Genomic DNA, 51,113 nt, shown 5'->3' on the forward strand with positions numbered 1-51,113 from the left:
GTCGCTGTCGTTCTCAAAATCGGTGGAGCTGCATGACAAAGTCATCGGGCATTATCTGAACATAAAACACTATCAATAAGTTGGAGTCATTACCTCTTTGACTAACTTTCGTGTTATAGAAACGGATTGATTATGTATAAATCTTAATATTTTCTGCTTATGACGCCGTCTTAAAGAATCTTTTTTACATTTTTTACGCCATGAGCATAAACCGTAACAAGATGAAATTACAGAGGATACAGCTCCTTCCGATAATGAGTTTTTCTCAGCTATGGATGCCAGACTAAACCCCCTTACAGCCATAGACTTGATAAGCAATTCAGTGAATATATTAATTTTTGTGTTTCGCTTAAACGCCCTCAGGTATTTTTTATAAATAAGTGTTTTAATGTAACATCTGCTGCGACTAAATTCCTTCCCAAGGTTGCTAACACTAGTATTATTTTCAACTATATGAAAACTGTATTTCTTATGACTTTTAAAGATTTCTTTCTTTTTATTAGTACGACTTCCTGCATACGTTGGCCAGCAAGTATTTAACAAACAATAACAAAGCAAAAGATGCTTTGTGGGATGCTGACAACATTTGTCTTTGAGTATAGGCTCCCAGTAATGATAATCAGTTAGGGATGTTGGTATAAGTCCCGATGAACCCTCCCCAAATAACTGGCACTTAGCATAAACATGTGCGTAGAATACATTTTTCTTTAAATTTCCATCCAATGATAATAAATTCAACTTTTTAAGTACATCCATGTAATTGGGGTGTGTAATATCTTTTCTTCTGATTATATTTAGGGACTCATAACAAAACTTAGCAAAATCGAAGTCTATCTCATTGCTAAGTTGTTCTGTATACGAAACAGGAGGCATCAGTCCAATACGTATGTGCGGTGAAGAAGGGACATGGATGCTTTCAAGCGCTACCGGATGCCGATGGCAGGTTGTAACCCCATGAAGCTGATGCGCCAGATGCCAATAAGTAACACCATAATGAAAAGTATCTTCACGAGCGCAAACCGGGCAAAACTTCAATAGTGTGCGCTGCCCTAGTGAAAAATTACTAAGGCGGCACAATCGATTAAGCCTGGCAGGGGTCGTGTTGAAATCCATAATTTCATTACGACTGATTGGTAGTGCCCAGGCAAAAAGAGGGAGTAAAGTCTGTTCATGCCAGAGCTGATCTGCACTTTCGGATGTATGAAGAGAAATAGCCTTTAATCCTGAATTGAGAATTGGATGGACGTTCATATCAGGTTTGTTGAAAATGATCGTTAACAGAGAAGATGGGGACATACCGTACACGGTAGTTGTCCGACAAAACCGGCTGAACAAGGATTCATCAGGCAAAACAGGCAACATTCTCATTTCCCACACCTCTCTTTGACCGTTACGAACTGTTACCTCATTACAATTTATTAAGTGGATCTATATTTATAAGCCCGCAACGCTGAAGAGCATCGTAGGTATTTTTCTTTTCAGCTGTTCTGTTGATAACAAGATCGTGGTCAAGAGACAGTATTTTCTCGTCGAAATTGCGCAAAACCTCGTCTATTTTTCCTACGAATTCCTTGTGCTGTGGCCTGTCTATATCCCCAGGGATCAAAGACTTTAGGGACTTCTCTGCCATGATTTTAGCCGAAGCATCACCCTCATTAGATGCAGAGAGCCATTTAGCTTCCTCATCTTCAGTCGCGGCCCCCGGGAGTGGAGTATCCTTATATTCCTCCGTATGACTCACGAGTACCGGTACAGAGGCCGACAAGACTGCGCCAGTGATGATTTCATTGCCGCTACCGATAACCTTTAATTGTGCCCCCCGATAAATCATCTGAGCCAATCCAATATTGCCTTTAGATAAAATGAATAATTTTTCGTTTAACTCATCATTTAATGGAGTTTCAACATTTGTCCATTGTAATGGCCATAAATAATGAATAAACGATTGCCAGTCTTGTGAATCGTATCTAACATTCTTAATTTTCATGTAACCACCAGACTCTGCCCGCCTGGCAATTCTCATTTTCTTTGTCAGCGTCTCGTCAAAAGGATGATTTCCACAAAAAACCATAGATACCCCCATGGAATCTACAATTTCATGTAAAAAATCAATCAACTTACTCTCACCCCCGGTTCTTGAAAATTTAAGCCTCTGCATTTCATCAATAACAAGGATACCCAAAAATGATGATTTAATTCTTTGTGCAATCTGGCGAGCCAGAGCACCATTTCTAATCTCAGGTGTAGTTCGTTCAATACCAATTGCATCATCTAATTTTTGTAAAATCTCTTCACAAAGGTCTCTCACACTTGAATTGTATGGACAATTAATCTTTACCCATACAATTTGCTTACTGAAGCCGGGAAAAACTCCTTTATAGCTGCTGTGTTCTATAATCTGAGGGAAATGATCCATGACTTGCTCAATCATGGTAGTTTTTCCAGAACCACTCATTCCAACTATCGTAATAGTTTCAGCCTGGGATTTAAAATATCCACTTTCTGGCTCAATATCAGGACGCTCATTTCCATAGTAATGAAGATATTGAATTGTTCCGCTTTTTAAAGGATTACGAGCTGCATAGCTTTCCCTAAGTGCCCGTAAGATCATCTTATAAGCCTGGATAAGATTGGTTTGAGGGCAACGGAATTTCTTTATACGTTCGACATACTGCTCTCTAACATTCGCCGGGGCAGTCCAGCGGATTTTTTCGTCAATTTCGGGGAAATAACTCATTTCCAGAAGTACTTCATCTTCCGTAAGCGCTTCAGGAAGTGCTTCAATTAAGGGATTGCCACGATACTCAGGTAACTCCTGTTCTTTATATATCGCTGAAACGCGCCGTATAAGATTCATTATTCTGCGTCCTCAGTCTTCTTCTTACCTTTTAACCATCTTTGTTTCTCCTCCCGGCCAGGCAAAAGCAGAACATTACTGGATGAAGGAAGTAGGGGTTCAGATCTTCCATTAGCAACATGAGTTCGCCCTAATGAATCAAGTTCATTTTTCCTGTTCTTTTTAATATCTTTACCATGTACCCGGCGAGATTCGTATATTTCATTTAATCTTTCGTTACCTTTCCTGTTAAATTCATCTTTATTATTGATATTGCTGAGCGAATCCAGAGTAAATAAATTAATTTCTTTTTGAGTATCTACCCAATCAGCCATTACATCTGTATCAAGATGAGCTTTCCCTTTAAATACATCTCTTTTCTTAAGTAGGTAATGTTTTTTGAAAATGCTATTTTTGTCAAATCTTACATATATATAATCTACGCAATTGTCATCTATTCTTGCTTCACAAGTGGTTCTTCCAAATACTCTGACACCTGATGCAATTTCAGGATCACATTCATAAAAAAGATTATTGTACTGAATCCCACCGGCGGTAATGTTAGCGTTCACAGGGATTAACAATCGTGCGATCACTTCGTCGGCCCCAACGGCTCTTGCGCTGAATCTCCCGTGCTTTAAGCTTATCATCCAACTATTTTTTGGTGATATTACGAGATCATTTTCAATCAGTAAGGGATTGATATAAGCCAGTTCCTCATACGTTCTCTGATTATGTGCAAGTATCTCCCGAATCAGTAAAGACGTGACCTCCTGAATCGTTAAACAAGCCCTGGATTGCGGTGTTGGCTCTCCTTTAACAATCTTTCCCCTTCGTGTTGTTCCAATAAGCCTATGAATAACCTCATCATTCAGAATGCCGAAACAGCGTTCAACAATGCTTTTTCTGTCGCCTCTACCGACTGGCGCAAACTCAAGTTTTGTCAGGGGGGTCATCTCTTCCTGAGGTTTAAGACCAATCATCTCCCCGTTGTCACACATCAATGTTAATGGAATGTGAGAACAAGGCCAATCATCATCAGTAATAGAGATTCCAAATAATCTACAATATTCTTTTTTTGGCATAAAGCAATTTGCTAACGCTTGTCGGGCGGCTCGCCATGAAGCATGGTATAAAGAAACATGAAGGCCAACAATCATTCTTGTTGCACGATCCACCACTGTATAAATAGTAGGACGCCCAATGACTTTTCGTCTGTTTAAACTCGAAATAAGATGTACATCAGCGACAGTTGAGTCTATTTCGAAAACATCACCCGGCAAAACAGTTGTATTAGCCACACTACCTAAAAGCGCCCGCATTTTGAGGTCTATTTCTTTTTTCGTGTTCTTCTTATTTATCGAGAAATCTTTAGTGAAGAGTTTTTTATTCCAGTATGAAAATTGTTTTAAAGAAGGAACATATGGAGCTCTATTTTCTAGGTTTGCTGTTTTAATTTCATCCCTAAAATACAAATCAATATGTCTCTCTAATGTTTTCTTTATCGTATCTCCGTTAACTTTATAATGATACGTAATGAGAGATTTTCTAATATTATTTATATCTCTTTCATTAAGAATGAAAACACGTGATCGTTCATTAGGTAATGCTCTGTTTTTTTTGGAATTCCCAAGTTTAATTTCATGTTTGATTCTACTTTTCCCAGCGGCGCCACAGTTCGAGAATGCGGGTAGCAATGCATAAATATCCTGCCCATGTCGCCAATACAACGCCAGAAGCGTTCTGATAGTATATTGTGATATTTTTTTATTTCTTGAGTAATCCATTAAAAGGTGCGACTTTTTATGTAATGCATAGTCGAACAGAAACATTCTGTCATCTACAAGATCTTTAATGATATTGTAATTTTCATCTCGCCTTCCTCTGTCTTTATCTGTTAATTCTTTCTCATCTACTAACATATATGAAGGATATATATAATCTTTACAAGTTATGCTATTTGATTCAATATAATATTTAAACATTGAAAATGAGAAAGGGATTGGCTTACCCGTTCTTTCTGATTTTATTTTAAACAAAATTAACAAATCGACCTTTCTGTCAAAATCCAAAACACGGTAAAGTCCCTCTGCAAGCAAATCAGTGCCTTGAGAGAGCCAGACTGAATTCCTAATAATATCCATTTGCGTTCAGTCCTATATAGTGGTCATTGGAAATTATCTTTATCAGACCGGTTTCGAGTATTGGATATGATAAATCAACATTTATCATTTTTAATCCAATCATTGCCTGCAATAACATCATCGCTTCTTGTGCATCTACCCCAAAGATTGATGAAATCATTGCACGTAGTCCTACTATGGGATAAACATCTGGTTTAAGCTTCCATAGGATTTTATCAAGAGGATATTTATCATAAAATTCAGAACCATCTCTTAATACAGAAGTAGCCCAGCAAATGTTTTTACCGACGACGTTATTGAGTTCCGAGCCAACATAAATTTGAAACTCAACATCAATCAACTGCCAAAACATCCTCTCTATTTCAAGTTTTTGGGCTTCGCGTTCAGGTATGCTCTCGTTATGTTTTACTGCTATAGCTTTGTATCGAAGTCCGCCTTCAGGAGTTCTCAAGGTCAGTAAAAAATCGGTTGTCATAACATTCAGAACTTCGACAGGTACTCCTCTTACTCCCCTCACCATAGGATGTTGAAAATGTAGATGATTTGCTATTTGTTGGGTAAGCCGGAGAGGAAAGAGTGGGAATTGTTCCCGGATATCAATCACCGAGTCATTAAACTCAGCCAGATAGAAAAAGTTACTTTCGACAGAAGAAAGGAGATGATGGTTTCGAAACGTCTTAAGGCCAAAGACTATCGAACGGTTTCCACGGGATTTAACGTCCTGAGCTCTAAGCCAGGGCTGATAACTTTGGCCATAGCCCACTCCTATGCCGTCACCTAGCGCATTTTCATAATCCAAATAGGATTTGAGACGCCTACCCCTAGCCATGATCGTACCCTAAAAACGACATTGATACGTACCTATATGTGCATTTTATAGTCTCCAACCCTATAACCACACATTCAGTAAGTATACAACATTAGCGTCGTTTTTTGAGAATGGTTACAACTTTAGTGCTTTGTGTACAACTTTATTGTCCTCGGACATCGGCCAGCGCCTGCGCACACGCCCAGGCACTGGCCCACGCCCACTGGAAGTTATACCCGCCGAGCCAGCCGGTCACATCCATCACTTCACCGATGAAGTAGAGGCCCGGCACGTTGCGCGCTTCCATCGTGCGCGAGGAGAGCTCATTCGTGTCGACACCGCCCAGCGTGACCTCCGCCGTGCGGTAGCCTTCGGTGCCGTTGGGCTGCACGCGCCAGTTTGTCAGGGTCTCTACCAGCGTCTCCTGCTCGCGGCTGTTAAGCTGCTTAAGGGAAACATCCGGGATCTGCCCTAACCCCTGCAAACACTCCACCAGACGCTTCGGCAACTGCATCGCGAGGGTATTTTTCAGGCTCTGATTCGGGTGCGCCGCACGCTGTTCATTGAGGAACGCATCCAGATCGCACTCCGGCAGCAGGTTAACCGTGACGAACTCGCCCGGCTGCCAGTAGCTGGAGATTTGCAGCACCGCCGGGCCGGAGAGGCCGCGGTGGGTAAAGAGGAGGTTTTCGCGGAACACCGTTCCGTCTTCGGCGGTAATAACGGAAGGAACAGAAACGCCAGACAACGTCTGAAGCTGTTCCAGAAGCGGTTTGTGCAGAGTAAAAGGAACCAGTCCCGCACGCGTTGGCAGCACCTTCAGGCCAAACTGCTCGGCAATTTTGTAGCCGAACGGCGAGGCGCCCAGTCCCGGCATCGACAGACCGCCGCTGGCAATGACCAGGTTATCGGCGCTGACGCTTTCGCCGTTGAGCTGCAGCGTATAGCCCTGCTCGTCGCGGGATACGTCCAGCACCTCCGTACGCAGGCGCATTACCACGCCGCCCTTCTCGCACTCGGCCACCAGCATATCGACAATCTGCTGCGCGGAGTCGTCACAGAACAGCTGCCCCAACGTCTTCTCATGCCACGCGATACCGTGCTTACCCACAAGATCGATAAAATCCCACTGGGTATAACGCGCCAGCGCAGATTTACAAAAATGGCGGTTCTGGCTCAGATAGGCCGCAGGTTCGACATACAGGTTCGTAAAGTTGCAGCGCCCGCCGCCAGACATCAGGATCTTGCGCCCAGGCTTTTTACCGTTATCCAGCAGCAGCACGCGACGACCTGCCTGTCCGGCCATCGCCGCACAAAACATACCCGCCGCACCGGCGCCAATTACCACGGCATCAAACCTTTCCACGTCAAAACCCTCTTTGTTCACTGCCGCGGATTGTAAAGTTTCCTCTGTGGTCACACCAGCGTAAAAAGATATTACAAAGCCATTTCATTGAAATTTAAAGAATATCCTTTCAGACACTTTTCCCAAATCAGGTGGTATGTCAAAAAAAGTCTATATTTCACTTTGCCCGCCGCGCATTTGTCCTGGATAATGCGCCGCGTTCATGTCCTCAAAATGGCGTAACGTCCTATGCTACATTTGTTTGCCGGCCTGGATTTACATACCGGGCTTTTATTATTGCTTGCTCTGGTTTTTGTACTGTTTTACGAAGCGATCAACGGCTTCCACGACACTGCAAACGCAGTAGCAACGGTTATCTACACTCGCGCAATGCGATCGCAACTGGCGGTCGTTATGGCGGCGGTATTTAACTTTTTTGGTGTCCTTCTGGGCGGACTGAGCGTTGCGTATGCCATTGTGCATATGCTGCCAACGGATCTGCTGCTTAACGTAAGTTCTGGCCATGGCCTCGCTATGGTGTTCTCAATGCTGCTTGCTGCAATTATCTGGAACCTCGGTACCTGGTATTTCGGCCTGCCTGCATCCAGTTCTCACACCCTCATCGGTGCCATTATCGGTATCGGGTTAACCAACGCCCTGATGACCGGCACCTCGGTTGTTGATGCGCTTAACCTGCCTAAAGTACTGGGTATTTTCGGTTCTCTGATCATCTCCCCTATCGTCGGTCTGGTGGTTGCGGGTGGATTGATTTTCATCCTGCGTCGCTACTGGAGCAACACGAAAAAACGTGCGCGTATCCACCTGACGCCAGCAGAGCGTGAGAAGAAAGACGGCAAGAAAAAGCCACCATTCTGGACGCGTATCGCCCTGATCATTTCCGCCATCGGCGTGGCCTTCTCTCACGGCGCGAACGACGGGCAGAAAGGCATCGGTCTGGTGATGCTGGTTCTGATTGGCGTTGCACCGGCGGGCTTCGTGGTTAACATGAATGCCTCCGGTTATGAAATCACCCGTACCCGTGATGCGGTCAATAACGTTGAAACCTATTTCCAGCAGCACCCTGAACTGCTGAAAAAAGCGACCGGCGTTGACCAGCTGATCCCGTCTCCTGAAGCGGGTGCGACCACCGCCCCGGGCGAGTTCCACTGCCACCCGGCAAACGCGATTAACGCGCTGGAACGTGCAAAAGGCATGCTGGGCGATATCGAAAGCTACGACAAACTGGCCGTTGAGCAACGTGGTCAGCTGCGTCGCATTATGCTCTGCATCTCTGACGTGACCGACAAAGTCGCGAAGCTGCCAGACGTGAATGCTGACGACAAGCGTCTGCTGAAGAAACTGAAAAGCGATATGCTCAACACCATTGAGTACGCGCCAATCTGGATCATCATGGCTGTCGCGCTGGCGCTGGGTATCGGTACGATGATTGGCTGGCGTCGTGTGGCAACCACCATCGGCGAGAAGATCGGTAAGAAAGGCATGACCTATGCGCAGGGCATGTCCGCGCAGATGACGGCGGCGGTCTCTATCGGTCTGGCGAGCTACACCGGTATGCCGGTCTCCACCACCCACGTACTCTCTTCGTCCGTGGCAGGTACCATGATTGTTGATGGCGGCGGTCTGCAACGCAAAACCGTGACCAACATTCTGATGGCCTGGGTGTTTACGCTTCCGGCGTCTATCCTGCTCTCGGGTGGGTTGTACTGGATTGCGCTGAAGCTGATTTAATCGGCTGAAGGCGACAAAAAAGCGGGTCAGGAAACTGACCCGCTTTTTTTATGCTCAGTGCCAAATCATTAAGGCAATCATACTGACGACGACCAGGCCACACAGGGCGCTGGTCAAAATGAACTGGCGACGCAGGCGCTCGCAGCGGCGGATAAACTCTTCATCGTGATGATCCCGGTAGCGCTGGTAGTAGATATACCCGACCAGGCGCATCTGTTTGCTGGGCTGTCCATGCGAGGTGAAGAACCCTCCACCGTCCACATACTGATAAAGCAACGGATCGCAACCACGAAGTACCACTAACAGCGCACGTAACGATGAGAAGTAGCGCGCCATATTCACTATGCAAACTACGCATAACGCCCAAAACAATGCGACGGTGCTAATCATACATCCTCCCCGGCGTCCGCCCACGAAGCAAGGCTTCTGAGCTACCGCACCCCAATGCCCTGACAGACAGTTCAGTGAAAGAATGACCAAAAGTCGATCCGGTTCGCGTTTTAATATCCGAACGGTTCATTAAATAGTGTAGGAGATCCGTTAATTTTTTTGCCACAAGGTTAATCGTTATCAACACCAAAGCTTGAAAAATATGTTTAACTGGGCCGTAATGAAAGCATCAGACGACGGCTTTCTGTTTAGTCATCGATAACTTAAGGAAGGAGTAACACTATGGCTTACAAACACATTCTCATCGCGGTAGACCTCTCCCCGGAGAGCAAAGTGCTGGTTGATAAAGCAGTATCCATGGCACGCCCTTACAACGCGAAAGTTTCGCTGATTCACGTCGATGTGAATTACTCCGACCTTTACACCGGTCTGATCGACGTGAATCTCGGCGATATGCAAAAACGCATCTCCGAAGAGACACACCACGCCCTGAGCGAGCTGTCCACCAACGCGGGTTACCCGATCACTGAAACCTTAAGCGGTAGCGGCGATCTGGGCCAGGTGCTGGTCGATGCGATTAAGAAATACGATATGGACCTGGTGGTTTGCGGTCATCACCAGGACTTCTGGAGCAAGCTGATGTCCTCAGCGCGTCAGCTGATCAATACCGTTCACGTGGATATGCTGATTGTTCCGCTGCGTGACGAAGAAGACGAGTAAGTGCAAAAAAGCCCGGTGGCGCTAACGCTTACCGGGCCTACAAATGGCACTGAACGTAGGCCGGGTAAGGCGAAGCCGCCACCCGGCTTTTTTATTCCGGCGTACCCGAATAAATATCAAACCGGTGCCCTTTGGTGGTCACCGCGTTGGTCGTCGCAACGTCCGCCAGCGGCGGCGCGTAGTCCGGGCGTTTCACCACCACCCGCTTCGTTGCAAGCTGACGGGCAGGCTCAAGCAGGCCGTCCGCATCCAGATCCGGCCCCACCAGCGACTGAAACACCCGCATCTCTTTTTTCACCAGCGCGCTTTTCTGCTTATGCGGGAACATCGGATCGAGATAGACCACCTGCGGGCGCGGGGTGATATCGGTCAACGCCGTCAGGCTGGAGGCGTGGATCAGCTGTAAACGTTCCTGCAACCACGGGCCGATTTCCGGGTCCGCGTAACCACGGGTCAGGCCGTCATCCAGCAACGCGGCCACCACCGGGTTGCGCTCCAGCATCCGCACGCGGCAGCCGACAGACGCCAGCACAAACGCATCGCGCCCCAGCCCCGCCGTGGCATCCACCACGTCCGGAAGATAGCTCCCTTTGATGCCGACGGCTTTTGCAACAGCCTCACCGCGGCCGCCGCCAAACTTGCGCCGGTGCGCCATCGCGCCCCCGACAAAATCAACAAAAATCCCGCCGAGTTTCGGTTCGTCGCGTTTACGTAATTCGAGATGCTCTGGCGTCATCACCAGCGCCATCAGGTTTTCTTCATCGTGCTCCAGCCCCCAGCGGGCGGCCAGAACAGATAAGGCGCCGTCTCCGGCGCCTGTTTCATCCACTAAGCAGATCTTCACGTAGCAATCAGCCTTTGATCCCGTAATGCTCAAGCATCGCATCCAGCTGCGGCTCGCGGCCACGGAAGCGTTTGAACAGCTCCATCGGCTCTTCTGAGCCGCCGCGGGTCAGGATGTTATCGAGGAACGACTGACCGGTTTCACGGTTAAAAATCCCCTCTTCTTCAAAGCGAGAGAAAGCATCCGCCGCCAGGACATCGGCCCACAGGTAGCTGTAATAACCTGCCGCATAGCCGCCCGCGAAGATGTGGCTGAACGCGTGCGGGAAGCGACCCCAGGTTGGCCCTGGAATAACCGCGACCTGCTTTTTAATCTCAGCCAGGGTTTCGAGGATTTTTGCCCCCTGCTCCGGGCTAAACTCGGCGTGCAGGCGGAAGTCGAACAGGCCGAACTCCAGCTGGCGCAGAATAAACATTGCCGCCTGGTAGTTCTTGGCTGCCAGCATTTTATCCAGCAGTTCTTTCGGCAGCGGTTCGCCGGTCTCGTAGTGGCCGGAGATAAACGCCAGCGCGTCCGGCTCCCAGCACCAGTTTTCCATAAACTGGCTCGGCAGCTCGACCGCATCCCACGGCACACCGCTGATACCGGCCACGCCTGCAGTTTCAATGCGGGTCAGCATATGGTGCAGACCGTGACCGAACTCATGGAACAGGGTGATCACTTCGTCGTGGGTGAACAGCGCCGGCTTGCCGTTGACCGGGCGGTTGAAGTTACAGGTCAGGTAAGCGACCGGCTTCTGCAGGGAACCGTCGGCTTTACGCATCTGGCCGACGCAGTCATCCATCCACGCCCCGCCACGCTTGTTCTCACGCGCGTAGAGATCGAGGTAGAAGCTGCCGCGCAGTTCGTTTTTCTCGTCATACAATTCGAAGAAGCGCACGTCCGGATGCCAGACGTCGATATCAGTACGCTCTTTGGCGGTAATGCCGTAGATGCGTTTCACCACTTCGAACAGGCCGTTAACGGCTTTGTTTTCCGGGAAGTACGGGCGCAGCTGCTCGTCGCTGATGCTGTAGAGGTGCTGCTTCTGTTTTTCGCTGTAATACGCGATGTCCCACGGCTGCAGCTCATCCACGCCGAACTCCGCTTTGGCGAAGGCACGCAGCTGGGCCAGCTCTTTTTCACCCTGAGGACGGGCGCGTTTCGCCAGATCGGTCAGGAAATCGAGCACCTGCTGCGGGTTCTCGGCCATTTTGGTGGCGAGGGATTTGTCCGCGTAGCTGTCAAAGCCCAGCAGCTGTGCCAGCTCGTGACGCAGGGCGAGGATTTCCGCCATCACCGGGCTGTTATCCCACTTACCGGCATTCGGCCCCTGATCGGAGGCGCGGGTGCTGTAGGCGCGGTACATCTCTTCACGCAATGCCTGGTTGTCGCAGTAGGTCATCACCGGCAGATAGCTTGGGATATCCAGCGTTAACAGGAAACCTTCCTGCTCTTTCGCTTCGGCCTGGGCTTTTGCCGCCGCCAGTGCGCTTTCCGGCATACCCGCCAGCTCTGCTTCGTCGGTAATCAGCTTCGTCCAGCCCATGGTGGCGTCGAGCACGTTGTTGCTGTACTGGTTACCCAGCTCAGACAGGCGCGCCGCGATTTCGCCGTAGCGAACCTGCTTCTCTTTTGGCAGGCCAATCCCGGAAAGCTCGAAATCACGCAGGGCGTTATCGACGGATTTTTTCTGTGCGGTGTTCAGTTCGGCATAGTGGTCGCCGTCGCGCAGATCGCGATACGCCTTGTAGAGCCCTTCGTGCTGGCCGACCCAGGTGCTGTACTCGGAGAGCAGCGGCAGGGTTTGTTCGTAGGCTTCACGCAGCTCCGGGCTGTTTTTTACCGAGTTGAGGTGGCTTACCGGGGAGAAGATACGCCCCAGCACGTCATCCACTTCGGCCAGCGGCTGACACAGATTTTCCCAGGTGTACGGCCCGCCCTGCGCGACCACGCTTTCTACCGCCGCGCGGCAGTTGTCCAGCGCTTGCGTAACGGCTGGAACCACATGCTCAGGGAGGATTTTAGAAAACGGTGGCAACGAAAAAGGCGTCAGTAATGGATTGGTCATAAACGCTGTCCTGTTGAATTTGATGAATGAAGCGCGCATCCGGCGCTGTGCATATGGTTCAGTAATGGGGTTAAGTGTAGAGGATTTCAATGCCGGGCGTTGCGCTTTCGCGGCCGTGGAAACTTTTCTGTATACTGTGGCGATACGCTCTATTTTTGCCCGATGGCGCTACGCTTATCGGGCCTACGTTGACTACCCGGAACACATTCATCCATGCTCAGTTATCGCCACAGCTTTCACGCAGGCAACCACGCCGACGTCCTCAAACACACCGTTCAGAGCCTGATCATCGAATCACTCAAAGAGAAAGAGAAGCCGTTTCTTTATCTGGACACCCACGCAGGCGCGGGCCGCTATCAGCTGAGCGGTGAACACGCCGAGCGTACCGGTGAATATCTCGAAGGGATCGCCCGTATCTGGCAGCAGGACGATCTGCCTGCCGAACTGGAACCGTACATTGGTGTGGTGAATCATTTCAACCGCAACGGCCAGCTGCGCTACTACCCGGGCTCGCCATTGATTGCCCGTCAGCTGCTGCGTGAGCAGGACAGCCTGCAATTGACCGAGCTGCACCCAAGCGATTTCCCGCTGCTGCGTTCTGAGTTTCAGAAAGACAGCCGCGCCCGCGTGGACAAAGCCGATGGCTACCTGCAGCTGAAAGCCAAACTGCCGCCGGTCTCCCGTCGCGGCCTGGTGCTGATCGACCCGCCCTACGAAATCAAAACCGACTATCAGGCGGTGGTCACCGGCATTAACGAAGGTTACAAACGTTTTGCGACCGGCACCTACGCCCTGTGGTACCCGGTGGTTCTGCGCGCGCAGATCAAGCGCATGATCAAAGACCTGGAAGCGACCGGCATCCGCAAAATCCTGCAGATTGAGCTGGCCGTCCGTCCGGACAGCGACCAGCGCGGCATGACCGCCTCCGGCATGATTGTCATTAACCCGCCATGGAAGCTCGAAGCGCAGATGAACAACGTTCTGCCATGGCTGCATAAAACGCTGGTACCTGCCGGGACAGGTCACGCCACCGTCAGCTGGATCGTGCCAGAGTAATCGCAGCCATCGGTGGAAACTATTGATTTCAGGTATACAATCGCGGCAATTCACGATTAAGGATAAAAGCTATGACTAAGCATTATGACTACATCGCAATCGGCGGCGGTAGCGGCGGCATCGCCTCCATCAACCGTGCGGCCATGTATGGCCAGAAGTGTGCGCTGATTGAAGCCAACGCGCTGGGCGGCACCTGCGTCAACGTGGGTTGTGTACCGAAAAAGGTGATGTGGCATGCGGCGCAAATCCGTGAAGCCATCCATATGTATGGCCCGGACTACGGCTTTGACACCACCATCAACCACTTCGACTGGGAGAAGCTGATCGCCAGCCGTACGGCCTACATCGACCGCATTCACACCTCGTACGATAACGTGCTGGGTAAGAACAACGTAGATGTGATCCACGGCTTCGCCCGCTTTGTGGACGCGAAAACGATCGAAGTGAACGGGGAGACGATCACTGCCGATCATATCCTGATCGCTACCGGCGGCCGTCCGAGCCACCCGAACATCCCGGGTGCCGAATACGGCATCGACTCCGACGGTTTCTTCGAACTGCCAGCCCTGCCAGAGCGCGTTGCGGTGGTGGGCGCGGGTTATATCGCGGTCGAGCTGGCCGGTGTGATTAACGGTCTGGGCGCTGAAGCGCACCTGTTCGTGCGTAAACATGCGCCGCTGCGCAGCTTTGATCCGCTGATCGTCGACACCTTAGTAGAAGTGATGAACACCGAAGGTCCAACCCTGCATACCAACGCCGTGCCAAAAGCGGTGATTAAAAATGCAGACGGCAGCCTGACCCTGGAGCTGGAAGATGGTCGCAGCCAGACCGTCGACTGCCTGATCTGGGCGATTGGCCGTGAACCGGCGAATGACAACTTCAACCTGGCCGTAACCGGCGTGAAAACCGATGAAAAAGGCTATATCGTCGTCGATAAATTCCAGAACACCAGCGTGCCAGGCATTTACGCGGTGGGCGATAACACCGGTGCCGTTGAACTGACCCCGGTGGCCGTTGCGGCGGGGCGTCGCCTTTCCGAGCGTCTGTTCAACAACAAGCCGGATGAGCACCTGGATTACAGCAACATCCCGACCGTGGTCTTCAGCCACCCGCCTATCGGCACCGTCGGTTTAACCGAGCCGCAGGCGCGCGAGCAGTATGGCGACGATCAGGTGAAAGTGTATAAATCTGCGTTTACCGCAATGTATACCGCCGTCACCTCGCACCGTCAGCCGTGCCGCATGAAGCTGGTCTGCGTGGGTCCGGAAGAGAAGATTGTCGGTATCCACGGCATTGGCTTTGGCATGGACGAGATCCTGCAGGGCTTTGCGGTGGCGCTGAAGATGGGCGCGACGAAGAAAGACTTCGATAATACCGTGGCGATCCACCCGACCGCGGCCGAAGAGTTTGTGACCATGCGCTAGTCCTGATGCCCCTCCACTGAGGGGCATTCTTTTTTACATTCACAAATCGTTGCAAAACGAATGCTCCGAAAAGAGTGATCTACCGCACATATTCCTCCCCATCTACCGAAGCGAATGTCTACGCTTATAAGACGCCCGGATAAACCTGTCTTCAAGAACACCTAACCGGAGGTCCTTATCATTATGTTCAACCAGAAACTACAGGCTAACGAGAACATCGCGTTCGAGATCGCAGAAGAGCTGCGCTACGAGACCGATCCCTGCGAGTTGAAACTGGATGAGATGATTGAGGCGGAGCCGGAGCCAGAAATGATCGAGGGGCTACCCGCCTCCGATGCCCTGACCCCCGCTGACCGTTACCTTGAGCTGTTCGAACATGTGCAGTCAACAAGGCTGTTTGCGGATAGCAAAACCTTTCCCGACTGCGCGCCGAAGATGGATCCGCTGGATATTTTGATCCGCTATCGTAAGGTGCGACGTCACCGGGATTTCGACCTGCGCCAGTTCGTGGAGAATCACTTCTGGCTGCCCGAGACCTATAGCACAGAGTATGTGTCCGACCCGGGGCTATCGCTTAAAGAGCATATCGACAGCCTGTGGCCCGTGCTGACGCGCGAGCCGCAGGACCATATCCCCTGGTCTTCCCTGCTGGCCCTACCGCAGGCCTATATCGTCCCCGGCGGACGATTCAGTGAGACCTACTACTGGGATTCCTACTTCTCGATGCTGGGGCTGGCCGAGAGCGGCCGTAACGATCTGCTGAAGTGTATGGCGGATAACTTCGCGTGGCTGATCGAGCGTTACGGTCATATCCCGAACGGCAACCGAACCTACTACCTCAGCCGCTCCCAGCCGCCGGTCTTTGCCCTGATGGTGGAGCTGTTTGAAGAGGACGGGGTGCGCGGTGCGAAGCGCTACCTTGAGCACCTCAAAATGGAGCACGCCTTCTGGATGGACGGCGCGGAGTCGCTGCTGCTGAATCAGGCCTATCGCAGCGCGGTGCGTATGCCGGATGGCTCATTGCTGAACCGCTACTGGGATGACCGTGACACCCCGCGCGACGAATCGTGGATTGAGGACGTGGAGACGGCCCGCCATTCCGGTCGACCACCCAATGAGGTGTATCGCGATCTGCGTGCAGGGGCGGCCTCCGGCTGGGATTACTCCTCCCGCTGGCTGCGCGAACCGGGCCGACTGGCCAGCATTCGCACCACGCAGTTTATCCCTATCGACCTGAACGCCTTCCTGTTCAAGCTGGAAAGCGCTATCGCCAATATCTCGGCGTCGAAAGGAGATAAGGAGACGGCTGACCTGTTCCGCCAGAAAGCCAGCGATCGCCGGGCAGCGGTGAACCGCTACCTGTGGGATGAAGAAAATGGCTGCTACCGCGATTACGACTGGCGTCGGGAAAATATGGCGCTGTTCTCTGCGGCGAGCATTGTGCCGCTGTATGTCGGAATGGCGACCCATGAGCAGGCAGAACGCTTGTCTGATGCGGTTAAATCACGTCTGCTCACCCCGGGCGGTATCCTGGCGACCGAGTACGAAACCGGCGAGCAGTGGGATAAACCCAATGGCTGGGCGCCGCTGCAGTGGATGGCCATTCAGGGCTTCAAGCAGTACGGCAACGACTCGCTGGGCGATGAAATCGCCTGGAGCTGGCTGCATACGGTGAATCATTTTTATAAGACTCACCATAAGCTGATTGAGAAGTATCACATCGCCAGCAGTACCCCACGCGAAGGGGGCGGCGGTGAGTATCCATTGCAGGATGGCTTTGGCTGGACGAATGGCGTGGTACGGCGGTTGATTGGGTTGTATGGAGAGCCTTGAGTGGGGTGCGGTCTGGTGCCCTCACCCCGCCCTCTCCCACAGGGAGAGGGCGTTACGATCAGCGGATCACCTCATAAATGGCAGACTGAATAGCCTGCCATTTTTTTGTGCTGGCATTCGGCTGTGACTCGGCGCGGCGCGTCGCCATATCCAAATCGTGCTGCTGGCGTTTCACCACGGCCGGGACGGTACAAAACGCTTTCAGGTACTGTTTACGCAGGGATGTCAGCGATTCGCCATTCGCCATGGCATGGGTGAGCGTATTGATAAACCGGCGGCACGGCTTCTCTTCCACCATGTGCTGTCGGTAGCGCAACATCAGCTCCAGCACGTCGTCATGGTTGGATGACATCGCCTCTTCGGTCCATGACAGCTTCCAGTCCATTCCACCCTGCAAAAAGAGCTGCGCGATGCGGGTGTCGTTGCGGTTGATGGCCGAGCGGAAATTATTCTCGTCCCAGGTGATGCCCATGCGCGTCAGCGTCTCCCGCGAGGAGGGCGTTTCCCGCATCTCCTGCGGCGCAGGCGTTTCGGTGGCGGCCACCGCGGTCTCTGCTGGCGCGCTGCTGGTCACCAGCCAGAATCCTCCCACAACAATCGCAATGACCATCACGCCCACTGCGCCCCATAACACGCCGGAGATGAGCTGCTCGCGTTGTTCTGGCGTGCGCGGGGCGCGCTGGGTCGGTTTTTCGATGGTGTCACGTACTTCAAATAGATCCCCGCCGGTGACCCGATCCCTTTTCTGTGCTTTTTCCCAGAAAGCGTGCAGTTCGCTGGCATCCACCGCCATTATCCCGGCCGGGTTGACGCGGGTTCGCCCCTCTTCAAACGCACGCTGAACGGGCCGGGTGATTTGGGTGTAGTAGTTGTCGAGTAGCTGGATTTGCGCCGAGGTTAACGCTTTCTGAACGGTAAGGTTGTTGCGGATCTGGCGGATGTCATCAAGGAAGGTTTGCAGCGTTTTGCGCGGCTCCACCAGCAGCGTCAGCATGGACGGATCGCTGAACAGCGACGCGTAGTAGCGGCTGTACTCTTTTTTATCCACCAGCATCTGGGCCAGCTCGCTGAACATCATGCCGCTTAGCACATCGTTGATGTCGCCAAGCTTCAGCCAGCGCCGCACGCGGTCAGCGTTAAACAGGGTCTTCAGGTGGTTGTTCAGACGGACCTGATCGGGCCACGCCTGCTGGATAAGCCCTTTAATCATCAGTTCAATTGCACGCACCTGCTTGTGCGCCTGCTGCTGTTCAAGATCGCTGCCCGGCGCCAGCTCGGTACTGTAGGTGAGAAGAGGCTGTTGCAGACGTAGATGTTCCAGCGCGGTGACAAACCGCATTGCCGCAATAAGCTGATTTTCACTGACATCCTGCCCGCTTTCATACTGCGGTACGCGCTGCTGCAACAGGCGCAGTTGCAGGGTAAATTCTGACATCTCGGCATCGTTCAGGTTGAGCTTCTTCGCCACGGCCCCCCATCCGCCCAGGCCTAAACGGGCGCTATCCAGCTGCTCCAGAAACCAGCGTGGATCTTTTCCCTCAGAAACATGTACATTCAGGAGAAGCAATATTTCCACAGAGGCCTGACGAATGACCGCCAGACAGTGTTCAAACTGTTCGCGGTTATGGTGTGATGTGCTGAGCGTCATTGTTTTCCTTAAAAGACCACGAAGACATCCAAAAGGGGCCCGGAACGGCCGTTTTTCTTTTTATTTATACGCGCTTAACCATACCTGACTTTCTGTTGAAATAAAGTGACAGTCCTAAAATCATTTATATTGTTTCAGGAGAATCTGAATGCCTCAGCTAACCACCTCGCGTCTTATCTGCTCGCCGTTACAGGAAGATGACTGGCCCTTTTTTCTGGCGCTACAGCAAGACCCGGATGTGATGCGCTTTGTCGCGCAGGATCGCACTGTGGCGGACATCCGTGAGGCCTTCGACTCCCGACTGATGCCATGGGCGCCCGGCTGCATGCACTGGCTCTGCCTCGTGGTTCGCGATAACGCCAGCCAGACTCCGCTGGGGGTGACCGGCTACAAACACCACGAAGCGGATTGCGCCGAAGTCGGTTTCCTTTTCGCCCCCGCGGCCCAGGGAAAAGGCTACGGCTTTGAATCCCTGCAGGCACTCTGTGATTATGCCTTCCTCCAGGGGGGGATCCGCCGCCTCACCGCCACCGTCACGGCAGGGAATATCGCCTCCCGGCGTCTGCTGGAAAAAGCCCGCTTCCGGCTGGAGGGTGAGCTGCGTGAGAGTTATTACCTTGGCGGCCGCTGGCATAATGACTGGCTATTCGGTTTATTACAGCGCGACTATCTGGAAAATATCAGCTGAGCAACGGCCATTTGGCGGATATGTCTCGTGCCGTATTTCCTCTACAGTAGTGTCTGAAAGAGGAAAATACCATGTTGAAGCTATCTTCTGCTGCCGTTGAATTAATTAAAAAACAGCAAGGGCTGTCTCTGGAAAAATACCGTGATGAGCACGGTACTGAGGTTATTGGGTATGGTCACGTTATTCAGCAATGGGAGAAGTTCCATGGTCTTATTACCGTTGCTGAAGCAGAGCGCTTGTTAGATAACGATATTCAGATTTATGAGACGTTAATTCAGGAAAATATCGCCCAGCCATTAACGCAACACCAGCACGATGCGCTGGTGTTGTTAATGTTCAGTTTTAGTGACACACCGTGTCCGATAAACGCCATCGCTCAGGCGGTGAGCCGGGTATAGCACATTGCCGCCTGCGTGCGATTTTTCACATCCAGCCGCCGGAAAAGTGACTCCAGATGGGCCTTTACCGTTGCCGCACTGATATTGAGCGTGCGACCAATCTCTTTATTCGACTCCCCGGCGGCCAGTAACTTGAGTACTTCACGCTGGCGCTCGCTTAAGGATAACAACGCCTGGTGTGACGCCTGCTGCGCAAGCCATTCGCCGGGAAAACAGACCATCCCCCGGGAGACCGAATCCAGCACTGCGGCAAACCGCTCGGGACTGGCATTGCGGGGAATAATCGCCTTCACGTTGCGCTGAAACATCTGTTCAGCCCATCGGGTCTCTTTTTTCGTCAGCACCATCACGACACGTATCGCAGGGAAACGCGTGATAATGTCTTTCAGAAAGCTGATGCCCTCATTCTGCATTAATGCGCCGTCAATCATGACGATAGCGGATGGCGACGCAGACAACTGCGCCCATAATTCATCTGCCTGACGGGTTCCTGTCATATTTATTTCAGGAATTAACGTCTGCAAACTGTTTATCGCTCCATGAATAAATATCGACTGCCTGTCAAACATGATTACTCGCATCGTTTTTCTCCCTCTGAGAATAGCGAGGGGGGATTGTATAGAGGCGTTATTTGAGAAAAAACTCAATGAACGGAGAGGTTACAAATTCATCGCCGTTCTTTATATCTGCCCGTATCTGGACACATCTCTTTTAAGGATTTCCTTAAGAGGTTCCGTCCCCTTAAGGAGGCGTATTACAGGAACATCCCACCAGACACTTCAATACGTTGCGCATTCATCCAGCCCAGTTTGTCGCTGAGCAGCGCGGCGATGGCATCACCAATATCATCCGGCAGGCCAACACGCCCCAGCGCGGTTTGCGACGCAAGCAACTGATTAAGCTGCGCGTCATCGCGTACGCGTCCGCCGCCAAAATCGGTTTCAATTGCCCCCGGCGCGATGATATTGACGGAGATCCCGCGTGCGCCCAGCTCTTTGGCCTGATAGCGGGTCAGTACTTCCATCGCCCCTTTCATGGCCGCATAGGTCGCGGAGCCTGGCTGTGTAAAACGCGCCAGCCCGCTGGAGACGTTGAGGATCCGTCCGCCATCTTTCAGCAACGGCAGCAGGCGCTGGGTCAGGAAAAACGGCCCTTTTAAATGTACATTCATTACCTCATCGAACTGCGCTTCTGTCGTCTCGGTATAGGGGGCGTATAAACCCGTTCCGGCATTGTTCAATAAATAATCAAAGGTATCACGCTGCCAGACGGTTCGGAGAGTTTCCTGCAACTGTTGAGCAAAATGTTCGAAATGGGTGATATCTCCGACGTTAAGCTGTAATGCCGCCGCGTTTACCCCTTTTCCCTGAATTTCTTGCACAACATCCAGCGCATCCTGCTGATTGTGATGATAAGTCAGGACAATACCTGTTCCCTCTGCTGCCAGCTTCAGGGCCGCGTTTTTACCCAAACCACGGCTACCACCGGTCACTAAAGCGATACGTTCAGTCATAAGAAACCTCATTTCGGTTGTCAGGGAGATTGAGAAAGAGCTTATTAGCTGATAGAAGATCAATAAAGATGTGACAGAACGCTTCACTGTTTCATTTACAACAACAATGAGCGCTACCGATGGATAAAATTAACGCAATGCAGTTGTTTGTTCGGGTCGCGGAGCTGGAGAGTTTTTCCCGCGCAGCGGAGACGTTGACCCTGCCAAGAGGCAGCGTGTCGCGGCAGATTCAGGCGCTGGAAAACCGCCTGGGCACTCAGCTGCTGCACCGCACCACGCGCCGCGTCAGCCTCACGCAGGACGGCATGGTCTATTACGAACGGGCAAAAGATCTGCTGGCGAACCTTGATGAACTGGACGGTATGTTCCAGCACGATCCCTCCAGTATCAGCGGGCGGCTACGCGTCGATATGCCGGTGGGGGTTGCACGAAATTTAGTCATTCCCAAACTGCCTGCGTTTTTGCAGCAGTATCCGGGTATTGAACTGGAGCTCAGCAGCAGCGATCGTCTGGTGGATGTGATCCGCGAGGGATTTGACTGCGTGGTGCGCGTCGGCACCCTGAAAGATTCCGGGCTTATCGCCCGCCCACTGGGCAAGCTTACGGTTATCAACTGCGCCAGCACGGATTATCTGACGCGGTTTGGTTATCCGGAAACGCTGGACGATTTGGCCTCACACGCGGTAATCCACTACGCCGCGATGCTGGGCACGCGCCCGCAGGGCTTTGAGTTTTATAACGGCAGTACGACCCAGTGGGTTAAAACGGGCGGCGTCTTAACGGTCAACAGTACCGAGACGTACCATGCCGCCTGCATCGCCGGGCTGGGTATTATCCAGGTTCCCCGCGTGGGCGTTCGTGATTCTCTGCGCACGAAAAAGCTGATTGAAGTTCTGCCGCAATACCGGGCTGAACCCATGCCGGTTTCCCTGATTTACCCCCACCGCCGTAACCTCTCCCGCCGGGTACACCTGTTTATGGAGTGGCTTACGGAAATCACAAAAGCTTACGTGGATTAGTCGCAAGCTATAATTCAATGACGTCCAGCTCAACGAAAAGGAAAAAACGCGTGACGCCGGAAAATAACCCGCAACGACCGACTCAACAATTAGATTACGATCCCATCAAGAAGATGGAGACCGGGCCCGAAGAGCCCAGCACACCCGGCAAAGCCAGCAAAGCCAGCAAAGCGCTGGGGACGGTCACTACGCTGGCAGAGAGAGTTCAGCAGATCCCCATGATTGCGCACCTGATACGCGCCGCGGAACGTTTCAACGACCGGATGGGAAATCAGTTTGGTGCAGCGATTACCTATTTTTCCTTTTTGTCGATGATCCCGATCCTGATGGTCTCGTTCGCGGCAGCCGGTTTTGTGCTCGCGTCTCATCCGACGCTGCTGCAGGATATTTTCAATAAGATCCTGAATAACGTCAGTGACCCGACCCTCGCCACCACGCTAAAAAGCACCATCAATACTGCCGTGCAGCAGCGCACCACGGTGGGTATTGTCGGTTTGCTGATTGCGCTCTATTCCGGTGTGAACTGGATGGGTAACCTGCGTGAGGCCATTCGCGCCCAGTCGCGCGAGGTATGGGAGCGTAAGCCTCAGGATCAGGAGAAAATTTGGGTTAAGTATTTCCGCGATTTTGTTTCGCTGATTGGTCTGCTGGTGGCGCTGGTCGTCACGCTCTCCATCACCTCGGTCGCCGGTTCCGCGCAGCAGATGATTATCTCCGCGCTCTATCTGGATTACATCGACTGGCTCAAGCCTGCGTGGCGCGGCATCGGGCTGGCGATTTCCATTTTCGCCAACTACCTGCTGTTCTTCTGGATCTTCTGGCGCTTGCCGCGTCATCGTCCGCGCAAAAAAGCGCTGATCCGCGGAACACTGCTCGCGGCAATAGGCTTTGAGGTGATTAAGATCGTGATGACTTATACCCTGCCGTCACTGGTGAAATCCCCTTCTGGCGCCGCGTTTGGCTCCGTTCTGGGGCTGATGGCGTTCTTCTACTTCTTTGCCCGCCTGACGCTGTTCTGCGCGGCGTGGATTGCCACCGCCGAATATAAAGGCGACACGCGCATGCCGGGGAAAACCCACCGCTAATTCCCCCTTTCGGGCTGAAAGTTTCAGCCCGATTCATCATTTCAGCATATATATCCAGTCCGTAACTTTTATTTAACTGAAAACCAGTTATATCCACTGATATTTAAAATCTGTGAAGCATTTCATGGAAGTGTTTTGGCTGGTCTGAACATTATCCGCTTTTTGTTGCTTTTATCACCGGTTCGCGGCTTTGTTACAGATTGAAATGTCGCTTTTGCTGTGCGTAATATGGCCTTTCGTCCGACATAAAATAAGAAAATATTATGCAAGCAACCGCCACAACACTCGATTCCGGGAGCGAAAACGTTCCGGTCAACTCACGCAATAAAGTTGTCGTCGCCTCGCTGATTGGCACCGCCATCGAGTTCTTCGACTTTTACATTTACGCCACCGCAGCGGTCATCGTCTTTCCGCATATTTTCTTCCCGCAGGGCGACCCGACGGCGGCCACGCTACAGTCTCTGGCAACCTTTGCTATCGCCTTCGTCGCGCGTCCGATTGGCTCTGCGCTGTTTGGTCATTTTGGCGATCGCATCGGGCGTAAAGTGACGCTTGTGGCCTCGTTGCTGACGATGGGTATTTCTACCGTCGCCATCGGCCTGCTGCCCACCTACGAGACCATCGGCATTCTGGCACCGGTGCTGCTGGCGCTGGCGCGTTTTGGTCAGGGTCTGGGTCTGGGCGGTGAATGGGGCGGTGCGGCACTGCTGGCGACCGAGAACGCCCCGGCGCGTAAACGGGCGCTGTATGGCTCCTTCCCGCAGCTTGGCGCACCGATTGGCTTCTTCTTTGCGAACGGCACCTTCCTGCTGCTCTCCTGGCTGCTGACCGACGAGCAGTTCATGAGCTGGGGCTGGCGTATTCCGTTCGTCTTCTCGGCCGTGCTGGTGCTGATTGGTCTGTATGTTCGCGTTTCTCTGCACGAAACGCCGGTGTTCGCGAAAGTGGCGGCGGCAAAAAAACAGGTAAAAGTGCCGCTGGGCACGCTGCTGACCAAACATGTCCGCGTGACCGTGCTGGGCACCTTTATCATGCTGGCTACCTATACGCTGTTCTATATCATGACCGTCTACTCCATGACGTTCAGCACCGCTGCCGCGCCGGTTGGGCTGGGTCTGCCGCGTAACGAAGTGCTGTGGATGCTGATGATGGCGGTGATTGGGTTTGGCGTCATGGTGCCGATTGCCGGCCTGCTGGCGGATAAATTTGGCCGTCGCTCCAGCATGATCACCATCACGACGCTTATCATTCTGTTCGCTCTGTTTGTCTTCCCGCCGCTGTTAGGCTCGGGCAGCCCGGCGCTGGTGATGGCGTATCTGCTGATTGGTCTGAGCCTGATGGGATTAACCTTCGGCCCGATGGGCGCGCTGCTGCCGGAGCTGTTCCCGACGGAAGTGCGTTATACCGGCGCGTCGTTCTCCTATAACGTCTCGTCGATTCTGGGAGCGTCCGTTGCGCCGTATATCGCCACCTGGCTGCAGGCAAATTATGGCCTGTTCTACGTGGGCGTGTATCTGGCGGCCATGGCGGCACTGACGCTGATTGCGCTGCTGCTGACGCACGAGACTAAGCATCAGGCGCTTTAAGCTAATGCCGGGTGGCGCTGCGCTTACCCGGCCTACATTTGAATCGTAGGCCGGGTAAGGCGTAGCCGCCACCCGGCAAATACAGACCGCACCTTACCTCTTCATCTGCGACAAAATCGTCCGGCACTGATTGGCTTCCCCTTCTGATGGCGAAATCAACGCCAGCAGCGCCGCGGCTGGCGTGACCAGCGTTGCGAGCGCTGCCGCTACCGCGCCGCGCGCAATCAGCGGCCCGGGTTTTACTCCCGCCTGCGGATTTTTGAAAGTGCCGCGCACGTAGAGCGGTGAGCGCAGGGTGATGATACGGATCCCTTTGCTTTCCGGGTCGATGGTTAAATCAAGCTGCTCAGAGGCCATGCTGGCGGTTCCGGTCACGTTGATTACCGCGTTTTCCGTGTCGAAGGCAAAAATCTGCGGCCGCGCCACGCCGTTAACCAGATCCAGATTCGCCGCCGCGCAGTTCACCCGCACCTCATCATCACCAAAGATCTGCCCGATGATGTAGTTCCCGACGTTCAGCCCCAGGATCTCCATCAGGTTGCGGCTCACCAGCCCGTCGTTCATCAGTAGCTTGAGGTTGCCGTTACTGCTCCCGAGCAGCGCTGCCACGGAGTTCCCCACCCCGCGAATGTCCGCGTCACCGTTCATTTCACCGAGGGTTTTCTGCATCAGCTCCACGTTGGGCATCAGCTCTTTCAGCTTAAGCCTGCGCGCCTGTATATCAGCCCGACCCTGCATCGGCTTTTTATCGCCTTCCAGATGAATGTTCGAGGAGATGGTTCCGCCCGCCATGCCAAACTTCAGCGGCTGCAGACGCAGGTCGGCATTTTTAAGCAGAATATGGGTTGAGAGGTTGCTGATCGGCAGCGTGCTGCCGTGCTCGATTTTTCGCCCTTTGAAGCGCACATCCGCATCCATTACATCCCACTTGTCGGTTTCAAAGCGATCGTAGGGCAGCACTTTCCCCGCGGGCTGAAGGTCTTTTTTGACCTCTTTCGACTTCGTGCCTTTGCCGGAATCAACGCCGATCAGAGGGCCCAAATCGGCAAGCCTCAGCTGGCGGGACTCCACATCCCCTTCCAGTTTCGGACGCGGTTTGCCGGTGGTGTAGGTCAGCGTACCGTGGATATCGCTGTCGCCGATACGGCCGTTGAAATCCCGATAGTCAAAGACAGACGATTTTTCCGTATCGAGTTTGGCCACCAGATGCCCGTCCGTCTCAAACGGCGGCGTATCCGGCAGCAGCACGCCGGTGAGTTCGTAGAGCTCCCCCAGCGAATCTCCGGCGAACTTCAGCCGCAGATCGACCCCGCCCATGTTCATTGGATCGTTGACCGTGCCGGTAAAGGCGACTCGCGTGTTGCCGGAGCGGAAGTCCGCCTGCACCGGGAACGGGGTACCAGCGCTTCGCAGCGCCAGCATGCCGCCAATTTTACCGGTGCCGGTCAGTGGCTGTCCGTTGTAGCGCCCGGTGGCCCGCAGGCCGAAAACGTAATCGCCCGCGCTGGCGTTATCCCCTTTCGCTTTGGTGCCGGTCACTTCACTGAACGGCAGCGGCTTACCCAGCGGATCGACCAGGATCTCCACATCGGCCTTGCTGACTTTATCGTCGATGGTGATCCGCCCGCGATCGAACAGAATGTTATCGAGACGGAATGACCACGAAGAGGGCTGGGCATTGGGATCTTTCTCGCCGCTGCTGGCGAGGTTAAAGGTCCAGTTATTGTTTTTTTCCGAGAGACGGATCAGGCGTGCATCGGGCTGCTGAAGCTTGATCCACGGCAGGTAGACGGTTTTTGTCAGAAGCGCTAACGGCGCCAGCGTGGCTTCAACCCGCGGAAGATGCACCATGGTGACGGCAGGAATATCCGGCGGATTGCCCAGAACGATGTCGTCGGCGTGAACGTGCGGCCAGGGGATCCAGCTTCGCCAGCCGGTCTCTTCTTTCTGACGCTCCCAGACCACGCCCAAATCACCGCGTATCGCGAAGGGGCGGTTCAGTTCAGTTGAGACTTTCTGGTTGATGGTCGGCTTAAGACGGTTCCAGTCGAATGTCGCAATAATGATGATAGCGACCACGATCAACAACAAGAAAATCCCTGCTGTCCAGGAGATTACCCTGGTTGTTTTAGTCATTTTGATCCCCTTTTCCTGATGACCTGTCCTGTAAAACTATAGTCCAGACAAAGGGAAACGGGCGGTTCAGAGGTTGGTTATCACACCGTCGAGGGTATCCATGGGCACCGGACGTGAGAGGTAATAGCCTTGCGCGGCGGCGGCGGGTGAGTTTTGCACATCACGCCACTCTTCCAGCGTTTCCACACCTTCCACAATGACGCCTTTGCAATAGCGGTTCATCAGCTGCAATAACAGCGTAAACAGATTCCGCCCTTCCGGGGTCTGGCGCAGCATAATGAACAGATCGCGGGCCACTTTGATGTAGTCGTAACGCACTTCGCTGAGGGCGGAGAAGTTCGCCATGCCGGTGCCAAAGTCATCCAGCCACAGGGGGCCAAATTCACACATCGAGGCAAAAGAGGATTCCTGCGGCAGGCGGACATGCTCCACCAGTTCAAAGCGCATCCACGGCAGGGTGGCGATAAGCTCCTGCAACTTCGCGTTCTGGCGCAGCGCCAGCAGGGTTGGGCCATCCACGTTGACCGAGGCCAGAATATCGTGCTGTTCGAAAAAGGCCTTTTTCGTTTCCAGCATGCGCAACTGCTCTTCCAGCACGTCCAGGCGCTGGCGCACGGCGACTTCGGCAAAATAGCGGTCCGGCGCGATACGCTGTGAAGGGTTAGCAGGGTGTGTAACGACCGTCAATATTTCAATCGCCATCAGTCGACCGTCGGTACGATAGATTGGCTGGTAGGTATACACACGCTCACATTGCAGCCAGTAGCGATGCTCCTGCAAGTTCTCAATACTTGCCTCAGGCGTAGTGCTCAGCCGCTGGATAACCTGCTCTGACTTCATTTCAGATGTCCTGTTGTTGGGATGGCCTTTCTGGACTCGTCACTGGGTTATCGGCGCGATAATTGAGAACTTTATGTTCAATTCACCGGGAAAATGAAATTAAGATGACAGAAATGAACAGGAACACGCGCTGGTTCAAAAAAAATAATGGAACGATGTTTTAATATAGTTGACCTGATAATTCACACAGCGCACACTGCTTTTAAATACTCTGTTCAGGTTCATGATTATGTCCAAAAAAATTGCCGTTATTGGCGAATGCATGATTGAGCTGTCACAAAAAGGCGCGGAGGTTAGCCGCGGTTTTGGTGGCGATACCTTAAACACCTCCGTGTATATTGCCCGTCAGGTGCCGCCGGAGGCCCTCACCGTGAACTACGTCACCGCACTGGGTACGGACAGTTTCAGCCAGCAAATGCTGGACGCCTGGCAGAGCGAACACATTGATACCTCGCTGATTCAGCGCATGGAAAACCGCCTGCCGGGTTTGTATTACATTGAAACCGATGATACCGGCGAGCGCACCTTCTACTACTGGCGAAACGAAGCTGCGGCCAAATACTGGCTGGAAAGCGACGACGCAGCCGCCATTTGCGAAACGCTGGCGACGTTTGATTATCTCTATCTGAGCGGGATTAGCCTCGCCATCTTAAGCCCGACCAGTCGTGAAAAGCTGCTGTCGCTGCTGCGCGAATGCCGCGCCAATGGCGGGAAGGTCATTTTTGATAACAACTACCGTCCGCGCCTGTGGGCCAGCCGTGAAGAGACGCAGCAGGTTTACCAGCAGATGCTGCAGTGCACCGACATCGCGTTCCTGACGCTCGACGACGAAGATGCCCTGTGGGGCGAGAAGCCTGTTGATAAGGTTATTGCGCGCACCCAGGCCGCTGGCGTGAGCGAAGTGGTGATTAAGCGCGGCGCGGCATCGTGCCTGGTGGCCGTAGCAGGTGAGGCGGTGATTGACGTCCCGGCGGTGAAACTGGCGAAGGACAAAGTGGTGGATACTACGGCAGCGGGAGATTCCTTCAGCGCGGGCTATCTGGCGGTGCGCCTGACGGGCGGCACGCCTGAAGCGGCTGCACAGCGCGGGCACCTGACGGCCAGCACGGTGATTCAGTATCGCGGGGCGATTATTCCGCGTGAGGCGATGCCTACTTAAATAAGGTGCGGGCTGATGCCCGCACCCTGACCCTCTCCCACCGGGAGAGGGAATTTTTTAGGATTACTGCCCCTGCGGAATATCCGTCGCGTCCTGATGCAGATCATCAGACGTTGCCGCCTGTGTAGGTTGCGGCGCGGCGGTCATGATTGAATCCCATGTCGCCTGCAGCTCCTTCATGTTGTATTCCGGCTCGCCTTTCGGCTGCAGAAGGACTAATCCCATATCCTGCGACAGCTGCTGACGTAAATCCTGATTTAACATATCGACGGTCAGCCCATTCAGGAAGTCCTGACGGAGCTTCTGGTACTGTTCCGGCGCGATGTCCACCACCTGATTCTGCAAGGAGCGAATACGCTGGCTGATCAGGATATCCGTATCGGCGCGGGCATAGGTCGCAAACAGCTTCTGCAGTTCAAGCTTTTTCTGCGCGACCAGCGCGTTGAACTCTTCTTCAGACAGGCCCTCTTTGCGCACTTTTGCCAGCTCTTTCGCCACCACGCCCAGATTGGCATTCAGCTTATCGCCAGGCGATTCGATATTAATGGCGCACTGGGCGCGCTGGAACAGTACCCGGCAGTCGAAGCCCAGCGCAATGTTCTTCACGCTGTTCTTACTGAGGCTCTGCTGAACGTGCCAGAACAACGCCTCACGCGTCAGATCCGCACGCCAGTAGCGTAACAGCGCGGCGGATTCGCGGATAGGCTGCCACGCGGTATCCCACATCATGGAGAGCCGGTCCTGACGCACGGCATCAGTGGAGATGCTGACTGGCTCTGTCCGCAGCGGGGAGAGCGTCGGGACAGGAGCAGGCGTTTCACGCTTGCCTTTCAGCTCGCCGAAGGCTTTGTTGATTTGCTCAACCACCGCGCGGCTATCCACATTCCCGACCACGATCAGCGTCATCGCGTCCGGGGTGTACCATTTCTGATAGAACGATTTTACCTGTTCGGCATCGACCGGCTGTTTCAGCGGCTCTGCCGGATCGTGCCCAAGCAGCGCTGAGCCTTTCAGGCGATAACGCCACCAGCCCTCTTTGGTATCCGCAGGCCAGGTCGCCACCATATCGCTGTTGCTCAGCGCATAGTTAACGGTTTCCGGCGTGATCGCCAGATTGCCAGTGGCATCGGAGAGATACGTAAGAGCTTCTTTGAGCAGATCGTTACGGTTATTCGGCAGGCTCAGGTTAAACATGGTGTAGTCATACGAGACGACGGCTGGCGGCAATGGACGCTTCGGGTCAATGCCTTGCTGCCAGAGCGAACGCACCTGAACAGCCTGTAAACTGCCGCTCTGGGTGAGCGCCAGTCGGGGAATAAAATGGCTAAAGCCGGTCTGCTGGGTGCTTTCAGTGAGGGAGCCGGTATTCACAGACAGACGGATCTCAATACGATCGCTGGGACGCTGCGGCGTGGCTAACACCTGCCACTGAAAACCATTCGCCAGGGTCCCTTGTTGCCATGCCGGGTCTGGCTGGAGCGCATCTGCCTGCACATAACTGGCTGCTGCCATCATCAGCAAACCGCCGGTTAAGAGTCGAATTTTTGTGCCCTGCATGTGAACCCCTGATCAACATTCCTGGTTAAAAAGAGTGTCTCGCGACGCGCTTCACTCTAAAAGATGACGATGAAAACACGTCGATTAGACCGCGCGTTCGGCAAAACGTCACGGTGAGAAGTGCAATATACCCAAAAAAAATCTTGTCGAATTATGACAGGTACGAACAGTCATTATGCGCAGGAGCCCGCATTCCGACAAGGGAATGCGGGAATTTAGCGGAAAATCAGGAGGATAAACCCGGTTTTTTGCTATCAGAAGAGCGATTATTCAGCGTATCGTCGAGCTTTTTGTGATCCAGCTCTTTAACCCATTTTGCCACCACAACCGTAGCCACGCCGTTACCCACCAGGTTGGTTAACGCACGCGCTTCAGACATAAAGCGGTCAATACCGAGAATCAACGCCAGACCGGCCACCGGCAGATGTCCCACAGCGGAAATGGTCGCCGCCAGCACGATAAAGCCACTGCCCGTTACGCCCGCAGCCCCTTTCGACGAGAGCAGCAGCACCACCAGCAGGGTGATCTGATGGAAGATATCCATATGGCTGTTGGTTGCCTGTGCAATAAACACTGCCGCCATGGTTAGGTATATCGAGGTACCGTCGAGGTTAAAGGAGTACCCTGTCGGGATCACCAGCCCCACCACCGATTTACGACAACCCAGCTTCTCCATCTTATCGAGCATGCGCGGCAGCGCCGACTCAGAGGAGGAGGTCCCCAGCACAATCAGCAGCTCTTCGCGGATATAGCGGATAAATTTGAAGATGCTGAAACCGGCCGCGCGGGCAATCGACCCCAGCACCACCACCACAAACAGAATACAGGTGATATAGAAGCAGATAATCAGCTGGCCGAGCTGTACCAGCGTGCCGACGCCGTATTTACCGATGGTGAACGCCATTGCTCCGAAGGCACCAATCGGCGCCAGGCGCATGATCATATTGATGATGCCAAAGATGACCTGCGAGAAGCTTTCAATGACGTTAAAGATCAGCTGGCCTTTGCTGCCCAGACGATGCAGGGCAAAACCAAACATGACGGCGAACAGCAGCACCTGCAGAATGTTTCCGCTGGCAAACGCCCCGATCACACTGCCGGGAATGACGTCCAGCAGGAAGGCGACCACGCCCTGATCTTTCGCCTGCTCAGCGTAAACCGCCACCGCTTTGGCATCCAGCGTCGACGGGTCGACGTTCATGCCAGCGCCAGGCTGCACCACGTTAACAATGATCAGACCGATAATCAGTGCCAGGGTGCTGACCACTTCGAAATAAAGCAGCGCCACTGCACCGGTACGCCCTACCGCCTTCATGCTTTCCATGCCAGCGATACCGGTCACCACCGTACAGAAGATCACCGGGGCGATGACCATTTTAATGAGCTTAACGAACGCGTCGCCAAGCGGTTTCATTTGCGCACCCAGTTCCGGGTAGTAGTGACCCAGTAAAATACCGATTGCGATGGCTGTCAGGACCTGGAAGTAAAGACTTTTGAAGAGTGAGGTTTTCATAGAATGTCCTTGGGAAGAAAAACCACAGGCTTTGTAAGGTTATGGTTAACCTGCGGCTCTAAAATAACACCCGCATAACAGGACAGAAATAAACTCAGTTCAAATTTGAAACACAAATGTTAAGAACTTTGAGCTGGCTCGCACAAGCCAGCAACAAAATTACACTTTTGCGTTATTGCCAGCGCCGGAAAGGTACCGTTGTTCAAAGACATCCGACGGGACGGCACGGGCAAAGAGGAAGCCCTGGCCTTTACCGACACCCGCCTCAGCCAGCCAGCGGCGCTGTGCTTCCGTCTCGATACCCTCAGCAATCAGATTCAGGTTGAGACTACGCGCCATCTGAATAATGGCTTGCACCATGCTGCTGTCTTCCGGCAGCCCATCGACAAACGCTTTGTCGATTTTCAGGACATCCACCGGCAGCGTTTTCATGTGCTGAAGCTGACACAGTCCGGCATAGCCCATGCCAAAATCATCCAGCGCGATGCGGATACCGGCGTTGCGCAGCGGTTTGAGGATCGCGACCGCCTCATTCGGGTCGTCAATACGGCGGCTTTCCGTCACTTCCAGAATCAGCGTATCCGGCTGGATCCGGTAGCGATTGATGAGCTCCAGCATCTCCGAGACCATAGTGGGATGCATCAACTGCAGGGCAGAGAGATTGACCGACAGCGGCAGGTTGACACCACGCTCCTGCCAGGCGGCAAGCTGGCGGCATGACTCCTCAAGCACCCAGTAACCCACCGTGACCATCAGACCACAGGACTCAATACGTTCGATTAACCCTTCCGGCAGCTCCCAGCTGCCATCCGGCTGCTGCACGCGCAACAGCGCTTCCGCGCTTTCCACTTCACCCGTCAGCAAATTGACCTGCGGCTGGAGCCAGAGGGCAAACTGGTGGTTATCCAGCGCGGTGAGGATGTCGCTCTCTTCCGTCAGACGCTGCTGCGCCTTTTCCATCTGATCCGGGTCGAAGAACTGGATCTGGTTTTTCCCTTTGCGACGGGCGGTGAATGCCGCCGAGAAGGCGCGACGATAGAGCTGCTCTGCGGTCAGATCGCCATAGAACATAGCAATCCCGATACTGGCGCTGGGGCGAAGCTGAATACCCTGAATGGGCAGCCGCTCATTAATGACAGTGAGTACTTGCTGACCTAACGTGATCGCATGCCACGGCTCTTTCACGCCGTTCGCAATCACCACCAGGTCATAACCGCTGACCTGAGTCAGCACCATACGTGGAGCAAGCACCGATTTAACCTTTTCGACCAGCGTCAGTAACAGCATTTCACGCTGGCTCTCCTTGAGCACCCCAGCGGTATCCTGCAGGGTTTCACAGGCGATGACCATCAGCGCCGTGGTCTGCTGGCGCGCCACGGTCTGCTCCAGCATCGCCATCAGGAACGCTTTATTAGGCAGCTCCGACACCGGGAAACGGGTGGCGCTACTGTTCAGTTCATCCTGCTGACGCTGAATGCGCTGCTGGTTGAGGTTGTAGCTGCGCACCAGCATGCCGATCTCATCGTCATGATGCAGGCGGGGCAGCTCAAGCTGATGACCCATCTGCTCCTGGGGAGAAAGCGCGTTCAGCTCCCGGGCGATACGCCGCAGCGGGTGGACAATCAGCCGGTTAATGCACCAGGTCAGCGCCACGCTCAGTATCAGCGTCATAAGTAAGCAAGTGGTCACTAACGTAATAAACCAGCTCATGACGAATTTATACATGCGGTACGAGTCCGCCTGCAGAACAAGATAGGCCAGCGGCTGCGGATTCGCAGGGCGTTCAAGCGAGTAGATGGGAAGCGAAATTTGTACCGGCAGTTCAAACAGGCGCATCACCATCATCGGGACGGGACGTTCCGGGATAAAACTCATCCGCAACGCCTGGAACTGGTTCGGCAGCACCACGTCTGCGCGGCTGACGACGCCCGCAGGCTGAATACGTTTTAAAATGGTTTCCGCTTCGGGAATATCGCCTTTCAGAATAGAAGCCGAAAGCGGGCCACGCACCGAGCGGGCAATACTTTCTAATTGCGAAGCCGTGTTATAGCGATTCTGCTGCACGGAATGAAACAGCAAAATGACGCAAAATAGCAGTACAAACAGCAAGGTGACAGCAGAAACCATCGCCATCTGTTTGATCGTTAAGGAACGGCTGACACGCAAAATGACTCTCCACAGAACTCGAAGCGCAGGGCGCACCAGGGTGTAAACCTGGCGCGCCTGAGTATACCCGATCGCCGCACTTTTAAGAGAGACTTACAAATGGATTAAGTAAAATCCGATTACCAGTCCGCGTAGGGAATGAGCGGCTGTGGCGGTAAGTCCATATCACCCTGCCAGCCTGCGGCGGAGTAGCGTACATAGAGCAGCGCATGGCTTGGGGTATAGTCTTTCGCTTCCTGAATATCCACGCCAAGACCCACAAACCAGTTGGACGTGACCCGGCGCTCGACAATGGCCCGCGCGGTATAACCGGTGCCTGAGGAGCTGCTGCCGGTTTCCATCGCCCCCCTGTCGGTGTAGCGGCCTGGCTCATCGACGGGAATGAGTCCCTGAAGGGGATAGCGCAGCACATCGTTGGTTTTGGAGTGAGACCATGAGACAGATCCGCCCAGCTCCCAGGACCAGTTCTCCGTGCGTTTACGCCAGGTGACCGGCAGCGCAAAGGAGACATATTCCTGCGGGCTATAATAGCCGCCCTGACCCAGGGTATAGCCGCTCAGATCTTTATCGTAGTGCCAGAGCATGTTAGAGACACCGACAGTCAGGCGCTCGTTGTTTTTATTAATCAGCTTGTAGTAGTAACCGGTCATCCAGCGGACGCGCCAGTTATCCTCTACATTTTTCCCGGTCAGCGATTCCGCGTTCAGGCTTGACCAGATGCCGTTCGCCTCGCCTTTATCGTAGCTGATGCTCACGCCACCGCCGGTGGCGCGCACGCCGCCCCAGGTGGTGCCGGTATTGGTGTCTTTTTGCCCGGCAAAGGCCAGCAGAGAGCTGGAGATCGGGCGACGGTGGGCGTTAACGGTGTAGCCGATGGGACCGAGATCGTTGCTGTAGCTCACCCCGCCGACCACATCCACTACGTCAAAGCCCATTGGCGTGGTGCCGATATCCCATGCCCAGGTTTTATTCTGCCAGCCCACGGCCACGCTTGCGCCGTTTGACGTCTGACTGGTGTTGCCGCGACATGGCGTTTCGGCACAGGTCCCCCATTTGGGATCGTAGGTGCCGTTGTTAGTGGCAAACGAACCGGCATCCATATTGACCAGATCGCTGCGGAAGAACATCCGTCCATCAGAGAGCGGCGCATCCACCTGCAGCATGGTGGTGTGGGCTTTGAGGTCGGAGTAGCCGCCGGTACCGCTGGATCCCCAGTAGTCGTGCTGCAGCGTAACGTTAACATCCTGCTGGCGATACAAATCACCGGCATCGCTACGCACGCCGCGCTTCAGCCAGTCATCTTTTTCGTCGTTACGCGTCAGGCGCGTAAAGGTGTCATTGTCTGCCGGACGGGTGGTGGTGATGCCAGAGGAGACCATGGCATCTTTATAGGTCTCCAGCGCCTGCTGAGGCTGGCCGTTTTGCGTCTGAAAACGTGCCGCATCACGCAGCACCAGCGCGTTTTCCATTGATGCAGGCTGTGATTTTGCCTGCGGAATGATGCTGTTGAACGTCTTTTCTGCGGCAGCAGAATCACCCAGCCCCGCCTGCGCCATCGCGATGCGGCGCTGCATGTTGAGCGACAACGGCTGGCCATTTTGCGTCGCAGGCAGTTTCGCCAGTTCGGCACGCGCAGCGTCTTTGTCGCCCTGCGCACTGTAGATTTCGGTCAGGCCGAGGATCGCATCTTCGTTTTGTGGCTCGCGCTGCAACACGCCGCTGTATGCCGTTTTTGCTGCACTGAGATCGCCCCGCTGCTGCGCCCAGTCCGCCAGGGTTAAATCGATACGGGTAGAAGCAGGTTGCTGACGAAGAAGATTTTCCGCCTCCTGCTCTTTGCCGCTGTCGCGCAGGCGATTGGCGGTTTCGAGCACCTGATTACTTTGCAGGCGGTCGGCAAGCTCCTGAATATTGCCGTTCCACTGGCTGCGCGGCAGCGTCTCCAGATGGGCCAGCGCGGCACGATCCTGGTCGTTACCGGAAAGATAGAGCCCGTTGGCATACACCTGATCCGGGTCGGTCGGTTTCTGGCTGGCAAGCTGACGCATCAGGGTATCTGCCTGACTGCGCTGGCCTGCGCTGTAGAGATCGCGCGACAGGCGATAGGTGATCCATACGTCGCCTGGAGAGAGCGCCAGACGACGACGCTGAACCTCGGCGGCCTGGGCGTATTTGCCCTGGTTCTCCAGCTGCTCGGCCTGGGCGGAGAGCTGTTCGTTGGTCAGGCTACGTTCAATATCATCAATGCTGCGACGCTGACTGGCGGAGAGCGACTGGATAAACTGCGAGGCTTTCTCCGGCGACTGTGCGCGATAAATATTGGCCAGTCCGCGGACCGCGTTACTGTTGCCGCTGTCCATGCGTAATGCCTGCCGATAATAGCGCTCGGCGGCGTCGTTATCTTTACGTGCCGCTGCGGCATCACCCAGCCCCAGCACCGCATAACTGTCGCTATTGTCGATAGTGCGCGCCTGTTGATAATAGCGCTCCGCCTGTGCCGGGTTATTCGCTTTCAGCGCCGCATCCCCCTGCTGGATCAGCAGCCAGTAACGGTTCACCTTCAGCAAGCTGTCCCATTTGCCGCGGTTATCGCTCTGCGGATCGAGGGCGATCGCCTTTTCAAACTGTGCCACCGCGCGAGCACGGTCGCCTTTCTGGGAGTACGCCTGGCCCAGCGCGCCAATGGCTTCGCTGTCGGCATGGTTTGCGCTGACCGCCTTTTGCAGTTCCGCCACCGCCTTATCACCCTGTCCGGCATCCACTGCCGCCAGGCCTTGCGCTTTCGCACGGAAAGTTGGATCGGCGAGCTGTTTTTGCTGCGCTTCAAGCTGTGAACGCGCGGCGGTTACGTTCTCACCGTCACTGAATACGCTCAGGTACTTTTGCAGCGCGGAGACGCTGGCACTGCTGACAGGCTGGTCTTTGATCTGCGCATACCACATATCCGACGCCTGGCTGCGGCCATTGCTGGATTTGGCCATCTCCTGCAGCACCGCAAAGCCTTCATCACGGCGCCCGGTCTGGAACAGCAGCTGGGCCAGCGTCGACTGCAGCTGCGTATTGCCGGGGCTGCTGCTGTTAATCTTTTTCAGTTGATTAATGGCCGCATTGCGGCGGGCGGGATCTTTCGCCACCACATTCCAGTATTCTGTTGCCACGTCGCCGCCCGGCGGGTTGCCGTCGAACAGCTTGTCATAGGCGGCAATCGCCTCTTGGGTATGGCCTGTCGTGGCGAGTAAGCGAGCCTGCTGTAACTGCTGGCGGCCATCCGGCGTGGAAAGTAGCATCGTGTTGCGCGAGGACTGGTACGCGCTGGAACCGGGGGCGATCCCTTTCAGTCTATCCAACTCTTTTTGTGCGCCAGCGTTGTCGCCCTGACGAAGCAGATAGCGAAAACGTGCCGCAATAACGTCAGGGTTGTTCGGGTCGATCAGCTCAAGACGATAGAGCGACTGACGCACCAAATCTTCACGCTGCGTCGATTCCCCCAGGCGCACCTGTTCCAGCAGCTGTTGCTGCTGTGGAGAGTTGACGGCCTGAGCCAGCGGCATCAGCGCCAGGCCAAGCGATAAACTGAGTAGATTTACTGTGAACTTGCGCATTCCTGGCCCCAATCCGGTATTAATTCACCTTTTGTGGTGAAACGAAAACGATGCTGATCCCATCCTTGTCCAAAGAGAGTCAGTACATAACTGTAGTAAGCATTATTATCAGGAAAGTGGTCAGCCACGCGCTGGCGCTGGACGGCCTGCGCATCACGCTGTTGTAAAAAAGGCAGCATGGCGGCAGAGAAGCCGACCGGGCCATTGCCCGTGCGTGCTCCACTCACCACATTCACTTTTTCCGGTGGTACACCCTGTTTTGTTGTGGTGGCGGCCATCGGCCTGAAGCGCGCCAGCAGCCGGGCTTTTTGAGGATCGTTATCGTTCATCATCCCCACCCAGAGATAGACGCGGATGGCGTCATATCCCCCCACCAGCGGCGGCTTCTGCTGTAACCGCCAGCCTTTGTTTTTCTGGTATTGCACCCAGTCCGGTGAAAAACCTTTCGGCGCACTCTCCAGCAGCAAGCGCAGATTGGTCTCACGCAGGGTGGTCCACGGGGCGCCAAAACGCGTGAAGTAGCTTGCGAGCTGTGGAGGAAGATAGCTGGGATTAAAACGCCAGGCGTTCTCATCGACAAAGCCAACTTTACCGGGCAGCAGCATCAGACCGAGGCCAGGTACTTTCACCACTTCTTCGCGGGCGATGCGCTCGAGTAGCGTCTTGCCCGTACGGGTATAGTCAGCGTCTTTCCATAACCGCCCCGCTTCAAGCAGGGACCAGGCGATCCAGATATCGGCATCCGAGGCGGAATTGGTATCGATAACCGCCCAGGTGTCTTTGTCTTTTTGCCCCCATAACCAGGCGGGGAGCGTGTCGTCGAGATGCCCCCCGGCAAGGTTATCCCGCGTCCATGCCAGCACCTTGTCGAACGCTTTACGGTCATTCGCGGCGAGGGCAAAGAACAGCGCGTAGCTTTGCCCTTCCGAGGTAGTGATTTTACGCGTGTCGCTGGGATCAATGACCCGCCCGCCCTCGCTGATGTAATCCTGTTTAAATTTCTCCCAGGCAGGCCAGGTACAGGCGGCGCGCAGAGGCGCCGCTGCCAGCATCAACGCAATGACACACCAGCGAAAGGCTTTCATCACATCTTACTCATGATCCGGATTCAGGCGACGACGGCTGATGATACGCAGCAGACGCCACAGCACCCAGGCCAGCAGCACCACGCTGACGGCGGCCAGGATAGCGAGCAGAATCGGATGGTTAGAGAGCGCATACCACAGACGTTCGAACCATGGCAGATGCCCCACATAGTACACATCGCCTACGCGCAGGCTGTTCACGCCCGACTCACGGATCACCGACACAGAGCCGAACATCGCGGCACGTTTACCGCTGTCGTTCATCGCACTGTTGAGCAGTTCGTAGCCACGCGGGCTGTCTGCGAGCAGGGCAATCACGCTACGCTGATCGTTATACGGTGACTGGAAGCCGACCACGGCCGCCATCGCCCCCTGAGACGTGACAGCCGTCTGCGCGCTGGCTTTACGATCGTTGATATCCGGCATGATGCTCGGGAACTCGGTCTGACGCAGCGGCGTGTTAACCCAGGACTGGGCTGCCTGAACCAGCAGATCGATACGCTTCTCATCCTTCAGCTTATCCGGGATGGAACCGATCACCATGATGTCCGCATCTTTGTTCTGAATTTGAGTGCCATCATCCGTCAGGGTAACGTTAATCGCCGGCAGGCCCGTTTGCGCGCCTACGGTCGCCATGGTGTCCAGCAGCGTCGTCACCTGCCCTTCATTTGGTGCTTTTGGCATCACAACAATGGATTCAGACAGGTCCGCCATACGGCTGAACGGGAAGCCCGCGTTAGCAAATGCCCGCAGATCCGGCATGGCGAGGAAGTGATAGTACTTCGAGAAGTCGATGGTCGATTCATCGCCAATCACGACATGGTTCTGCACCGGCTGGAAGGTGATGCAGTTGTCCACCGAACCGCCCGGCATTGGATTCATGTACTGGAAATCAAAGCGCAGCTGGTTTACCGCCCCGAGCTTCAGCGCCGGGATGGAGACATCGGTTTTACCATCCAGCAGCCCCTGCAGTACCGGCAAACGCAGCAGCAGACGGTTCGTTTCCTGATTACTCACCAGATTAAACGACTGCAGGAACTGGTTATTCAGGCTGATATCCATGCGCGAACTGTCTTTGGTTGACGGCGCGGTGTAACGATAGTTCATGTTCATATCGATACCGGTGGTGCGCAGCAGATACAGGTCCGGCGGCAGGTTCAGCGACAGGCTGACAGGAGACGGCTCAATCCCTGTCGACTGCAGCTGCTCTTCATAGGTTTTCAGCTCGCCGAAGGTGACGGCGCGGTCGGTACGTACCCAGTTTGGCGCGTCATAAGGTTTACGTGCCAGCAGCGGCTTGACCTCATCGACAACCACGCTACTGCCGCGGAACAGGATATTCCCCTGTGCAATCGCTTTTGCCGCCTGCACCAGGTCTTTCTCATCACGCCCGAAAACCACCAGCAGTTTCACATACGGGTTATCCGGGTGGCTTATCATCTCAATGGTCGGCGCTTTGACATCCGGGTGCTCACGCAGGAAAGCAGGACGCTTCGCGTTGGTCGCAAAGATGATGGCATTTCTGTCAGGGATCTTGTCATACACAACCGGGAAGTTCTGCCCGCGCCAGCCGGAACGGGAGCCGAACCAGGAGGCCACGATGGTCGCTGCCAGTTGCTCCGTGACGTCCGGTGAGGATGCAAAGACCATCGGCAGGTTTAACGGGCGATTATCACGCGGATCGAAGAACGGCACCGGGAACGCGGAGAGATCGTTTTTCAGCGCCAGCGACTGGTAGGTCATCTGCAGAGATGAGTTACGCCCGACATCCATCCACAGCGTGTTGCTGGCCGGGTTTTCGCAGACGTCACGGTAGTGGCCCACGAATTCCAGACGGATACGGTTAAAGTCGGTGATAAACAGCGGGTTGATCGGCACCTGAGCCAGGGTTTTCTTACCCAACTGCTCTTTGGTGACCGGCAGCACGTCCATCAGTTCGTCATTCAGGTAGACCTTCAGCTGAGACTGGGTCGGCAGCAGCGAAGGAGAAGGGGTATATTCCAGGTTCAGCACCGCCTTCGACACAACCTCATCGCTGCGCATACCAAACTCAACGCCGCCTTTAGGATTGACGCCGCGCAGCACCATGCTGCCCGGAGGCGGCGCAATCTGCGCAAAGGTGAGCTTCACGTCCCGCGACGGGGCATTCTCTGTGACAACAGGCGCATTAGCCCCCGGAACGCCCGGCATCACCTGCCCCACAACCTGCGCGTCGGCCGGCAGGGTATTTCCCGCTGTCGGCTGGTTGGGAACGAGATTTTCTGTTTGACCGGGCGCCGCGGTGACAACCGGCTCGGTCGCTTGCGACACCACAGGCACCGTAGGAGCTGGCGTGGCCGCGGCGTTATCAGGCGCTGCGTTAGCCATTGTTGCGGGGAGCGTACTCATCCCCATTGCCACTGCACATAACCAGGAAAGTTTTGTTTTCATCGCGTTATCATCATTGTTGAGCCATAACCGGGTCCGCCTGCTTCGCCTCATCCCGCTCAGGACGACGAGGAATGAACGACACGACCCAGGAAACCAGCGAAGTAAGTGACCGGAAAATTATTTTCACCGACGACGGGGCAAATTCTGCAAGGTGACGATAGCCACGGAACCCCAGCTTCAGAATATCCAGCAGGCTTTCCAGAGGCTTATCTTCCGGGAAGCTGTCCTGCCAGAGAGCCCACGTATCCGCGCGGGCAAACGTACACTGCACAAAATCAATATGTTGCTTCCTGGTCAGCGGCATCAGTTGCAGACCCACTTCATTGCCTGCCACACGCACAACCTGTGTCGGGAAGACATACTCCTGCTGGCCACGCTTAAGCAACAGGTTAACCTTCTGCCCTTCCAGCACCTTCGCCTGTCCGTTGATTTTGATACCCAGACCACCGTCGGAGAAGTCATGAACGGTACAGGAGAAGAGATGACCATCTTCACGGGCTATCGCCGCAGGCATGCTGATTTCAACACGATGCGCGCGACGTACCTGCTTGCTTTCCACCGACACCGCCACCGCGCCGCCAAGGATAATCAGGTTGTAAAATACCCATGCCATACTGACGAACACCGTCAGGATTTCGTTTTCCGGACCGTAGAAGTAGCGCCAGATACCGGCAATCACCCCCACAATGTTCAGCAGCACCAGGAAGATGTACGGACGGGAGATCACCCAGTCGACATACTCCTCTTCCACCAGGCCACCCTTCGCGGTGACGTTAAACTTGCCTTTATGCGGGTTAATCAGCGCCACCATCGTTGGCGGCGCGATGTACCAGGCCAGCACCGTTTCGTAGATTTCACTCCAGAATGAGTGGCGATACTTGCCCTGAATCTTCGAGTTGGTCAGGCTCGCGTGGATCATGTGCGGCAGAACAAACAGCGCAATCATCAGCGCGGGCGCGTAGATGATATAGGCGTGAAGAAGCAGGAACGCCAGCGGCGCGGTCAGGAAGATCAGCCGCGGAATACCGGATAAGAAGTGGAACATGGCGTTGACATAGCACAGACGTTGCGCCAGCTTGAGGCCTTTACCCAACAGCGGGTTATCAAGACGGAAAATCTGTACCATCCCGCGCGCCCAGCGAATACGCTGGCCGATATGCGCCGACAGGGATTCCGTCGCCAGACCGGCCGCCTGAGGGATACGCATATAGGCCGAGGTATAGCCGCGACGGTGCAGGCGTAGCGAGGTATGGGCATCTTCAGTGACCGTTTCAACCGCGATGCCGCCAATTTCATCCAGCGGTTTACGGCGGATAACCGCACAGGAACCGCAGAAGAAGGTCGCATCCCACATGTCGTTGCCGTCCTGCACCAGGCCATAGAACAGCGTGCCTTCGTTCGGGGTCTTACGGAAACGGCCGAGGTTACGTTCAAACGGATCCGGCGAGAAGAAATGGTGCGGCGTCTGCATCATCGCCAGCGCTTTCTCTTTCAGGAACCAGCCCATCGTCATCTGCAGGAACGAGCGCGTCGGCACGTGGTCGCAGTCAAAGATGGAGACAAACTCCCCTGTCGCATACTTCAGCGCGTTGTTGATGTTCCCGGCTTTGGCATGTTCGTGAGAGGTGCGGGCGATATACTCAACGCCCACCTCCTGCGCGAACTCACGGAACGCGGCCCGACCGCCGTCATCCAGGATCCAGATTTTGAGCTTATCTTTGGGCCAGTCGATACCCAGCGCGGCGTAAATGGTATTTTTCACCACGCTCAGATCTTCGTTATAGGTCGGCACAAAGAGATCGACAGTCGGCCACTGCGACGTATCTTTTGGCAGCGGAACCGGCTGGCGGTTGAGCGGCCAGATCACCTGGAAATAGCCCAACACCAGCACAATCCAGGCGTACGTTTCAGCAAACAGCAGCACCAGACCGCATACCAGACTGACCGGGTCATCCCAGTTCAGCGTTGAGGTATACCGCCACCAGATGTAGCGGCAGGAGACGGTCAGTGATAACACAATCAGCATCAGGGCGGAGAAGCGCCCCGGTATACGCCGCACCAGCAGCGCCACGCCCCACAGCAGGATCAGGAAAGTGAACTGCGCCAGCGGGTTAAAGGGTTGCGTGATACAGACCAGCGCCAGAATGAGCGAGAAGACTACAATCACGCCCAGAATAAAACGCCGTAAACCCGGGTGCAGATGCCCGAGTTCTTTATGGTTATCCAGATGGCTGGTCTTATCGCCCACGCGGTCAGGCAGCCTGTCCAGCCACTGATGATAGCGTTCGCGTAAAAGCTGGACCCGGCTGAAGCTGCGCCAGTGCGGCGTCTTTTTCTCCTGCCGCGGCGACGTAACCACCAGCCAGATGGCCTGAATGATGTACCGCGCCGGATCTAACGGCCGTGGACGGTCAGGATTAATGTGCGGATACAATTCACTGTGTCGCGCACGAATGCGCTGCCAGCGGGGGTGCTCGAGGGGGATGAACATCCAGGCCAGAATCATCCAGAAACAGCCGAACGCGGCGCTAAATGCCGAGGCACCATGCCGGCGATAATGCCGGTAATGGTCGCTTAAACGCGAACTGACCGGCGGGATGAGTAACCAGCTGGCGAGTCGACTCATACCGTACCCCTGGCAGGATCCGCCTCTTGGGCGAAGTGCAGCAGACACCAGTTCGCCAGCGTCAGGATCTCTTCTGCCGCCAGCGAATCGCTACGATACTCGCCAAGTGGCTGTTTGGAGGCGAGGCATTCCGCCATCCCCTCATCACGATGGATCACAATCGGCAGCAGACGACGCTGGCTTTGCAGCCAGACCTGATACAGATCGTCCTGGATCTGGCTGCCAATGCGTAAATCGTTAATCAGGATATGGCTATTCTGTGGCAACCCCTGCTGATGTAGACGGATATGGCAATTAGCATCGACGTTCACAATGGAGAGCACGTGGTCGCACTGGGCAATCAGCTGTCGGGTCAGCGTGCCGGCACCGTGCGGCAGATCCAGCAGGATCCACTGATAATGGCCTTTTTCTTTGAGGCTCTGCAGCGCGAGTGTGAATTGCGAAAATAAACGCTGATAGGCGGCTTCATTCTCACGCTCTGTCGTGGTCAGTTGACCAAACGGCAGGAGATCGAGCTGGGAGGTGTAACGCAGACCCGCATCACGCCAGTCTTTATCATCAAGCAACGCGCGGGCCCAACCCTCTGTACGGGTAAAGTCGACGTTAAATGACATACGCAGCAAATTGTCGGCGCAGGCGTCAATCACCAGCACCGATTCACCTAAAAGCTGTAATGACCACGCCAGCGCCGCGGTAACGGATGTTGTACCCACTCCACCACGGACGCCCTGTAATCCGAGTATGGCCATCAATGGCTCCCTTATTGTTGTTGGGTAAATTCAGCTAATAACGGCCAACGTTTAATAGCCGCAGCCAACTGTTCCCGCTGGGAAATATCGGTGTAATCTATTTCAGGTAAAGAAAAGGCCTGCGTCAGCGCCAGAAAATCGTTTTGGAATGTGTAACCCAGGGTCGAATCGACTGGGGTTCCGGGTTCGTTATTATCCATTTTTTTCCATCCCTTTGAGTATCATTTTACTCTCTGAAGTCGCGAGGCTTCCTGCCCTGTGAAATTTCATTTACATGCTAAATCTGATGCTCTTTAATTTCAATGTTAGGTTTATTTCTACGCTTTCGCTAGTAAACTGATATACAGATAAATTAGACGAAAAGAGGGACACCGTGGACTCCATATTTTCTATTGGCATCCAGTCATTATGGGACGAATTGCGCCACATGCCAGTCGGAGGAGTCTGGTGGGTTAATTCGGATCGTAATGAAGATGCTATCAGTCTGGTAAACCAGACAATTGCCGCGCAGGGTAAGGACTCCCGGGTCGCTGTCATTAGTATGGGCGAAGACCCGAAGCAAATTATTACGCTTGAGCGAGACCGCGGTCCACAGACGGTACGCTTGTTTTCCATGCCGTCGGAAGTAGATAGTCTATACTATTTGTCCCGCGACATTCAGTGTTCCATCAATCCAGACCGCTTTTTATTGATTCTTAAATGTTCACATAACGCCCTGCAAAATATCCCGACGGAGAAACTGCTGCAGTGGCTGGAAAAAATCAATAAATGGGCAAAATTTCAAAATTGCACGCTATTGATAATCAATCCCGGCAGTAATAACGACAAGCTGTTCTCACTTTTAATGGCGGAGTATCGCTCGCTATTCGGCCTGGCGAGTCTGCGCGACCAGGCGGGCAGCTATCTCTACGATATTGCATTCTGGTGTAATGAAAAAGGCGTGAGCGCCAGACAGCAACTTACGCTTAAACATATTGACGGCGAGTGGCACCTTGCCCAGCAAGAAGAAACCGTGGTGCAACCGCGCAGCGATGAAAAACGGATCCTGAGCCATATTGCGGTACTGGAGGGGGCGCCCGCGCTGTCCGAAAACTGGTCCCTGTTTGAGTCCAATGAAGCGCTTTTTCATGAAGCCCGCACGACGCAGGCGGCAACCCTTGTTTTCTCGCTGATGCAGAACAACCAGATTGAAATGCTGGCACGACAAATTCATACCTTACGTCGTCAACGCGGCAGCGCGTTAAAAATTGTGGTACGCGAAAACAATACCAGCCTGCGTGCCACGGACGAACGTCTGCTTTTGGGCTGTGGCGCAAACATGGTTATCCCGTGGAATGCCCCTCTGTCACGCTGCCTGACGCTTATCGAAAGTGTCCAGGGGCAGCAGTTCAACCGCCACGTACCGGAAGATATTTCCACGCTGCTATCCATGACGCAGCCGATGAAACTGCGTGGTTATCAGAAATGGGATACCTTCTGCGATGCCGTTGGCAACATGATGAACAACACGCTGCTTCCTGCAGACGGGAAAGGGGTAATGGTTGCCCTGCGACCTGTACCGGGGATCCGCGTGGAACAGGCGCTCACCTTATGCCGCCCGAACCGTACCGGGGACATCATGACGATTGGCGACAACCGCCTGGTACTGTTTTTGTCTTTTTGTCGGGTGAACGATCTCGATACCGCGCTGAACCATATCTTCCCGCTGCCTACCGGGGATATTTTCTCAAACCGTATGATTTGGTTCGAAGACAATCTGATCAGCGCTGAGCTGGTGCAGATGCGTGCCCTCGCGCCTGAAAACTGGGTGAAACCGCTACCTGTCACGAGCGATATCAAACCGATCCTCAATGCACGGCATGACGGCCATATCTGGCGTCGGGTTCCGGAACCCCTTCGCTTATTAACTGAGAATGGGGAGAACGCACCATCATGAATATCAGCGATATCATTCAACTGGTTGTATTCTGTGCGCTGATCTTTTTCCCGCTTGGTTATTATGCACGCCATTCACTGCGTCGTATTCGCGATACGGCCAGAATGGCGTTTGGCAAACCTCGCTATGTCAAACCAGCCGGAACACTGACACGGGCAACACACGTCAAGGCAGACCGAAAACATGACTAACTCAACTTATACCGCTTCGTCACCATCGCCTCTGTGGCAATACTGGCGCGGCCTTTCCGGCTGGAACTTCTACTTTCTGGTGAAGTTTGGTCTGCTGTGGGCTGGCTATCTGAACTTCCATCCTCTGCTGAACCTGGTGTTTATGGCCTTCCTGCTGATGCCGCTGCCCAATATCAGGCTGCATCGCTTGCGTCACTGGGTTGCGATCCCGCTGGGTTTTGCGCTGTTCTGGCATGATACCTGGCTGCCGGGGCCGGACAGCATCATGAGTCAGGGTTCGCAGGTCGCCGGGTTTAGCGCCAGCTATATCCTCGACCTGACCGAGCGCTTTATTAACTGGCAGATGATTGGCGCGGTCTTTGTGCTGCTGGTTGCCTGGCTGTTTCTGTCACAGTGGATCCGCGTCACGGTGTTTGTCGTTGCCATTATGATTTGGCTGAACGTTCTGACGCTGGCTGGGCCAAGTTTTTCCCTGTGGCCTGCCGGTCAACCGACCAGCACGGTGACCACCACCGGAGGAAGCGCGGCAGCAACCGTTGCCACGGCAGGCGACACGCCGGTGGTGGGCGATATTCCAGCGCAGACCGCACCGCCGACCTCAACCAACCTGAATGCCTGGCTTTCCAGCTTCTACACCGCGGAAGATAAGCGTCAGACTAAATTCCCGGATGCACTCCCGGCGGATGCTCAGCCGTTTGAACTGCTGGTAATTAACATCTGCTCCCTCTCCTGGGCTGACGTTGATGCGGCTGGTTTAATGTCGCACCCGCTGTGGTCGCATTTCGATATCCAGTTTAAAGACTTTAACTCTGCCACCTCGTACAGCGGCCCGGCGGCCATCCGCCTGCTGCGAGCAAGCTGCGGCCAGCCATCACACAAGAATTTGTATCAGCCCGCTGGCAACCAGTGTTATCTGTTCGATAACCTGGCGAAACTGGGCTTTACGCAGCATCTGATGCTGGGGCATAACGGTCAGTTCGGTAACTTCCTGAAAGAGGTACGTGAAGAAGGGGGTATGCAGGCACCGCTGATGGATCAAACCGGGCTGCCGGTCACGCTGCTGGGCTTCGATGGCTCGCCAGTCTATGACGATACCGCCGTGCTACAGCGCTGGTTGCAGACCATTGAAAAAGACAGCAATCCGCGCAGCGCCACGTTCTATAACACCCTGCCCCTTCACGACGGTAATCACTTCCCGGGCGTGAGCAAAACGGCAGATTACAAAGTGCGTGCGCAGAAGTTCTTTGATGAGCTGGATGCGTTCTTCACTGAGCTGGAAAAATCTGGCCGTAAAGTGATGGTGGTTGTCGTTCCGGAGCACGGTGGGGCGCTGAAAGGCGACAGAATGCAGGTGTCCGGCCTGCGCGATATCCCCAGCCCGTCCATTACCAACGTGCCTGCCGGGATTAAATTCTTTGGTATGAAGGCACCGCATCAGGGCGCACCGATTGAGATCACTCAGCCAGTCAGCTATCTGGCCATCTCTGAGCTCGTGGCCCGCGCGGTCGATGGCAAGCTGTTTGTGGAAGATAGCGTGAACTGGGATCAGCTCACCAGCAATCTGCCGCAAACCGCGGAAGTGTCAGAGAATGCGAATGCGGTTGTCATTCAGTACCAGAACAAACCGTACGTTCGCCTGAACGGCGGAGACTGGGTACCTTATCCTCAGTAAGTTCTCCAGACCCTCTTCCCCCTCGGGGAGAGGAAATTATTGTTCCGCGAGCCAGACGAGCATTTTCAGGCTCGCGGAATAATAGCCATCTTCCATCCTCTAGGGCGCATACTCATTTATTCAGCGCTGCGCAGGGAGATCTCACCGCCCACCCAGGGCTTGATGACGCCATCCTGCTCCAGGAGCAGGGCACCCTGTGCATCAATGCCGCGAGAGATACCGTAGATCTCCTTATCACCAATCAGCAGTTTCACCGGTCGGTTGATAAAGTTATCGAGTTTTTCCCAGCGAGACAGGAACGATGCCAGTCCTTCCTGTTCAAAGAGAGACAGGGAGGTACGCAGCTCTTTTATCATACGCACGGCAAGCGTGTTGCGATCGATGGTGATCCCCGCTTCCTGCAGGTTAGTCCACGCCTGATTCACCACATCGCTTTGCACATTTCGCATTACCATATTGAGACCGGCACCAATGACAATTTGCGCCGCATCGCCAGTTTTTCCCGTCAGTTCGACCAGAATACCGGCAAGCTTACGATCGTTCAGGTAAAGGTCATTTGGCCATTTTACCCGTACTTTATCCGCGCCAAGTTCATGCAGAACTTCCGCCATAACGATACCAATCACCAGACTCAGACCCACTGCGGCGGCAGGCCCCTGCTCAAGACGCCAGTACATGGAAAGATAGAGGTTTGCGCCAAACGGTGAGAACCATTTACGCCCGCGACGGCCGCGCCCGGCCTGCTGGTACTCTGCAACGCAGGCATCCCCTGATTCCAGCTCGCCTATCCGCTCCAGCAGATACTGGTTTGTCGAATCGATGACCGGCAATACGGCCACGTTACCCTGCCCCATCTGGCTGCGGATGAGTTCTTCGTTCAGGAGCTGAATGGGCTCCGGCAGGCTGTAGCCTTTTCCGGGCACAGTGAAGACATCAACCCCCCAGTCGCGGAGGGTCTGAATATGTTTATTAATGGCAGCACGGCTCATGCCCAGCTGCTCACCTAATTGCTCGCCAGAATGAAACTCACCGTCGGCCAGGATGCCAATCAGGGTTAACGGGATGGTATTGTCCTTCACGCGATAGTCTCCACAGCATTCACTTCACCCGTACGACCAATGAAGCGGACTTCCGGCTCCAGCCAGACGTTAAATTTCTCACCCACTTGCTGACGCACATGGTGCGCCAGTTGCACCACGTCGTCGCTGGTTGCATCGTGTTGATTGATAAGCACCAGTGCCTGCTGACGGTGAACCGCTGCGCCGCCCACGGCAGTACCTTTTAACTGGCACTGATCGATAAGCCAACCTGCGGCCAGCTTCACGCTGCCATCCGCCTGCGGATAATGCGGGGCCGTAGGCCATTTAGCCAGCAATGCTTTCGCGTTTTCGCTGTTTATGACCGGGTTTTTAAAGAAACTGCCGGCATTTCCGTTTACTTTGGGATCGGGCAGCTTGGTCATGCGCATATGGCAAACCGAGTCAAACACATCGCGAGGGGTGACGGTTGCCGGATCGAGGCGCGTTAAATCACCATAGGTCAGCACCGGCTGCCAGGTTTTGGACAGACGCAGGCCCACAGCGACAATGACGTAGCGATCCTGATATTCATGTTTGAAGATGCTGTCACGGTAGCCAAAACGGCACTGCTCTGCCGTTAAACGCTGAGCCGTACCGGTCGCCAGCTCAATGCAGTCGACATAGTCGCACACGTGTTTGAGTTCGATGCCATACGCACCGATATTTTGAATGGGCGATGATCCCGCACAGCCCGGGATGAGAGCCAGGTTTTCCAGTCCCGGCATCCCTTTTTCGAGGGTATATTGCACCAGTTGATGCCAGTTTTCGCCGGCACCTACGCGCAAACGCCAGCTATCGGCGCACTCTTCGACCTCAATTCCCATGATGCGGTTAATAATGACCGTCCCGGCAAAATCATCGAGAAACAGGACATTGCTGCCTTCGCCCAGAATCAGTACGGGTTCGTTGTTTTCTTTTGCGCGTTGCCATGCATCCAGCAGTTGCTGGGCCGTATCGGCGCGTACAATGTGATTAGCATTCCGTTGAATACCAAAGGTATTCCAGGGCTTAAGGGAGTGGTTCATAGGCGCTATCCTGATGCAAAAACGCAGGTAGTTTACCGTATAAGCAGTACGTTGTGGGGGATTAGTTTGTGCAGCGCAGAAACGCAAAAAGGCCATCCTTTCGGATGGCCTCTTCACTTATTTGATGCCTGGCAGTTCCCTACTCTCACATGGGGAGACCCCACACTACCATCGGCGCTACGGCGTTTCACTTCTGAGTTCGGCATGGGGT

38 protein-coding genes, 1 rRNA gene and 1 pseudogene are annotated in these 51,113 nt (G+C 54.1%); 15 read left to right on the forward strand and 25 right to left on the reverse strand.

Features of this window, described 5'->3' with window-relative positions; translation table 11 throughout:
- The coding region (locus ACOTZF_RS22930) for an IS1 family transposase (RefSeq protein WP_001401901.1) at positions 1-79 on the forward strand (79 nt) is incomplete at its 5' end.
- A 14-nt stretch (positions 80-93) separates the two neighbouring features.
- On the opposite strand, the pseudogene ACOTZF_RS22935 reads toward ACOTZF_RS22930, so the two are convergent.
- From ACOTZF_RS22935 to ACOTZF_RS22955, 5 genes and pseudogenes are all read right to left on the reverse strand, one after another.
- Positions 94-1,368 (reverse strand): annotated as a pseudogene (locus ACOTZF_RS22935) (TniQ family protein); the annotation flags it as partial.
- Between the two features lie 40 nt (positions 1,369-1,408).
- Complete coding sequence (locus tag ACOTZF_RS22940; protein WP_001049180.1) at positions 1,409-2,857, reverse strand: ATP-binding protein; 1,449 nt, start codon at positions 2,855-2,857, stop codon at positions 1,409-1,411.
- Positions 2,857-4,980, reverse strand: a complete 2,124-nt coding sequence (locus tag ACOTZF_RS22945; RefSeq protein ID WP_000351437.1) for a transposase — start codon at positions 4,978-4,980, stop codon at positions 2,857-2,859. The genes ACOTZF_RS22940 and ACOTZF_RS22945 overlap by 1 nt, the downstream gene beginning before the upstream one ends.
- Complete coding sequence (locus ACOTZF_RS22950) at positions 4,967-5,809, reverse strand: TnsA endonuclease N-terminal domain-containing protein (protein WP_000090707.1); 843 nt, start codon at positions 5,807-5,809, stop codon at positions 4,967-4,969. The genes ACOTZF_RS22945 and ACOTZF_RS22950 overlap by 14 nt, the downstream gene beginning before the upstream one ends.
- Before the next feature lie 142 nt (positions 5,810-5,951).
- A complete protein-coding gene (locus ACOTZF_RS22955; protein ID WP_044159598.1) occupies positions 5,952-7,154 on the reverse strand; it encodes an NAD(P)/FAD-dependent oxidoreductase in 1,203 nt (400 codons plus the stop codon).
- A 228-nt stretch (positions 7,155-7,382) separates the two neighbouring features.
- Between ACOTZF_RS22955 and pitA the strand changes: the two genes are divergently transcribed.
- Positions 7,383-8,882, forward strand: a complete 1,500-nt coding sequence (gene pitA / locus ACOTZF_RS22960) for an inorganic phosphate transporter PitA (RefSeq protein ID WP_013099193.1) — start codon at positions 7,383-7,385, stop codon at positions 8,880-8,882.
- 54 nt (positions 8,883-8,936) lie between these two features.
- Here the strand turns inward: pitA and uspB are convergent, their stop codons facing one another.
- Entirely contained in the window at positions 8,937-9,272 is a 336-nt protein-coding gene (uspB, locus tag ACOTZF_RS22965; RefSeq protein WP_003861224.1) for a universal stress protein UspB, read from the reverse strand.
- Positions 9,273-9,554: 282 nt separating this feature from the next.
- Between uspB and uspA the strand changes: the two genes are divergently transcribed.
- Positions 9,555-9,992, forward strand: coding sequence for a universal stress protein UspA (gene uspA, locus ACOTZF_RS22970; protein ID WP_003861223.1), 438 nt, complete (start codon positions 9,555-9,557; stop codon positions 9,990-9,992).
- 91 nt (positions 9,993-10,083) lie between these two features.
- Here uspA and rsmJ read toward each other — a convergent pair whose 3' ends face one another.
- Entirely contained in the window at positions 10,084-10,836 is a 753-nt protein-coding gene (gene rsmJ, locus ACOTZF_RS22975) for a 16S rRNA (guanine(1516)-N(2))-methyltransferase RsmJ (RefSeq protein WP_032644932.1), read from the reverse strand.
- A 7-nt stretch (positions 10,837-10,843) separates the two neighbouring features.
- Positions 10,844-12,886, reverse strand: coding sequence for an oligopeptidase A (gene prlC, locus ACOTZF_RS22980; protein ID WP_013099196.1), 2,043 nt, complete (start codon positions 12,884-12,886; stop codon positions 10,844-10,846).
- 213 nt (positions 12,887-13,099) lie between these two features.
- On the opposite strand from prlC, the gene ACOTZF_RS22985 reads away from it, so the two are divergent.
- The 3 genes from ACOTZF_RS22985 (at position 13,100) to ACOTZF_RS22995 (ending at position 17,199) form a co-directional block, all read left to right on the forward strand.
- Positions 13,100-13,942, forward strand: coding sequence for a 23S rRNA (adenine(2030)-N(6))-methyltransferase RlmJ (locus tag ACOTZF_RS22985; RefSeq protein ID WP_029883697.1), 843 nt, complete (start codon positions 13,100-13,102; stop codon positions 13,940-13,942).
- 71 nt (positions 13,943-14,013) lie between these two features.
- A complete protein-coding gene (gene gorA / locus ACOTZF_RS22990; protein WP_129252982.1) occupies positions 14,014-15,366 on the forward strand; it encodes a glutathione-disulfide reductase in 1,353 nt (450 codons plus the stop codon).
- A gap of 183 nt (positions 15,367-15,549) precedes the next feature.
- Positions 15,550-17,199, forward strand: a complete 1,650-nt coding sequence (locus ACOTZF_RS22995; RefSeq protein ID WP_013099199.1) for an alpha,alpha-trehalase — start codon at positions 15,550-15,552, stop codon at positions 17,197-17,199.
- A 58-nt stretch (positions 17,200-17,257) separates the two neighbouring features.
- Here the strand turns inward: ACOTZF_RS22995 and ACOTZF_RS23000 are convergent, their stop codons facing one another.
- Positions 17,258-18,847, reverse strand: a complete 1,590-nt coding sequence (locus tag ACOTZF_RS23000) for an STY4199 family HEPN domain-containing protein (protein WP_013099200.1) — start codon at positions 18,845-18,847, stop codon at positions 17,258-17,260.
- A 148-nt stretch (positions 18,848-18,995) separates the two neighbouring features.
- Here ACOTZF_RS23000 and ACOTZF_RS23005 point away from each other — a divergent pair, with 148 nt between their 5' ends.
- On the forward strand, positions 18,996-19,535 hold the full coding sequence (locus ACOTZF_RS23005; RefSeq protein WP_129252978.1) for a GNAT family N-acetyltransferase: 540 nt from the start codon (positions 18,996-18,998) through the stop codon (positions 19,533-19,535).
- A gap of 71 nt (positions 19,536-19,606) precedes the next feature.
- Positions 19,607-19,933 (forward strand): lysozyme, encoded by a 327-nt coding sequence (locus ACOTZF_RS23010; protein ID WP_013099202.1) that lies wholly within the window; start codon positions 19,607-19,609, stop codon positions 19,931-19,933.
- Here the strand turns inward: ACOTZF_RS23010 and ACOTZF_RS23015 are convergent.
- Both ACOTZF_RS23015 and ACOTZF_RS23020 read right to left on the reverse strand, forming a co-directional pair.
- On the reverse strand, positions 19,912-20,514 hold the full coding sequence (locus tag ACOTZF_RS23015) for a helix-turn-helix transcriptional regulator (RefSeq protein WP_045294865.1): 603 nt from the start codon (positions 20,512-20,514) through the stop codon (positions 19,912-19,914). The two genes, ACOTZF_RS23010 and ACOTZF_RS23015, sit on opposite strands and share 22 nt — an antisense overlap.
- 173 nt (positions 20,515-20,687) lie before the next feature.
- A complete protein-coding gene (locus ACOTZF_RS23020; protein WP_020686105.1) occupies positions 20,688-21,446 on the reverse strand; it encodes an SDR family NAD(P)-dependent oxidoreductase in 759 nt (252 codons plus the stop codon).
- A gap of 119 nt (positions 21,447-21,565) precedes the next feature.
- Between ACOTZF_RS23020 and ACOTZF_RS23025 the strand changes: the two genes are divergently transcribed.
- From ACOTZF_RS23025 to ACOTZF_RS23035, 3 genes are all read left to right on the forward strand, one after another.
- On the forward strand, positions 21,566-22,465 hold the full coding sequence (locus tag ACOTZF_RS23025) for a LysR family transcriptional regulator (protein WP_129252976.1): 900 nt from the start codon (positions 21,566-21,568) through the stop codon (positions 22,463-22,465).
- Between the two features lie 50 nt (positions 22,466-22,515).
- Complete coding sequence (yhjD, locus tag ACOTZF_RS23030) at positions 22,516-23,550, forward strand: inner membrane protein YhjD (protein ID WP_129252974.1); 1,035 nt, start codon at positions 22,516-22,518, stop codon at positions 23,548-23,550.
- A 263-nt stretch (positions 23,551-23,813) separates the two neighbouring features.
- The gene (locus ACOTZF_RS23035) at positions 23,814-25,136 is read left to right on the forward strand and encodes an MFS transporter (RefSeq protein ID WP_013099207.1); all 1,323 of its coding nucleotides are present in this window, start codon (positions 23,814-23,816) and stop codon (positions 25,134-25,136) included.
- Between the two features lie 93 nt (positions 25,137-25,229).
- Here ACOTZF_RS23035 and ACOTZF_RS23040 read toward each other — a convergent pair whose 3' ends face one another.
- Complete coding sequence (locus ACOTZF_RS23040) at positions 25,230-27,272, reverse strand: AsmA family protein (protein ID WP_061772959.1); 2,043 nt, start codon at positions 27,270-27,272, stop codon at positions 25,230-25,232.
- Between the two features lie 66 nt (positions 27,273-27,338).
- A complete protein-coding gene (gene pdeH, locus ACOTZF_RS23045) occupies positions 27,339-28,112 on the reverse strand; it encodes a cyclic-guanylate-specific phosphodiesterase (RefSeq protein WP_129317863.1) in 774 nt (257 codons plus the stop codon).
- Positions 28,113-28,341: 229 nt separating this feature from the next.
- On the opposite strand from pdeH, the gene ACOTZF_RS23050 reads away from it, so the two are divergent.
- Positions 28,342-29,271 carry a sugar kinase gene (locus tag ACOTZF_RS23050; protein ID WP_129252972.1) on the forward strand — a complete coding sequence of 310 codons (930 nt, stop codon included), beginning with the start codon at positions 28,342-28,344 and terminating at the stop codon, positions 29,269-29,271.
- A gap of 63 nt (positions 29,272-29,334) precedes the next feature.
- Here ACOTZF_RS23050 and ACOTZF_RS23055 read toward each other — a convergent pair whose 3' ends face one another.
- From ACOTZF_RS23055 to bcsR, 9 genes are all read right to left on the reverse strand, one after another.
- Positions 29,335-30,828: a M16 family metallopeptidase gene (locus tag ACOTZF_RS23055; RefSeq protein WP_013099212.1), complete on the reverse strand. Its 1,494-nt coding sequence runs from the start codon at positions 30,826-30,828 to the stop codon at positions 29,335-29,337.
- A 226-nt stretch (positions 30,829-31,054) separates the two neighbouring features.
- Positions 31,055-32,341 carry a dicarboxylate/amino acid:cation symporter gene (locus ACOTZF_RS23060; protein WP_057071781.1) on the reverse strand — a complete coding sequence of 429 codons (1,287 nt, stop codon included), beginning with the start codon at positions 32,339-32,341 and terminating at the stop codon, positions 31,055-31,057.
- Between the two features lie 159 nt (positions 32,342-32,500).
- Positions 32,501-34,507 (reverse strand): biofilm formation regulator HmsP, encoded by a 2,007-nt coding sequence (gene hmsP, locus ACOTZF_RS23065; RefSeq protein WP_129252970.1) that lies wholly within the window; start codon positions 34,505-34,507, stop codon positions 32,501-32,503.
- Between the two features lie 119 nt (positions 34,508-34,626).
- The gene (bcsC, locus tag ACOTZF_RS23070) at positions 34,627-38,109 is read right to left on the reverse strand and encodes a cellulose synthase complex outer membrane protein BcsC (protein ID WP_129252968.1); all 3,483 of its coding nucleotides are present in this window, start codon (positions 38,107-38,109) and stop codon (positions 34,627-34,629) included.
- Positions 38,091-39,194 (reverse strand): cellulose synthase complex periplasmic endoglucanase BcsZ, encoded by a 1,104-nt coding sequence (gene bcsZ, locus ACOTZF_RS23075; RefSeq protein WP_129253018.1) that lies wholly within the window; start codon positions 39,192-39,194, stop codon positions 38,091-38,093. Before bcsZ ends, bcsC begins: the two co-directional genes overlap by 19 nt.
- 6 nt (positions 39,195-39,200) lie before the next feature.
- Positions 39,201-41,624 carry a cellulose biosynthesis cyclic di-GMP-binding regulatory protein BcsB gene (gene bcsB, locus ACOTZF_RS23080; RefSeq protein WP_129252966.1) on the reverse strand — a complete coding sequence of 808 codons (2,424 nt, stop codon included), beginning with the start codon at positions 41,622-41,624 and terminating at the stop codon, positions 39,201-39,203.
- Between the two features lie 10 nt (positions 41,625-41,634).
- Positions 41,635-44,250 (reverse strand): UDP-forming cellulose synthase catalytic subunit, encoded by a 2,616-nt coding sequence (bcsA, locus tag ACOTZF_RS23085; RefSeq protein WP_029883686.1) that lies wholly within the window; start codon positions 44,248-44,250, stop codon positions 41,635-41,637.
- Positions 44,247-44,999, reverse strand: a complete 753-nt coding sequence (bcsQ, locus tag ACOTZF_RS23090; protein WP_013099219.1) for a cellulose biosynthesis protein BcsQ — start codon at positions 44,997-44,999, stop codon at positions 44,247-44,249. The genes bcsA and bcsQ overlap by 4 nt, the downstream gene beginning before the upstream one ends.
- A gap of 11 nt (positions 45,000-45,010) precedes the next feature.
- Positions 45,011-45,199, reverse strand: coding sequence for a cellulose biosynthesis protein BcsR (gene bcsR / locus ACOTZF_RS23095; protein ID WP_013099220.1), 189 nt, complete (start codon positions 45,197-45,199; stop codon positions 45,011-45,013).
- A 173-nt stretch (positions 45,200-45,372) separates the two neighbouring features.
- Between bcsR and bcsE the strand changes: the two genes are divergently transcribed.
- The 3 genes from bcsE to bcsG are packed head-to-tail and all read left to right on the forward strand — an operon-like array spanning position 45,373 to position 48,798.
- On the forward strand, positions 45,373-46,935 hold the full coding sequence (bcsE, locus tag ACOTZF_RS23100; RefSeq protein ID WP_126347795.1) for a cellulose biosynthesis c-di-GMP-binding protein BcsE: 1,563 nt from the start codon (positions 45,373-45,375) through the stop codon (positions 46,933-46,935).
- Complete coding sequence (bcsF, locus tag ACOTZF_RS23105; RefSeq protein WP_028027931.1) at positions 46,929-47,126, forward strand: cellulose biosynthesis protein BcsF; 198 nt, start codon at positions 46,929-46,931, stop codon at positions 47,124-47,126. The genes bcsE and bcsF overlap by 7 nt, the downstream gene beginning before the upstream one ends.
- Positions 47,119-48,798: a cellulose biosynthesis protein BcsG gene (bcsG, locus tag ACOTZF_RS23110; RefSeq protein WP_013099223.1), complete on the forward strand. Its 1,680-nt coding sequence runs from the start codon at positions 47,119-47,121 to the stop codon at positions 48,796-48,798. The genes bcsF and bcsG overlap by 8 nt, the downstream gene beginning before the upstream one ends.
- A gap of 116 nt (positions 48,799-48,914) precedes the next feature.
- On the opposite strand, the gene birA is transcribed toward bcsG, so the two are convergent.
- The 3 genes from birA to rrf all read right to left on the reverse strand — a co-directional run.
- On the reverse strand, positions 48,915-49,877 hold the full coding sequence (gene birA / locus ACOTZF_RS23115) for a bifunctional biotin--[acetyl-CoA-carboxylase] ligase/biotin operon repressor BirA (protein WP_129252964.1): 963 nt from the start codon (positions 49,875-49,877) through the stop codon (positions 48,915-48,917).
- Positions 49,874-50,902: a UDP-N-acetylmuramate dehydrogenase gene (gene murB / locus ACOTZF_RS23120; RefSeq protein ID WP_129252962.1), complete on the reverse strand. Its 1,029-nt coding sequence runs from the start codon at positions 50,900-50,902 to the stop codon at positions 49,874-49,876. Before murB ends, birA begins: the two co-directional genes overlap by 4 nt.
- A 126-nt stretch (positions 50,903-51,028) precedes the next feature.
- A 5S ribosomal RNA gene (gene rrf, locus ACOTZF_RS23125) occupies positions 51,029-51,113 on the reverse strand; the annotation flags it as partial.

This window comes from Enterobacter cloacae complex sp. SHL021 (assembly GCF_049237765.1).
Taxonomy (GTDB): Bacteria; Pseudomonadota; Gammaproteobacteria; order Enterobacterales; family Enterobacteriaceae; genus Enterobacter; species Enterobacter cloacae.

Coding starts and splice junctions, on each gene's coding strand:
- ACOTZF_RS22940 (WP_001049180.1), bottom strand. CDS start 2,857: ATGAATCTTATACGGCGCGTTTCAGCGATATATAAAGAACAGGAGTTA.
- ACOTZF_RS22945 (WP_000351437.1), bottom strand. CDS start 4,980: ATGGATATTATTAGGAATTCAGTCTGGCTCTCTCAAGGCACTGATTTG.
- ACOTZF_RS22950 (WP_000090707.1), bottom strand. CDS start 5,809: ATGGCTAGGGGTAGGCGTCTCAAATCCTATTTGGATTATGAAAATGCG.
- pitA (WP_013099193.1), top strand. CDS start 7,383: ATGCTACATTTGTTTGCCGGCCTGGATTTACATACCGGGCTTTTATTA.
- uspB (WP_003861224.1), bottom strand. CDS start 9,272: ATGATTAGCACCGTCGCATTGTTTTGGGCGTTATGCGTAGTTTGCATA.
- uspA (WP_003861223.1), top strand. CDS start 9,555: ATGGCTTACAAACACATTCTCATCGCGGTAGACCTCTCCCCGGAGAGC.
- prlC (WP_013099196.1), bottom strand. CDS start 12,886: ATGACCAATCCATTACTGACGCCTTTTTCGTTGCCACCGTTTTCTAAA.
- ACOTZF_RS22985 (WP_029883697.1), top strand. CDS start 13,100: ATGCTCAGTTATCGCCACAGCTTTCACGCAGGCAACCACGCCGACGTC.
- gorA (WP_129252982.1), top strand. CDS start 14,014: ATGACTAAGCATTATGACTACATCGCAATCGGCGGCGGTAGCGGCGGC.
- ACOTZF_RS22995 (WP_013099199.1), top strand. CDS start 15,550: ATGTTCAACCAGAAACTACAGGCTAACGAGAACATCGCGTTCGAGATC.
- ACOTZF_RS23000 (WP_013099200.1), bottom strand. CDS start 18,847: ATGACGCTCAGCACATCACACCATAACCGCGAACAGTTTGAACACTGT.
- ACOTZF_RS23005 (WP_129252978.1), top strand. CDS start 18,996: ATGCCTCAGCTAACCACCTCGCGTCTTATCTGCTCGCCGTTACAGGAA.
- ACOTZF_RS23010 (WP_013099202.1), top strand. CDS start 19,607: ATGTTGAAGCTATCTTCTGCTGCCGTTGAATTAATTAAAAAACAGCAA.
- ACOTZF_RS23015 (WP_045294865.1), bottom strand. CDS start 20,514: ATGCGAGTAATCATGTTTGACAGGCAGTCGATATTTATTCATGGAGCG.
- ACOTZF_RS23020 (WP_020686105.1), bottom strand. CDS start 21,446: ATGACTGAACGTATCGCTTTAGTGACCGGTGGTAGCCGTGGTTTGGGT.
- ACOTZF_RS23025 (WP_129252976.1), top strand. CDS start 21,566: ATGGATAAAATTAACGCAATGCAGTTGTTTGTTCGGGTCGCGGAGCTG.
- ACOTZF_RS23035 (WP_013099207.1), top strand. CDS start 23,814: ATGCAAGCAACCGCCACAACACTCGATTCCGGGAGCGAAAACGTTCCG.
- ACOTZF_RS23040 (WP_061772959.1), bottom strand. CDS start 27,272: ATGACTAAAACAACCAGGGTAATCTCCTGGACAGCAGGGATTTTCTTG.
- pdeH (WP_129317863.1), bottom strand. CDS start 28,112: ATGAAGTCAGAGCAGGTTATCCAGCGGCTGAGCACTACGCCTGAGGCA.
- ACOTZF_RS23050 (WP_129252972.1), top strand. CDS start 28,342: ATGTCCAAAAAAATTGCCGTTATTGGCGAATGCATGATTGAGCTGTCA.
- ACOTZF_RS23055 (WP_013099212.1), bottom strand. CDS start 30,828: ATGCAGGGCACAAAAATTCGACTCTTAACCGGCGGTTTGCTGATGATG.
- ACOTZF_RS23060 (WP_057071781.1), bottom strand. CDS start 32,341: ATGAAAACCTCACTCTTCAAAAGTCTTTACTTCCAGGTCCTGACAGCC.
- bcsC (WP_129252968.1), bottom strand. CDS start 38,109: ATGCGCAAGTTCACAGTAAATCTACTCAGTTTATCGCTTGGCCTGGCG.
- bcsZ (WP_129253018.1), bottom strand. CDS start 39,194: ATGAAAGCCTTTCGCTGGTGTGTCATTGCGTTGATGCTGGCAGCGGCG.
- bcsB (WP_129252966.1), bottom strand. CDS start 41,624: ATGAAAACAAAACTTTCCTGGTTATGTGCAGTGGCAATGGGGATGAGT.
- bcsA (WP_029883686.1), bottom strand. CDS start 44,250: ATGAGTCGACTCGCCAGCTGGTTACTCATCCCGCCGGTCAGTTCGCGT.
- bcsQ (WP_013099219.1), bottom strand. CDS start 44,999: ATGGCCATACTCGGATTACAGGGCGTCCGTGGTGGAGTGGGTACAACA.
- bcsR (WP_013099220.1), bottom strand. CDS start 45,199: ATGGATAATAACGAACCCGGAACCCCAGTCGATTCGACCCTGGGTTAC.
- bcsG (WP_013099223.1), top strand. CDS start 47,119: ATGACTAACTCAACTTATACCGCTTCGTCACCATCGCCTCTGTGGCAA.
- murB (WP_129252962.1), bottom strand. CDS start 50,902: ATGAACCACTCCCTTAAGCCCTGGAATACCTTTGGTATTCAACGGAAT.